Source organism: Streptomyces sp. NPDC001381 (genome assembly GCF_042895685.1).
In the GTDB taxonomy this organism is placed as follows: Bacteria; Actinomycetota; Actinomycetes; order Streptomycetales; family Streptomycetaceae; genus Streptomyces.
In genome coordinates, this window is sequence record NZ_JBIAWO010000002.1 from 114,506 (window position 1) to 170,934 (window position 56,429).

Consider the following 56,429-nt stretch of genomic DNA (forward strand, 5'->3'; position numbering starts at 1 on the left):
CAGAAGCACTGCTCGGCCGACGACGTCGGATAGACCGGCACCACCTGCGCGCCGATCGTCCACAGCGCGAAGTCGAACAGGGTCCACTCGTAGCGGGTGCGGGACATGATCGCGACCCGGTCGCCGAAGCGGACGCCCCGGGCCAGCAGGCCCTTGGCGAGCGCCAGCACCTCGTCACGGAACTCGGCGGCGGTCACGTCCCGCCAGTCGCCGTGCTCGTCCTTGCGGCCGAGCGCCACATGCAGCGGGTCCTCCTGGGCGTGCCGGAAGACGACGTCGGCCAGACCGCCGACCGGCGGTGCCAACGCCAACGGAGGGTTGGTGAACTCTCGCAAACCCGGCACCCCGCTTCTCATGGCCGCACAGCGCCGAAAGCTACCCCACCCTCGGACCGGGCGGGAGGGGGACGGAAAGCGAGCGATGCTCTCGTCTGCGCTGGTCAGTGCTGGAAAATGGGCTCACATGGGGAAGGGTCGGACAGAAAACTGACGGAAGAGTAAGTTTCGGTGCCGTAATCTCCACCGAATCTGCCCGTCCCGCTTACGCCGCCCGCCCCTCCCCACGAGGTCACGGACGGTGCGCCGCCTTCTCCTCGATCAGCGACGGAGCCGCTGATTCCGTTACTCCGCCGGCGGCCGCGCGCGGCGCCCGCACCAGGGCGAGCACCAGGACGCCCGCGGCCAGCCGCGCGCAGCCCGCCGTCACCAGCGCCGTGTCGAGTCCGGCGGCGAACGCGGCACGCAGGGTGTGCCCGGGCGCGACACCGCGGAGGGCCGCCGCACCCCCGCCCGCCAGTGTGTGCGCCGCCCCGCGCGGCAGATCGTCCGCCATCCGGGACGTCAGTACGGTGCCGAACACCGCGACACCGAGCGCGTACCCCAGCTGCCGTACGGTGTTCACCGCGCCGCCCCCGCCACGGTCGGCGAGACGAAACCGGTCCCCACCCCCACCAGCGCGAACCCCGGCACCGGCGCCCGCCAGTCCGACCCCGCCCCCAGCACCGCCTGGGCGAAGCACCCGGCGCCGATGAGCAGCAGTCCGCCCCCGATGGCCAGCCGCGCCGGAACCCCGTGCAGCCGCTTGCCCACCACCACCGTGACCATGGCGGCCACCGTCATCGGCAGCCGCGTCAGCCCCCCGCGCACCGGGCTCATCCCCAGCATCGTCTGCATCCACATCGACATGTACGGCGTCACCCCGAACGCCACCCCGTTGAAGGCCAGCGCCCCCACCATCACCCCGACGAACGCCGGCCCGGCGCAACAGCGCCGGATCGAGCAGCGGATGCGCCGGTTCACCGAGGTGCGGGATGTGATATCCGGTATCCGGTATGCAATCTGCGGTCCATGGTCTGCGATACCTGGTCTGCCGTCTGCCGTCTGCCGTCTGCCGTCTACCGTCTGCGGACCCGGAGCTGTGGGGTGCGTGCTCGGTATGCGATATGCGGTGTGTCGTACGCATTCGACGTGCCGGCTCAGCCCTCCCCGCCGCCCCGCGATCCGCCCCGCCGTCCGTGTCCCGCCGCCGGACGGCGTTGGAGGCGGTCCCCGCCCGCCAGGATCGCCGCCGCCAGCGCGTCCGCCGCGCCCTGCGCGGAGGCGCGCCGCCGACCGTGCACCAGGACGAAGTCCACCCGCCCCAGTTCCGGCAGTCCCGCCCGATCCGGGACGCGGACCAGGCCCGGCGGGACCAGGCCCCGCGAGTGCGCCATCACGCCGAGGCCGGCCCGGGCCGCCGCGATCAGACCGTTGAGGCTGCCGCTCGTGCACACGATCCGCCACGCGCGTCCCTGCCGTTCCAGCGCCTCCAGGGCGAGTGCCCGGGTGATGCCCGGTGGCGGGAAGACGATCAGCGGCACCGGACGCTCGGGGTCGAGGCGCAGGCGTTCGGCGCCGATCCACACCAGTTCGTCGTGCCAGACCAGTTCGCCGCGCGGGTCCTCGGGGCGCCGCTTGGCGAGCACCAGGTCGAGCTTGCCGGCGGCCAGCTGCTCGTGCAGCGTGCCCGACAGTTCCACCGTCAGTTCCAGGTCGACCTCGGGGTGGTCGTACCGGAAGCCCTCCAGGATCTCCGGCAGCCGGGTCAGGACGAAGTCCTCGGAGGCGCCGAAGCGCAGCCTGCCGCGCAGCCGGGTGCCGGCGAAGAAAGCGGTTGCCTGCTCGTGCACCTCCAGGATCCGGCGCGCGAAGCCGAGCATCGCCTCGCCGTCCTCCGTGAGTTCCACGGAGTGTGTGTCCCGGGTGAACAGGGTCCGACCGGTGGCGTCCTCCAGTCGCCGGACGTGCTGGCTGACCGTGGACTGGCGCAGCCCGAGCCGGCGCGCGGCCTGCGTGAAACTCAGCGTCTGGGCGACCGCGAGGAAGGTACGCAGATGGGAGGGGTCGTACACAGTCGACACCCTACTGGTCATCGCATACCGCGATCACAGTCAGAGCGGTATGACGGATTCCCGATCACGGACCCGAGGAGGACGATGGAGGGGGCCCCTCCGGGCCTCGAGGCAAGTCCGTCGAACGCACGTGGAGCACCGTGAAACGCCTGCAGTGGCCGAGCCGGATGCCGGTCGACCCCTACATCCTGCTGTTGCTCGGGACGGTCGGGCTCGCGGCACTGTTCCCGGCCCGCGACACCGCCGCCGACGTGGCCTCCGGCGCCTCCACGGCGGCGATCGCCTTCCTCTTCTTCCTCTACGGCGCCCGCCTCTCCACCCGGGAGGCACTGGACGGGCTGCGGCACTGGCGGCTCCACACCACCGTCCTCGTCTGCACCTTCGTGGTCTTCCCGCTGCTCGGCCTGGCCGCCCGCGGGTTCGTTCCGGTCTTCCTCACCCAGCCGCTCTACCAGGGGCTGCTCTTCCTCACCCTCGTGCCGTCGACCATCCAGTCGTCGATCGCCTTCACCTCGATCGCCCGCGGGAACGTTCCCGCAGCGATCTGCGCGGGATCCTTCTCCTCCCTGGTGGGCATCGTCGTCACCCCGCTGCTGGCGGCAGCCCTGCTGGGCAGCAGCGGAGGCGGCTTCTCGGCCGACTCCCTCGTGGAGATCGTGCTGCAGCTGCTGGTGCCGTTCACCGCCGGGCAGGTGCTGCGCCGCTGGATCGGCGGGTTCGTCACCCGGCACAAGAAGGTGCTGGGGCTGGTCGACCGCGGCTCGATCCTCCTCGTCGTCTACACCGCGTTCAGCGAGGGCATGGTCCAGGGCATCTGGCACCAGGTCAGCGCCGTCCGGCTCGGCGGACTGCTCGTCGTCGAGGCCCTGCTGCTCGCGGTGATGCTCACCCTGACCTGGTACGGCGGCAAGGCCCTGCGGTTCGGCCGGGAGGACCGGATCGCCATCCAGTTCGCGGGCTCCAAGAAGTCCCTCGCCTCCGGACTGCCCATGGCGAGCGTCCTGTTCGGCGCGCACGCCTCCCTCGCCGTGCTGCCCCTGATGCTCTTCCACCAGATGCAGCTCATGGTGTGCGCGGTGATCGCCAAGCGGCGGGCGCGGGATCCGCTGGAGGCGTCCCGGGGAGACGCGCGACGGGCGTCGGCGGCGGTGTGAGACACCGCCGAACGCGACCGGCACGACGGCCTGTTGATCCGGATGTCCGGTACGGAACGCTCACGGCGGATAACGTTCCGTCATGACCGCACCTCTCGTGCTCGCCCCCGCGCGCACCGCCCTCGTCCTCGTCGACCTCATGGACCGGATCGTCGCCCTGCCCCTGGAACCCCGCAAGGGCGCCGAAGTGCTGTCCGTCGCGAAGGAGTTGGCGGACGCCTTCCGCGCGGCCGGCGCCCTCGTCGTCCTCGTCCGCGTCGAACGCCCCGGCGTCGCCGAGCAGCCGCCCGGCAGCGCACTCGTCCACGGACTGCTCCGGGACGGCGACGTCGAGATCGTGAAGCGGACCATCGGCGCCTTCCAGGGCACCGGCCTGGACGAGCGGCTGCGCGCCCACGGTGTGACCACCGTCGTCCTCGGCGGCATCGCAACCAACCTCGGCGTCGAGTCCACCGCCCGCGCCGCCGGCGACCTCGGCTACGACCTCGTCTTCGTCGAGGACGCCATGGCCGCGCTCACCCGGGCCGAGCACGAGGCGTCGGTGAAACTGGACTTCCCACGGCTGGGAACCGTCGTGCGGGCGGCGCGGGTGCGCCTGGCGGCGGACTGAGGCGGGGCCCCCGCGGCGCAGGGGGCGCTCCCCGCCGGCCGGGGCCCCGCCGCCGTGCCGCGGGGAACCGGGTCACCCCCGGGCGGCCGCGGTCCGCAGGGCGATGCGGTCCTCACCCGCGTACACGTTCATGGAACCGCCCCGCAGGAAGCCCACCAGGGTCAGTCCCGACTCCGCCGCCAGGTCCACGGCCAGCGAGGAGGGCGCCGAGACCGCCGCGAGCACCGGGATGCCCGCCATCACGGCCTTCTGCGCCAGCTCGAACGAGGCCCGCCCCGACACCAGCAGGATCGTGCGCGACAGCGGCAGGTCGCCGTTCTGCAGGGCGCGGCCGACCAGCTTGTCCACGGCGTTGTGCCGGCCCACGTCCTCCCGTACGTCCAGCAGCCCGCCGTCCTCGGAGAACAGCGCCGCCGCGTGCAGACCGCCGGTCCGGTCGAAGACCCGCTGGGCCGCGCGCAGCCGGTCGGGGAGGCTCGCGAGCAGCTCGGGCCCGACGCGGAGCGGGGGAGTGTCGGCGATGGGCCAGCGGGCCGTCGTACGGACCGCGTCCAGGCTCGCCTTGCCGCACAGACCGCACGAGGAGCTGGTGTACACGTTCCGCTCGAGGGTGATGTCGGGGACCGTCACACCGGGGGCCGTCTTCACGTCCACCACGTTGTAGGTGTTGGTGCCGTCGGCGGTCGCGCCCGCGCAGTAGACGATGTTCTGCAGATCGGATACGGCGGCCAGGACGCCTTCGCTCACCAGGAAGCCGGCGGCCAGCGCGAAGTCGTCACCGGGCGTGCGCATGGTGATGGCGAGCGGCTTGCCGTTGAGCCGGATCTCCATCGGCTCCTCGGCGACGAGGGTGTCCGGCCGGGTGGAGACCGCTCCGTCGCGTATGCGGAGCACCTTGCGTCGTTCGGTGACTCGTCCCATGTGGTGATCAGCCCCGGTTCTGTACGTGCTGGTAGCCGAAGCGGCCCTTGATGCAGAGATTGCCGTGGGTCACCGGGTTGTCGTGCGGTGAGGTGACCTTCACGATCTCATTGTCCTGCACGTGGAGGGTGAGGTTGCAGCCCACGCCGCAGTACGCGCACACCGTCGTCGTCCGCGTCTGCGCCCGCTCGTCCCAGGTGCCCGCCTCCCGCCGGTCGAACTCGGACCGGAACGACAGCGCCCCCGTCGGGCACACCTCGATGCAGTTCCCGCAGTACACGCACGCCGAGTCGGTCAGCGGGGCGTCGTGCTCCACCGCGATCCGGGCGTCGAAACCGCGGCCCGTCACGGAGATCGCGAAGGTGTTCTGCCACTGGTCACCGCAGGCGTCGACGCACTTGTAGCACAGGACGCACTTGTCGTAGTCGCGGACGTAGAGATCGTTGTCGATCCTCGGTTCCTCGTCGAGCCGGGCGGCGTCCGGGCCGAAGCGGTCCGGCTTCGCCTCGTACTCCTTGATCCAATCCGCGACCTCCGGTGTCGTGGACAGGTCGACCGAGGACGCGAGAAGCTCCAGGACGATCTTGCGGCTGTGCCGGGCGCGTTCCGTGCCGGTCCGCACCACCATCCCCGGCTCGGCCCTGCGGGAGCAGGCGGGGACGAGGGTGCGCGCCCCCTCCACCTCGACCACGCACACCCGGCAGGCGTTCCGCGGCCGCAGGGTGTCGCCCTGGCAGAGCGTCGGGATGTCCTTCCCGGCCGCCCGGCACGCGTCGAGGACGGTCGACCCCTCGGGAACCCGGGCCCGCTCCCCGTCGATCGTGAACTCCAGCAGCCGGCGCGGGATCCCCAGCGGTGTCACGGTCATGCGTACGCCCCCAGACGGTCGATGGCGGATTCCACGGCGTTCCACGCGGTCTGCCCCAGACCGCAGATCGAGGCGTCCCGCATGGCGCGGCCGACCTCTCTGAGCAGGGCGATGTCGTCGGCCGCCGCCGCACCCGTGCGCTCGGCGATCCGGCGCAGCGCCTCCTCCTGGCGCACGGTCCCCACCCGGCACGGCACGCACTGCCCGCAGGACTCGTCGCGGAAGAACTCGGCGATGCGCAGCAGCAGACGGGGCAGCGGCACCGTGTCGTCGAAGGCCATGACGACGCCCGAACCGAGGGTCGTGCCCGCCTCGCGGGTGCCCTCGAAGGTGAGCGGGAGGTCGAGTTCGTCGGGCCGTACGAAGCCGCCGGCCGCGCCGCCGAGCAGCACGGCCCGCAGGCCCGGCCGCACGCCGGCCCGCTCCAGCAGCTCGCCCAGCGTCACACCGAAGGGAAGCTCGTACACGCCGGGGCGTTCGACGCCGCCCGACACGCAGTACAGCTTGGGGCCGGTCGACTTCTCGGTGCCGACGGCCGCGTACGCCGGTGCGCCCATGGTCAGGATCGGCAGGACGTTGACCAGGGTCTCGACGTTGTTCTCGACCGTCGGCTTGCCGAACAGGCCCTTCTCCACGGGGAACGGCGGCTTCGAGCGCGGCTCGCCCCGGTAGCCCTCGATCGAGTTGAACAGGGCGGTCTCCTCGCCGCAGATGTACGCGCCCGCGCCCCTGCGGATCTCGATGTCGAAGGCGTAGCCCTGGCCGAGGACGTCGTCGCCCAGCAGACCACGGGCCCGGGCCTGGTCCACTGCATATTGCATACGGCGTATCGCCCGCGGGTATTCGCCGCGCAGGTAGAGGTATCCGGTGTGCGCGCCGATCGCATACGCCGCGACCGTCATCGCCTCCACCAGCGCGTACGGATCGCCCTCCATGATCACCCGGTCCTTGAAGGTGCCCGGCTCGGATTCGTCGGCGTTGCACACCAGGTAGTGCGGGTGGTCGGGCTGGGACGCCGTGGCCTGCCACTTGCGCCCCGTGGGGAAGGCGGCGCCGCCCCGGCCGACCAGGCCGGAGTCGCCGACCTCGCGGATCACCCCGGCGGGGCCGAGTGCGAACGCCCGGCGCAGGGCCGTGTAGCCGCCGTGCGCCCGGTACTCGTCCAGCGACGCCGGGTCGACCACGCCGACGCGCCGCAGCAGGGTCAGCGAGGGGTCGCCGGCCTGCGGGACCGCCGATGCCGGCGGCGGCTCCTCGGCAGCGGAGTCGGGCGCGCTCGCGGCGCGGACGGCCGCCTCGACCGTCGCCGGCGCCGACACCGCCGTACGCACCGGGTCACCCGCCCTGATCGCGAGGGCGGCCGGGGCGCGTTCGCACAGCCCGAGGCAGGGACCGCGCTCGACGGACACGCCGCTGCCGGGGCCGAGCCGGGCTTCGGCTCCGGCGCACAGGTCCGCCGCGCCGGCGGCCGCGCAGGCGAGGTCCGTGCACAGGTGCAGCACGGTCGCCGGGCGCGGCCGCACGGAGAACATCGCGTAGAAGGTGGCGACGCCGTACGCCTCCGCCGGTGGCACGGTCAGCCGCCGGCACAGGTGGTCGAGGGCCCCCTGGCTGATCCAGCCGACCCGGTCGTTGATCGCGTGCAGCCCCGGCAGCAGCAGGTCACGGCGGCCCCGGGCCTCGCGCCCGCCGCGCGCCCACCGCAGATCGGGGTCCGTGCGGTCCGCGCCCTCCCACGCCGACCGGGGAGGACCGAGCAGGGCGTCGACGGCCGCCCGTTCCTCGTCCGTCGGCTCGCTGTCGCCGAAGTGCAGGTCCACACCATCACCTCACGGGGGTCGGGACGGGGAGCTTCTCGATCCGGATCGCCGACGCCTTGAACTCCGCCGTCCCCGCGATCGGGCAGTTGGCCTCGATCGTCAGCCGGTTGGTGTCCACCTCGTCGGGAAAGTGCATCGTCATGAACGCGAGCCCGGGCCGCAGCGCGGTGTCGATCCACACCGGCGCGACGACCGCCCCGCGCCGTGAGGCGACCCGCACCTCCTCGCCGGCCACGACCCCGTACCGTTCGGCGTCCTCCGGGCACAGCTCGAGGAACTCGCCGCGCCGCAGCGGGGAGGCGAAACCCCCGCTCTGCACACCGGTGTTGTACGAGTCCAGGCGCCGTCCGGTGGTCAGCCGGATCGGGTACTGCTCGTCGGTCAGGTCGACCGGCGGATCGTGCCGCACGATCCCGAACGGTGCCCTCCTGCCCCGGCGTTCCGGCTCGCTCTCCCACAACCGGCCGTGCAGATAGGAGGGTTCGAGCCGCTCGGTGCTCGGGCAGGGCCACTGGATGCCCTGGTGCTCCTCCAGGCGCTGGTAGGTCATGCCGTGGTGTGCGGGGGAGAGCGACCTGAGCTCGTTCCACACGGCCTCGGCGTCCGCGTACTTCCAGTCGTGGCCGAGGCGGGCCGCGAGCTCGCAGATGACGTCGATGTCCTCACGTGCCTCGCCCGGCGGTGTGAGCGCCCTGCGGACCCGCTGGACCCGCCGTTCGCTGTTGGTGGTCGTGCCGTCCGTCTCCGCCCAGCCGGCGGTCGCGGGCAGGACGACGTCGGCCAGCTCCGCGGTCCTCGTCAGGAAGATGTCCTGCACGACGAGGAAGTCCAGCCGCCGCAGGCGCCGTTCGGCCTGCTCGCTGTCCGCCTCCGACTGCGCCGGGTTCTCGCCGACGCAGTAGACGGCCCGCAGCGACCCCTCCTCCATCGCCTCGAACATCTCCGTCAGGTTCATTCCGTAGTGCGGCTGGATGACGGTGTCCCACGCCGACTCGAACCTCAGCCGGGCCCCGGGGTCGAGGATGTCCTGGAAGCCGGGCAGGCGGTTGGGGATGGCGCCCATGTCGCCGCCGCCTTGGACGTTGTTCTGGCCGCGCAGCGGCTGCAGTCCGCTGCCGTACCGTCCGACGTGCCCGGTCAGCAGCGACAGGTTGATCAGGGCGCGCACGTTGTCGGTGCCGTTGTGGTGCTCGGTGATGCCGAGGGTCCAGCACAGCTGGGCGCGCTCGGCGCGGGCGTAGGCGTGTGCCAACTCCCTGATGGCGGACGCCGGTACGCCCGTCACCCGCTCCGCCAGCGACAGCGTCCAGGGCTCGACGAGCGCTTTGTACTCCTCGAAGCCGGACGTCGCCCGCTCGATGAAGGCCTCGTTGGCCAGCCCCGCCCGGATGATCTCGCGGCCGATCGCGTGCGCCATCGGGATGTCGGTGCCGACGTCGAGGCCGAGCCAGCTCTCCGCCCATGCCGCGGTGGAGGTGCGGCGTGGGTCGACCGCGTACATCCGGGCGCCGTTCCTGATCCCCTTGAGCACGTGCTGGAAGAAGATCGGGTGGGCGAAGCGGGCGTTGGAGCCCCACATCACGATGACGTCGGTGTGCTCGACCTCCTCGTACGACGACGTCCCGCCGCCCGAGCCGAAGGCCGCCGACAGCCCCGCGACGCTGGGGGCGTGGCAGGTGCGGTTGCAGGAGTCGACGTTGTTGGTGCCCATCACGACCCGGGCGAACTTCTGCGCCACGTAGTTCGTCTCGTTGGTGGCCCGGGCGCAGGAGAACATGCCGAACGCCTCCCGGTTGCGCCCCAGTCCCCGGGCCGCGCGGTCGAGGGCCTCCTCCCAGCTCGCCTGCCGGAAGGGCTCGTCGCGGGAGTCGCGGACCAGGGGACGGGTGAGCCTGGTGTAGGTCTTCGGTTGCCGTTTCCTCATGCGGCGCTCCTCAGTGCGAGCAGGTCCGAGATGGCGTGCACGGTGCGCAGGGTGGGCACCGGCACGCCGGTGATCTCCGCCAGTTCGACGACCGCCGCGAGGAGCACGTCGAGTTCGAGCGGCTTGCCGCGCTCCAGGTCCTGGAGCGTGGAGGTGCGGTGGTCGCCGACCCGCTCCGCGCCGGCGAGGCGGCGCTCGACGGAGACGCCCACCTCGCAGCCGAGGGCCTCGGCCACGGCCAGGGTCTCGCGCATCATCGTCTCGATGACCCGGCGGGTGCCGCCGTGCAGGCACATCTGCCGCATGGTGGCGCGGGCCAGGGCGCTGATCGGGTTGAAGGAGATGTTGCCCAGCAGCTTGAGCCAGATGTCGTTGCGCAGGTCGGGTTCCACCGGGCACTTGAGGCCGCCCGCCGTCATGGCCTCGCTGAACCGCGTGCACCGCGCCGAGACGCCACGGCCGGGCTCGCCGACCGAGAACCTGGTTCCTTCCAGGTGCCGTACGACGCCCGGCGCCTGGAGTTCGGCCGCCGCGTACACGACGCAGCCGACGGCCCGTTCGGGCGCGAGCACCGCACTGACCGCGCCGCCGGGGTCCACGCTCTCGACGCGATGGCCGTCGTAGGGGCCGCCGTGCCGGTGGAAGTACCACCAGGGGATGCCGTTCTGGGCGGCGATCACCGCCGTGGTGTCGTGCAGCAGCGGCTCGATCAGCGGCCCGCACGCCGCGTAGGAGTGGGCTTTCAGACCCAGGAAGACGAAGTCGACCGGGCCGATCTCGGCCGGGTCGTCGGTCGCGTGGGCGCGGGCGGTGAAGTCGCCGCGCGGACTGTGCACCCGCACCCCGTCCCGCCTCATGGCCGCCAGATGCGGTCCACGGGCGACGAGGTGCACGTCGGCGCCCGCGCGATGGAGCGCTGCACCGACGTAGGCGCCGATCGCACCGGCGCCGAGGACTGCGACTTTCATGGTGAGGGAGCTCCGTTCGGTCGAGGGTACCGAGGAACTGCCGAACTCTGTCGACTGAATATTGTCTACAGTATGGTGCTGAAGGCGGCAAGAGTGCGCGCAGCGCCGCCGACGCGGGTGGCACACCGAGGCGTCGGCCAAGCGCAGTCGGGGCGGGTTCCCGTGGCGACCGTGTGCGGTGTCTCAGGACGCCGGTTCCACGAAACCGGCCGGCACCCGACCGTTCGGCGCATCCCGCATACCGTTCATCGCATACGGTCGACGCGCCGCCTTCTCAACCCCCTTGATCCTTCCTACCGTTCGGGACTCATGAGCCCCCCTGTCGCGCCGCCCGGCTGGAGCCGCTGGCTCGTGCCCCCGGCCGCCCTCTCGGTCCATCTCTCCATCGGTCAGGCCTACGCCTGGTCCGTCTTCAAGCCGCCGCTGGAGTCGGCGCTCGGCCTCAGCGGCACCCAGAGCGCGCTGCCCTTCCAGGTCGCCATCGTCATGCTCGGCCTGTCCGCCGCGTTCGGCGGCACGCTCGTCGAGCGCAACGGACCGCGCTGGGCCATGACGGTCGCCCTGGTCTGCTTCTCCTCCGGCTTCCTGATCTCCGCGCTCGGCGCCGCCACCGAGCAGTACTGGCTGATCGTCCTCGGCTACGGCTTCGTCGGCGGCATCGGCCTCGGCATCGGATACATCTCACCGGTCTCCACCCTGATCAAGTGGTTCCCGGACCGGCCCGGCATGGCCACCGGCATCGCCATCATGGGCTTCGGCGGCGGCGCACTCATCGCCTCGCCCTGGTCGGCGCAGATGCTGGAGTCCTTCGGCGCGGACCACTCCGGGATCGCGCTCGCCTTCCTCGTGCACGGGACGGCGTACGCGGTCTTCATGACCCTCGGCGTGCTGCTGGTGCGCGTGCCGCGCACCGCGCGGTCCACAGCCGCGGCGGGACCGGCCGCTGTCACGGGCGTGCAGGTCTCGGCGCGTTCCGCGGTGCGCACCCCGCAGTTCTGGTGCCTGTGGGTCGTCCTGTGCATGAACGTCACCGCCGGCATCGGCATCCTGGAGAAGGCCGCCCCGATGATCACGGACTTCTTCGCCGGCACCTCCACACCGGTGTCGGTCACGGCCGCCGCCGGCTTCGTCGCCCTGCTGTCCGCGGCCAACATGGCGGGCCGCATCGGCTGGTCCTCCACCTCCGACCTGATCGGCCGCAAGAACATCTACCGCCTCTACCTGGGCGCGGGCGCGCTGATGTACGCCCTCATCGCCCTGTTCGGCGACTCCTCCAAGCCGCTGTTCATCCTGTGCGCCCTGGTGATCCTCTCCTTCTACGGCGGCGGCTTCGCCACGATCCCCGCCTATCTGAAGGACCTGTTCGGAACCCACCAGGTGGGCGCCATCCACGGGCGGCTGCTCACCGCCTGGTCCACGGCCGGCGTCCTCGGCCCGCTGATCGTGAACTGGATCGCCGACCGGCAGGAGGAGGCCGGCAGACACGGCTCGGACCTCTACTCCCTCTCCTTGTTCATCATGATCGGACTGCTCGCCGTCGGCTTCGTCGCCAACGAGCTGGTCCGCCCCGTCCACGCCCGCCACCACGTCCCCGCCCCGAAGGAGACCGCCGATGTCGCAGCCCGGCAGCAGCCCGAGTCCGCCTGACCGGCGGCCGCTGATCGCGTTCGCCTGGCTGTGGGTGGGCGCGCCGCTCGCCTACGGGCTGTACGAGCTGGTGCAGAAGGCGACGAAACTGTTCACCGGGTAGCCGTTCGCGCTGCTCATGACCAGGCGTTCGGAAACTGTTCGGGCGTCCGAGGGCTAGAGGGAAGCCGACAACCCAGGCGTCCGTTTCCTGTCGCAACACCTGTCCCCGTACCCGTGAGTCACTGATCAGACTGGTGGATCCCGCTACCCACGGCAACGAGGGGGACCCCCCAATGAACGGCTCGCGCATCGCCGCCGTCGGCCACTACCAGCCCGCCAGGGTGCTCACCAACGAGGACCTGGCGGGCATGGTCGACACCAGTGACGAGTGGATCAGGAGCCGGGTGGGCATCCGGACCCGCCACATCGCCGGTCCCGACGAGCCCGTGGACGAGCTGGCCGCGCACGCCGCCGCCAAGGCGCTCGCTGCGGCCGGACTCGCCCCCTCCGACATCGACCTCGTGCTGGTCGCGACCTCCACCGCGGTCGACCGCTCGCCCAACATGGCCGCCCGGGTCGCCGCCCGCCTCGGCGTGCCGAGTCCGGCCGCCATGGACGTCAACGTCGTGTGCGCCGGCTTCACCCACGCCCTGGCCACCGCCGACCACACCGTCCGCGCGGGCGCCGCGACCCGTGCGCTGGTCATCGGGGCGGACAAGATGTCCGAGGTGACGGACTGGTCCGACCGTACGACGTGCGTGCTCGTCGGTGACGGGGCGGGCGCCGCGGTCGTCGAGGCCTCGGAGGAGCCCGGTATCGCGCCCGTCCTGTGGGGATCCGTGCCCGAGATGGGGCACGCGGTGCGCATCGAGGGCCAGCCGGCGCGGTTCGCGCAGGAGGGCCAGAGCGTCTACCGGTGGGCCACCACCCGGCTGCCGCCGCTCGCCCGGCAGGCCTGCGAGCGGGCCGGCCTCGTCCCCGAGGACCTGGCCGCCGTCGTCCTGCACCAGGCGAACCTGCGGATCATCGAGCCCCTCGCGCAGAAGATCGGCGCCGTCAACGCGGTGGTCGCCCGCGATGTCACCGCTTCGGGGAACACCTCCGCCGCCAGCATCCCGCTCGCCTTCTCCAAGCTCGTCGAGCAGGGCGCGATCTCCACGGGGGACCCGGTGCTGCTGTTCGGCTTCGGCGGCAACCTCTCGTACGCGGGGCAGGTCGTACGCTGCCCGTGAGCGGCGTGCTCCCGGTCGGGCTCCCGGTGGTGTGACGCGTCCGAACCGGACCGTGGACTGGCTACAGTGCGCCGTAGACTGTAGACGAAAGACAATCGATACTCGGCTGTAGACAGTACGCAGTACACCGTGGACAGCCGACCCCGAGACGTCTTTCGCATACGTGGCTTTCCGGCTGCACTTGCTGACCGGCGCTGCCCAGGAGGGGAACCGACCGATGTTGTCGACAGGACTGCCGCAGGGTGCGGTACCCAAGCTCGAACGGCCAGGCCCGCTGCGCGACCGTGTCTACGAGGCGCTGCTCGAACTCATCACCACCCGCGCCCTCCAGCCCGGCCAGCACCTGGTCGAGAGCGAACTGGCGAGCCATCTCGGCGTCTCCCGCCAGCCGGTGCGCGAGGCCCTGCAGCGGCTCAACACCGAGGGCTGGGTGGACCTCAGGCCCGCCCAGGGCGCGTTCGTGCACGAGCCGACCGAGGAGGAGGCCGACCAACTCCTCACCGTCCGTACGCTGTTGGAGGCCGAGGCCGCCCGGCTCGCCGCCGCGCACGCGGACAAGGCCGGCATCGAGGCCCTGGACGAGATCCAGGCGCAGGGCCAGCTGGCCGTGGCCAAGGACGACGTGGACGCCGCCGTCGTACTGAACGCCCGCTTCCACGCCAAGATCATGGAGCTGGCCGGCAACGCGGTCCTCGCCGAGCTGGCGGCACAGGTCGACCGCCGGGTGCGCTGGTACTACACGCCCGTGGCGCGGCAGCGCGGCCACCAGTCCTGGATCGAGCACCGCGACCTGATCACCGCCATCGCCGATCACGACGAGCAGCTGGCCACCCGGCTCATGCGCGAGCACACCGAGCACACCCGGCGCTCGTACCACGACCGCGCCAAGTCCTGAGCCTTCTCGGGGCACAGGCCCCGGCGCGCCCCGACCGCCGGCTCACCACCGGCGGTCGGCCGAAGCCGCCCCGGCGGCGGCCCCGGCGCGTGACGGAAGGCGGGGTCCGCCCCGGTCGTGGCGGACCCCGAATCCCTGTGTGCCCTCAGGCGGTGGCGCCCCCGGTGCGGGCCCCCCTCCGTCCCGGCGAACCGGCCCCGGACGCCCCCGGCCGCCGCAGCGGCAGGGCGATCGGCTACGCCATCTCCTCGCCGAGCGGCTGCGGGTTGGGGACGATGCTCCGGGCCTTCGGCGTGCCCCCGGACTTCAGGAAGAGCGCCAGGACCGCGGAGGCCAGCCCGATGGAACCCGCGAGCACGAACGCGCCCTGGTAGTCCCACGCGTCGACGACGATTGCGCCCAGTCCGGAGCCGACGAGTCCCGAGATCAGCTTCGAGCTGTAGACCATCCCGTAGTTGCTCGCGTTGTTGTTCTCCCCGAAGTAGTCGGCCGTCATGGCCGCGAACAAGGGGAAGATCGCCCCGCCGCCGAAGCCGGAGACCATCGAGCAGAACAGGAAGAACGGCATGCTGCCCATCTGGCCGGAGACCAGCACGCCGAACTGCGCGGTACCGAGCACGAGGCACACGATGATCAGGGTGTTGCGGCGTCCGTAGCGGTCGGAGATCCAGCCGATGACACCGCGGCCGGTGCCGTTGACGATCGCCTTCAGGGACATCGCCGTGGCCACGATCCCGCCCGCGAAGCCCATGTCCTTGCCGAACGGCACCTGGAAGGCGATGCCGAAGATGTTGATGCCGGCCGTGCACAGCAGACAGAACCACATCATCCACAGGACGGGCGTGCGCGCGGCCTCCTTCGGGGTGTACTGCTTGGCCGCCGGCGGGTTCTTCGCCAGCGCCCGGCGGATCTTCGGGTCGTCGGTGAGCTTCAGCGGGTCGACGTGCGCGGGCCACCAGTTCTTCGGCGGGTCCCGGAAGAACCAGCCGGCCGTGGCCACCACCAGACACAGCCCGACGCCCACCGACGCCAGGACGCCCTGGTAGTTGCCCAGGTCCAGGTACGAGGTGAACAGGAACACGAACGGCACGGAGCCGTAGGCGAAACCGCCGTTGACGAAGCCGGTCTTGCCGCCCTTGCGCTCCGGATACCACTTGCCGACCATGTTGATGCAGGTCGCGTACACCAGACCGGCGCCGATCCCGCTGCACATGCCGAAGCCGAGATAGGCGACGAGCACGTTCGGCGCGTACGCCAGCGAGAGATAGCCCAGCAGGGTCCCGACCGCGCCGATCAGCATCGCCGTACGGGCGGGAAGCCTGCCGCTCTCCCGCAGTCGTCCGGCCGGGAAGGCCACGGCCGCCTGGAAGAACACCCAGACGCCCATCAGCCAGAAGATGTGGCCGCTGCTCCACAGATGGGCCTGGTGGAGCGTGTCCTCCGCCGACGTGAACGCGTATTCGGCGGAACTGATGCCCATCATGCCCACCCAGGGCAGGACGACCATCCACTTGCGTGCGCGGCCCATGATGTCGATGTCGGACTCGCCGATCCGGTACACGCGGCCGTTGCGGTCCGTCACCTCCCGGTGGGGGAGGGACGTCGAGTAGTCGGTTGTCGTCATGCAGCTCAGCACCCCTTGCGTCGAAAGTTCTGGCCAGCGCCCCCTGTCCAATGCCTTTCGTGCGCGCACGGGTCCCGGGGCCGGCCGGCGCGCACCCGCCGGCCGGTCCCCTGCGTGTCACCTCATGAACCGCCCCCCAACAGGCCCGCCGCCCGCGCCCAGCGGTACTTCGCGCCGAGCACGGAAACCGGTTTCTCGGTCGTGTACGGGTACGCCGCGACCCCCCGCTCGAACAGGTACCGGCAGGCCTCCTCGACCTCGACGTCACCGGCGAGCGACGCGACGACGGGCTTGTGCACACCGCGCTCCCGGAACTCGGCGACCACGCGCGCGGTGAGTTCCGCGAACACCATCGGCGGCGTGACGACGGTGTGCCAGTAGCCGAGGACGAGAGCGTGGACGCGCGGATCCTCCAGGCCCAGCCGGATCGTCGCCTCGTACGTCGACGGCGGCTCGCCCCCGGTGATGTCGACCGGGTTGCCCGCGGCCCCGAAGGGCGGGATGAACTCCCGGAACGCCGCGTCCAGGTCCGGCGGGATCTCCATCAGGGTCAGGCCGTTGTCGGTGACCGCGTCGGACAGCAGGACGCCGCTGCCGCCGGCGCCGGTGATGATCACCACGTTGTCGCCCCGCGGCGTGGGGAGCACCGGCAACGCGCGTGCGTACTCCAGCATGTCGTTCAGCCCCGGCGCCCTGATCACGCCGGCCTGCCGCAGGATGTCGTCGTACACCGCGTCGTCGCCGGCGAGCGCCCCGGTGTGCGAACCGGCGGCCCTCGCGCCCGCCGCGGTACGCCCCGCCTTGAGGACGACGACCGGCTTCTTCGGCACGGTGGCCCGCGCGGCCTCGACGAAGGCGCGCCCGTCCTTGAGGTCCTCCAGGTGCATCGCGATGCACTGGGTGTGCGGGTCCTCGCCGAACCAGGTCAGCAGGTCGTCCTCGTCCAGGTCCGACTTGTTGCCCAGCCCGACGATCGCCGACACGCCCGTCCTCGTGGTGCGGGCGAAACCGAGGATCGCCATCCCGATGCCGCCCGACTGCGAGGTCAGCGCCACCCCGCCCTTGACGTCGTACGGCGTGCAGAACGTGGCACACAGGTCCTGCCACGTGGAGTAGTAGCCGTAGATGTTCGGCCCGAGCAGGCGTACCCCGTACCGCTCGGCGATCGCCACGAGCTCCGCCTGGAGCGCGTGCTCGCCGGTCTCCGCGAAGCCGGAGGGGATCAGGACGGCGTTCGGGATGTTCTTGCGTCCCACCTCCTCCAGGGCCGAGGCCACGAACCGGGCGGGGATCGCGAAGACCGCCACATCCACCTCACCGGGAACGTCCGTGACACTCTTGTACGCCTTCCGGCCCAGGATGTCATCGGCCCGGGGGTTCACCGGATGGATGTCCCCGGCGAATCCGCCGTCGACGAGGTTGCGCATCACCGAGTTGCCGATCTTGCCCTGCTCGTTGGAGGCGCCGATGACGGCGACGGAACGGGGCTGCATCAGACGGCGCATCGTCGACAGGATCTCGTCGCGTGCATACCGTCGACGGGGTGCCGGCTGCGACTCGGCGAGGATCACCCGGATGTCGGCGGCCACCGCCCCCTCCGGCGTCGCGATCACCGGATTGAGGTCCACCTCGGCGATCTCCGGGAAGTCCGCGACCAGTTGGGAGACCCGCCGGATCTGCTCGGCGATCGCCCACCGGTCCACCCCGGCCTGCCCGCGCACCCCGCGCAGGATCTCCGCCGAGCGGATCGAGTCGAGCATCGACATCGCCTCGTCGGCGTCCACCGGCGCCAGCCGGAAGGTGACGTCCTTGAGCACCTCGACGAGCACCCCGCCGAGCCCGAACGCCACGACCTTCCCGAAGGCCGGATCGGTGACGGCCCCGACGATGACCTCCCGGCCCTTCGGCAGCAGCTCCTGGATCTGCACACCCTCGATGCGCGCCCCGGCGTCGTACGCCCGCGCGTTCTCCACGATCCGGTGGAACGCGGCCCGTACGTCCGCCGCCCCCTCCACACCCACGACGACACCGCCGGCGTCGGTCTTGTGCAGGATGTCCGGCGAGACGATCTTCATCACCACGGGTCCGCCGAAGCGGGCCGCGTACGCCACGGCCTTCTCGACGTCCGTGGCCAGCTCCTCGCCCGGTACGGCGATCCCGTACGCGTCGGCGATCACCCTGCCCTCCGGCGCGGTGAGCGCGGTGCGTCCCCCGGCGCGCGCCGCGTCGAGCAGCGTGCGCACCCGCAGGATCCGGTCCTCGGCCATCACGTCAGATCACCCCGTTCGACTTGAGCAGGCGCAACTCCTGGTCGCCGAGGCCCAGTTCGCCGACGTAGATCTCCTCGTTGTGCTCGCCGAGCAGCGGGGAGGCGGTCACCTCGACGGGGGAGTCGGAGAGCTTCAGCGGGCTGCCGACGGTGACGAACTCACCGCGCTGCGGATGCGGGACGCGGACCACCATCTCGTTGGCGACCAGAGACTCGTCCTCGATGATCTCCTTGGTCGACAGGATCGGCCCGCAGGGGATGTTGCGGGCGTTGAGCCGTTCCAGCACCTCCCACTTGGGCAGTGTCGAGGACCACTCCTCGATCAGCTGGAACATCTTGCCCAGCTTGGGCAGCCGGGCCTGCGGTGTCGCCCACTCGGGGTCGTCGGCCAGCTCGGGCCGGCCGATGAGCTCGCTGACCGGCCGCCAGCCGACGGGCTGCACGATCACGTACACGTAGTCGTTGGGGCCGCCCGGCGCGCACCTGACCGCCCAGCCGGGCTGGCCGCCGCCGGAGGCGTTGCCGGAGCGGGGCACCTCGTCGCCGAAGTCCTCGTTGGGGTACTCGGCGAGCGGCCCGTGGGCCAGGCGCTGCTGGTCGCGCAGCTTGACCCGGCACAGGTTGAGCACGGCGTGCTGCATGGCCACGTTCACGCGCTGTCCGCGTCCGGTGCGCTCCCGCTGGAAGAGTGCCGCCAGTATCCCGGCCACTGTATGCACTCCCGTGCCGGAGTCGCCGATCTGCGCGCCCGTCGCCAGCGGCGGCCCGTCCTCGAAACCGGTGGTCGACATCGACCCGCCCATGGCCTGCGCGACGACCTCGTACGCCTTGAAGTTGGTGTAGGGGCCGTCGCCGAACCCCTTGATGGAGGCATACAAGATGCGTGGGTTGATCTCCTGTATGCGATCCCAGGTGAACCCCATACGGTCGACCGCGCCCGGCCCGAAGTTCTCCACCATCACGTCCGAGCGCCGGATCAGCTCGGTGAGGATCTCCTTGCCGCGCTCGGTCTTGGTGTTGAGGGTGATGCTCCGCTTGTTGCAGTTGAGCATGGTGAAGTAGAGGGAGTCGACGTCCGGGAGGTCGCGCAGCTGCCCTCGCGTGATGTCACCGGAGGGTGCCTCCAGCTTGACGACGTCCGCGCCGAGCCAGGCGAGCAGCTGGGTCGCGGAGGGCCCGGACTGGACGTGGGTCATGTCGAGGACGCGAATGCCCTCGAGTGCCCTTGCGGTCATGGGCGTTCACCTCACTTGTACATGGTCTGGTTCATGGTTCCGGGGGCGTACGCGTCCGGGTCCACCCAGACGTTGATCAGCGAGGGCTTCCCCGACTCGCGGGCGCGGCGCAGCGCGGGGCCGATGTCGGCGGGGTCGCGTACCTCCTCGCCGTAACCGCCCAGCATCTGGGCGAACTTGTCGTAGGGGACGTCGCCGAGGGTGTTGCCGACCCGCTCGCGCTCCACGCCGTACTTGGCGGCCTGGCCGTAACGGATCTGGTTCATGGAGGAGTTGTTGCCGACGATGCCGACGAAGGGCAGGTCGTAGCGGACGAGGGTCTCGAAGTCCCAGCCGGTGAGGGAGAACGCGCCGTCGCCGAAGAGGGCGACGACCTCCTTGTCGGGCCGCGCCTGCTTGGCCGCGAGCACGAAGGGGACGCCGACGCCGAGCGTGCCGAGCGGACCCGGGTCCATCCAGTGGCCGGGGGACTTGGGCTGGACGACCTGCCCGGAGAAGGTGACGATGTCGCCGCCGTCGCCGATGTAGACCGAGTCCTCGGTGAGGAAGTCGTTGATCTCGCCGACCAGGCGGTACGGGTGGATCGGCGAGGCGTCCGAGCGCAGCTGCGGCAACCGCTTCTCGACGGCGGTCTGTTCGGCCGCGCGCAGTTCGTCGAGCCACTCCTTGCGCTGGGACGCTCCCCCGTCGAGACGCCCGGAGGAGGCGTCGGTCACCGACTTCAGCACCAGCCCCGCGTCGCCGACGATGCCGAGGTCGATGTCCCGGTTCTTGCCGACGGTGCGGTAGTCGAGGTCGATCTGGACGACGGTCGCGTCGGCGGACAAGCGCTTTCCGTAGCCCATCCGGAAGTCGAAGGGTGTGCCGACGATCACGATGACGTCGGCGTGGGAGAAGGCGTAGCGGCGCGAGAGCTGGAAGTGGTGCGGGTCGCCGGGCGGGAGGGTGCCGCGGCCGGCGCCGTTCATGTACGCGGGGATGTTCAGGGTGCGCACCAGTTCGACGGCGGCCTCCGTGCCGCGGGTCGTCCACACCTGGCTGCCCAGCAGGATCGCGGGCTTCTCGGCGTGCACGAGGAGGTCGGCGAGTTTCTCGATCGCCTCGGGGTCGCCGGCCGAGCGGGTCGAGGCGCGGTAGGCGCCGGGCTCGGGCACCCGTGCCTTCGCCACGGGCACCTTGGCGTCCAGGACGTCGCGCGGGATCTCCAGGAAGGAAGGGCCGGGAGCGCCGTGGTAGCACTCGCGGAACGCCATCGACACCATGTCGGCGGCCCGCGCCGTGTCCGGCACGGTCGCCGCGAACTTGGTGATCGGCGTCATCATGTCGACGTGCGGCAGGTCCTGCAGGGACCCCATCTTGTGCTGGGTGAGCGCCCCCTGGCCGCCGATCAGCAGCATCGGGGACTCCGCGCGGAAGGCATTGGCGACACCGGTGACCGCGTCGGTGGTGCCGGGGCCGGCGGTGACCACCGCGCAGCCCGGCCTGCCGGTGATGCGGGCGTAGCCGTCGGCGGCGTGTGCGGCGACCTGTTCGTGGCGTACGTCGACGACTTCTATGCCCTCGTCGACACAGCCGTCGTAGATGTCGATGATGTGGCCGCCGCACAGGGTGTAGATGCGGTCGACCCCCTCCGCCTTCAAGGCCTTGGCGACGAGATGGCCGCCGGAGATCACGTCCTGCGTGTCGTCGGGCATGGCGAAGTCCTGTCCCTTCGTAGGGGGTGGGATGCCGTTTGGAGTACATTGCATACAGTCGACGAATACTGTATGAAGCTTGTTATCCCGCATCCGGTGGGTGGTGTCCAGGGGGCGTGCGGCACTTTCAGACAGGAGCCGAAATGGACCTGTACGAACACCAGGCAAGGGAACTCTTCGAGGAACACGGCATCCCGGTACCGAGGGCCGAGGTGACCGACTCGCCCAAGGAGGCGCGCGGGATCGCCCGTCGGCTCGGCGGGAGGGTGGTGGTGAAAGCCCAGGTCAAGACGGGCGGACGGGGCAAGGCGGGCGGCGTCAGGCTCGCCGCCGACCCGGCCGCCGCCGAGATCACGGCCCGTCAGATCCTGGGCATGGACATCAAGGGGCACACGGTCGGCACGGTCATGCTGGCCCAGCCCGTCGACATCGAGACCGAGTTCTACGTCTCCTACGTACTGGACCGCGCGGCCGGCCGGTTCCTCGCGGTCGCCTCCGCCGAGGGCGGCATGGACATAGAGGAGGTCGCCGCTACCCGGCCCGACGTGGTCGCCCGGATCCCGGTCGACCCGGCACAGGGCGTCACCTCGGCGAAGGCCGCCGAGATCGCCGCCGCGGCCGGACTCCCGCCGCAGACCGTCGACGCCCTGGTGCGGCTCTGGCAGGTCCTGGTCCGCGAGGACGCCCTGCTCGTCGAGGTCAACCCGCTCGTGCGCACCCGGCGGGGGCGGATCCTCGCCCTCGACGCCAAGGTCACCCTCGACGACAACGCCTCCTTCCGGCAGGCCCGTCGGGGTACGGCCGCGGCCGGGCACGCCGACCCGCTCGAGGCGGCCGCCGCGGCCAGGGGCCTCCACTACGTCAGGCTCGACGGCGAGGTCGGCGTCATCGGCAACGGCGCCGGTCTCGTCATGTCCACCCTCGACGTGGTCGCCGGCTGCGGTGCCCGACCCGCCAACTTCCTCGACATCGGCGGCGGGGCGTCCGCCCGGGTCATGGCCGACGGTCTGGCGGTCGTCCTGTCCGACCCCGCCGTGAAGTCGGTCCTCGTCAACGTCTTCGGGGGCATCACCGCCTGCGACGCGGTCGCCGAGGGCATCGTGCGGGCCCTGGACACCGTACGGCTGACCAGGCCGCTCGTCGTCCGGCTCGACGGCAACAACGCGGCGCGGGGGCGCGCCCTCCTCGACGAGCACCCGCATCCCCTGGTCGAGCAGGCCACCACCATGGACGGCGCCGCCCGCCGTGCCGCCCACCTCGCCACCGCAGCCTGAGGAGACCGGACCCATGGCCATCTACCTCACCAAGGAGAGCAAGGTCCTCGTCCAGGGCATGACCGGCGGCGAGGGAATGAGGCACACCCGGCGCATGCTGGCGGCCGGCACGGACGTGGTCGGCGGCGTCAACCCGCGCAAGGCGGGCCGTACCGTCGACTTCGACGACCGTGCCGTACCCGTCTTCGGGTCGGTCGCGGACGGTATACGGTCGACCGGCGCCGATGTCAGCGTCGTCTTCGTACCGCCGGCGTTCGTGAAGGCGGCCGTGGCCGAGGCCGCCGACGCGGGGATCGGTCTCGCCGTCGTCATCACCGAGGGCGTCCCGGTCCACGACTCCGTCTCCTTCACGGCGTATGCGAAGGCACGCGGGACCCGGGTCGTCGGCCCGAACTGCCCCGGTCTGATCACCCCCGGCCAGTCCAACGCGGGCATCATCCCGGCCGACATCACCAAGCCGGGCCGTATCGGACTGGTCTCCAAGTCCGGCACGCTCACCTACCAACTCATGCACGAGCTGCGCGACATCGGGTTCTCGACCTGTGTCGGCATCGGCGGCGACCCCGTCGTCGGCACCAGCCACATCGACTGCCTGGCCGCCTTCCAGGACGACCCCGACACCGAACTCGTCGTCCTCATCGGGGAGATCGGCGGTGACGCGGAGGAGCGGGCCGCGGCCTACATCCGCGACCACGTCACCAAGCCCGTCGTCGGCTACATCGCCGGCTTCACCGCGCCCGAGGGGAAGACCATGGGCCACGCGGGCGCGATCGTGTCCGGTTCGTCGGGCACCGCGCGGGCGAAGAAGGAGGCGCTGGAGGCGGCCGGGGTACGGGTGGGCGGTACACCGACCGAGACCGCGCGGCTCGCCCTCGCCGTACTGGACGAAGGGGCGTGACCGCATCCCATGACCACCACCCTCACCCTCAAGCCGGGCACCTCCTGGGCCGACGCCTGGCGGCGCTGCCTCGCCGTCGCCCCGGAGGCCTTCCGTGAGGACCGTGTCCTCAACCTCTGGAACGCGAGCTGGCGGGCCGACGGCCGTGCGCTGCCCGCCACCAGCCCCGTCGACGGCGGCCCCGTCGCCGGACCGCCCCGCCTGGACGGGGCCACCGCGCACCGGGTGGTCCGTGCCTCCCTCGACCAGCACCGCGCCTGGCGGCACGTGCCGCTCGGCGAACGCCGGGCCCGGATCGCCGCCACCCTCGACGCCCTCGCCGAGCACCGTGAACTCCTCGCCCTGCTGCTGGTCTGGGAGATCGGCAAGCCGTGGCGGCTCGCGCAGGCCGACGTGGACCGGGCCGTGGACGGCGTGCGCTGGTACGTCGACGGGATCGAGGAGATGACGGCCGGCCGGGCCCCGCTGGACGGTCCGGTCTCCAACATCGCCAGCTGGAACTACCCCATGAGCGTGCTCGTCCACGCGGTGCTGGTGCAGGCACTGGCGGGCAACGCGGTCATCGCGAAGACCCCCACCGACGGCGGTGTCGCCTGTCTGACCCTGGCCTGTGCGCTCGCCGCCCGCGAGGGGATTCCCGTCACCCTGGTGAGCGGCGGCGGGGGCGAGCTGTCCGAGGCGCTGGTGCGGGCGCCGGAGATCGGCTGCGTCTCCTTCGTCGGCGGCCGCGACACCGGCGCCGCGGTGGCCACGGCCGTCACCGACCTCGGCAAGCGGCACATCCTCGAACAGGAGGGACTCAACACCTGGGGCATCTGGAACCACTCGGACTGGGACACCCTCGCCGCGGCGATTCCCCGGCTCTTCGACTACGGCAAGCAGCGCTGCACGGCGTATCCGCGGTTCGTCGTCCAGCGGGAGCTGTTCGACTCCTTCCTCGCCGCGTACCTCCCCGCGGTGCGCACGCTGACGGTCGGACACCCGCTCGCCGTGCAGCGCCCCGAGGATCCCCCTCCCCGGCTGGACTTCGGCCCGGTGATCAACGCGGCCAAGGCCAAGGAACTGCACGACCAGGTCGCCGAGGCCGTCGACCGCGGTGCCGTCCCGCTGTACCGGGGCAGCCCGGCCGACGCCCGCTTCCTGCCCGGCCAGGACACCTCGGCGTACGTCCAGCCCGTCGCGCTCCTCGATCCGCCGCCGTCCTCGCCGCTGCACCACGCGGAGCCGTTCGGCCCGGTCGACACGATCGTCCTGGTCGACACCGAGGCGGAGTTGCTGGCCGCGATGAACGCGTCCAACGGCGCGCTCGTCGCCACCCTGTCCACGGACGACCGCGCCACCTACGACCGGCTGGCCCCGCAGATTCGTGCCTTCAAGGTCGGCCACGGCCGGCCCCGCTCGCGCGGCGACCGCGAGGAGGTGTTCGGGGGCCTCGGCGCGTCCTGGCGGGGCGCGTTCGTGGGCGGGGAGCTGCTGGTGCGCGCGGTGACGCGGGGGCCGGCGGGGGAGAGGCCGCCGGGGAACTTCCCGGAGTACCGGATGATGCCCTGACGCCCCGCCTTCGAGGGGCCGTCCTCACCGTGGACCCGCACGGAGCGGGCCGTCCTTCACCGGGGCCCGCACGGAGCGGGCCGTCCCGCCGGCACGAATGCCCGCGCCGAGCGTCGCGTCCCGCCGACGCGGAACCCGGGCGAGGTGACGGTCCCGTCACCCGGTGTGACGCCCCCCGGCGGCCCTCCCGCAGCCCTCCCGCGGGGCGGATATGCAGGTGAAACGCACTCCGAAACCTTGGTATTGTTGTCCATGTCGCCGCGGGGAACACCCCCGACGGGCGGCAGACACCTTGTCCGGGTGGCGGAATGGCAGACGCGCTAGCTTGAGGTGCTAGTGCCCTTTATCGGGCGTGGGGGTTCAAGTCCCCCCTCGGACACTCTCACTCACCGTGCCGGTCACACTCCGCTCGGTGAGCACTCGATGCCCGCATCCGGCGTTCCGCCAGGTGCGGGCTTTCTCGTGCTCGGGGCAGCAATTGTTTGCATGTTGCCCGAATGTCGCGGAAGCCCGTTTATCAGTTGTGTTGCCTGGCCTCTCGGGCGAGACGTCGCGGAGGGCCTCTCCAGTACGGCTGACGGTCCGTCAATGTTCATCAGGGTCCCCATATTGGCGGTCTGTGGCGCCTTCTTGTGGTGATACGATCACGCTCGCTTGTAGAGCGGGCGGATGGGTGCAAGACGACATCTCCGACTACGGGGACAGTCCGGGCGGCAACCCCGGTGCGGGCGGTCCGCCGGTCCACCCGCATTGACGGGAATTCAGCAACTGGCCGTCAGTCGCCTGAAGAGAGTCTTATGACTGATTACATACAGAACCCGGTACTCTGGGCTCTCCTCGTCGCCGTACTCGTCGCAGTCGCCCTCATTGTTCGCCAGCGCAGGGCGGCGCGTACGTTAAGGCAGGAGTTCGCAGATCTCCGGGCTCGTCACGCCGAGCTCGAGAACGGGTACGCGAAATCCGTCGAGGCAGCTCAGGAAAGAGCCGAAGAGGCTACGAAAACGGTCCTGAAGTCCGCTATGCGGACCCTCCAGGGCCTCGCCGCGGAACAGCAGTTGATTGTCTCCCGGCTGCAGAACAAATATGGCGAGTCGGTCATCCTCCAGGACCTGCTGGAGATCGACCACACGAACTCACAGTTCGGCCGCCGCGCCCAGTCCATCGCCGTGCTCTGCGACGGCTGGCTGGGACGTCAGCGCGATGTCGCGTCGGTCTACGACGTGGTCCGCAGCGCCCAGGGCAGGGTCCGCCATTACCGGCGGGTGGAAATTCTCTCGCAGGTCGACTTCGGCATCACCAGCCGCGCCGTCGAACCGGTGGCGCTGGCCCTCGCCGAACTCCTCGACAACGCCACCAGCTATTCCAGCCCGGACACCGTCGTGGAAATCAACATCCGCACCGTGCCCAAGGGCATTTGCATCGTCGTGGACGACGCCGGTGTCGGTATGAACGACGAGGAACGGGCCCGCGCCGAGAAACTCCTGACCAGTGAGCGCGTCTCCGGCGTCTCCGCCCTCGGCAACCCGCCGCAGTTCGGCTTCGCCGTGATCGGCGTGCTCAGCGAACGCTTCGGCTTCGAAGTGTCCGTGGACTCCACCTCCCCCTACGGAGGCGTCCGCGCGGTCCTTCTCCTCCCGCACGACCTGCTCACCAGCGCGCCCGAGCAGAAGGAGCCGGCGCCGGTCGCGCCCCCCGTGGCGGCCGCCACGGCCCCCGGCGGCCCCGAGGCCCCGCTGGCCATGGGCACCACCGTCGACGGTCTGCCGAAGCGGCGCCGCAAGCGGCCGATGGCCATCGTGCCCGGCAGCGCGTCGAACGCCTCCGGCCCCGCCCGCTCCGGAGCGGAGACGGCGGCGATCATGGGCGCCTTCCAGCGAGGCACCCGGTCGGGCCGGGCCACGCAGACGGACCCCGCGGAACAGTCGAGCAGCACCCGTGGTGCAAGCAGCGAAGGGCATGAGTTCTCGTGAACGACGATCTGTCATGGATGCTTGACAGCGCCCTGGAGATTCCCGGCGCCCTGCACGCCGTCCTCATCTCCGCCGACGGCCTGTTGATGGCGCGGACGCAGGACTTCGACAAGGACGACGCGGACCGGGTGGCCGCCGCGATGAGCGGTGTGCAGTCGCTCAGCCGCTCCCTCGCCTTCTTCTGCGAGGACGCCCAGCAGCGGTGGCGGCAGACCCTGGTCGAGTTCGACGGCGGCTGGGTGTTCCTGATCTCGGCCGGCGAGGGCGCCTACCTCGGCGTCTCCGCCTCGCCCGACGTCGACATGCAGGACATCACCTTCCGGATGCAGCAGCTCGTCAGCCAGCTCGGCAAGGCCCTGACGACCCCGCCGCGCGAGAACCTCGGCGTACGGTCATGACCGGCTTCGACGAACTGGAGCCCCAGGCGCCGGAGTTAGTGCGTCCGTACGTCATCACCAAGGGACGCGGACTGCCCGACGAGGACCAGCTCTCCCTCATCACCCTGGTCACGGCCGCCGCCGATCAGCAGCAGCGGCCCACCCGGCTGTCCCCGGAGGAGCAGAGCCTGCTCGAACTGTGTTCGGCGGGCTACCTCTCGGTCGCCGAGATCGCGGGGCACACCCAACTGCCCCTGGGCGTCGTCAAGATCCTCCTCGCCGCCCTCACCGAGGGCGGCTACCTCGTCACCCGCCCGCCCGTGCAGCGGGCCCCGCTCGCCGACCGGGAGATCCTGGAGGAGGTGCTGAATGGTCTCAGGGCCAAGTTTGGATGAGAAGGCGTACGTCCGTGAGGGCGCGACCCAGACGGCGGTCAAGATCCTCGTCGTGGGTCACTTCGCGGTGGGCAAGACCACGTTCATCGGAGCGATCTCCGAGATCGAGCCGCTGTCCACCGAGGAGACGATGACACGGGCCGCCGAGTCGGTCGACGACCTCAAGGGGGTCCAGGGGAAGACCACCACCACGGTCGCCATGGACTTCGGCCGTCTGACCATCAGCGACCGGGTCGTGCTGTACCTGTTCGGAACGCCGGGCCAGCAGCGTTTCGTGCAGATGTGGGAGGACATGGCGCGCGGCGCGCTCGGCGCGCTGGTGCTGGTCGACCCCGAGCGACTCGCCGACTCCTTCGGCGTGATCGATCTGATCGAGCAGTACGGACTCGACTACGCCATCGCCGTCAACCACTTCGACGGCTCGCCGCTGCGCGACGAGGTGGCCCTGCGCGACGCACTGGACCTGCTCGACGACACCCCCGTCGTCACCTGCGACGCACGGGACGAGAAGTCCTCGGCCGAAGCGCTGATCACCCTCGTCCGCCATCTGCAGGACCGTGCCCACTAGGAGCAGAAATGGACGCCCAACCCACCGCCCCCGTGCCCCCGCCCGGGTGCCCGGCACACAACTCCGGCGGCAGAGTGCCGCTGTACGGGCCGGAGTTCGCGGCCGACCCGCAGGCCTACTACTCCTATCTCCGCCACTACGGGCCGACCGCACCCGTCGAGCTCTCCCCCGGGGTCGAGGCCACCCTCGTCACCGACTACGCGACCGCCCTCCAACTCCTCCAGGACTCCGGCTCCTTCCGCAAGGACGCGCGCCGCTGGCGGGACCTCAACGAGGGCAAGATCCCGCACGACAGCCCCGTAGCGCCCGTGCTGGCGTACCGGCCCAACGCCATGTTCAGTGACGGCGCGGAGCACCTGAGGCTGCGTCAGGCCATCACGGACAGCATGGCCCGCATCGACTCGCGCAAGGTGAGCCAGAGCACCGAACAGGTCTCCAACTTCCTCATCTCGCAGTTCGGTTCCCGGGGATCCGCCGATCTGCTCAGCGACTACGCCAAGCAGCTGCCGCTGTTCGTGTTCAACGAACTCTTCGGAGTGCCCGCGGACATCGGCGACCGCGTCGTGTTCGGCATCACCGGCATGTTCGACGGCGTCAACGCCGAGCAGGCGATGGGGGTGCTGTTCGGCGCGGTCGGCGAACTGGTGGCGCTGAAGCGGTCCAGGCCGGGTGACGACGTCACCTCCTGGCTGATGCAGCACCAGTCCAAGCTGACCGACGAGGAGATGGTGCACCAGCTCGCCCTGCTGATGGTGGCGGGCAACGAGCCGCTGCGGAACCTGATCGGCAACACCCTGCACCGGCTGCTGACCCACGACGCGTACGCCAACCAGGGCGGTCTGATCGACGAGGCGATCGACGACACGCTGTGGGAGAACCCGCCCATGCAGAACCTGGGCGCCCACTACCCCGCCTCCGACATGGAGTTCGCCGGGCAGAAGCTGCAGGCCGGCGATCTGATCCTGGTCAGCTACGCCGCCGCCAACACCGGCCCGACCCTGACGGCGGCACGTCAGGCGGGCAGCAACCGCGCCCATCTGTCGTGGAGCGCGGGCCCGCACGCCTGCCCGTCCAAGGAGCCCGGCCGGCAGATCACCGTGACGGCCATCGAGAATCTGCTCAACAAGCTCCCGGACGTCGAACTCGCCGTGCCGGTCGAGAGCCTGACCTGGCGGCCCGGCCCCTTCAACCGCGGACTCGCCGCGCTGCCCGCCAAGTTCACCCCCGTCCAGCCGGTCCGCAGGGCCGCCCCCCACCCCGCCGCCGAGACGCAGACGGGTCCCGAGCGGGGCGCCCACAAGGGCGGCCGCGCCGAACGCGGAGGTGTGTGGAGCCAGTTCCTCAACTGGCTGACGAGGTGATGCACAACCGGGCGAAGGGGTGATTCTCACAACACCTCCCAACTCTCCACCACTGCATGACGATTCAACCTCACGGGTAGTGAGGAACGCGGCATTCCGTGTTGCTCACGAGACAGAGGAGGTGTCGTGGACCACATATCCGCCGACGCCGTTTTCATACGACCCGCCATCGTCGTGCACCCGCTGATACCCGCCCCACCAGGCGGGTATCTTCTTGTCCGTCCCCTCCTCCCGGGGGAGGGCCGGTGACCGCGCCCAGACCGGACACCGCGGGCACGGCCGCCGCGGGAACCCTCGGCGGACACACCGCGGGTCAGCTGCTGAGGCTGAGCCGGATCGCGGGGCTTTCCGAGGCCGACTCCCAGATCTACGCGCGCACACTCGTGGAGGCCCTGGGTCCCGTCGCCCGCCGCCCGCTCGACCTGCCGCCGCCCGACGACAGCTTCCTCTCCGACGACCACACGCCGGTGGAGTTCTCGCTCTCCTTCGAACCCGGCAGGGCGCCCACCCTGCGGGTCCTGCTGGAGCCGGGCGCCGGTGCCGCGGGGCCGGCGCGCAACGGCGCCACCGGACTGCGGGTTCTGCGTGAACTGGCGGGACGCTGGGGCGTCACGACCGACCGGCTCGACGAGCTGGAGGACCTGTTCTTCCCGCCGTCGCCCGAGGGCCCGCTGGCGCTGTGGTGCGCGCTGGAACTGCGCCCCGGCGGGGTCCCGCGGGTGAAGGCCTACCTGAACCCCGCGGCGAACGGCCCGCAGCACGCCGCGAAAACGGTGCGCAAGGCGCTGAAACGTCTCGGCCACCGGCAGGCGTTCACCGCACTGCCCGACGGGGACCGCCACCTGTTCTTCGCCCTGGACCTCGGCGACTGGGACGAACCGCGGGTGAAGGTCTACCTCGCGCACCACGACGTACCGGCGGCGCAGGTGGGCGCCCTGTCCCGGATGGAGGGCGGCCCCGGCCCCGCGGAGATCGAGGAGTTCCTCCGCGCCGCCACCGGAACCGGCGCCGACGGTTTACGAGGGGACGACGGGCCGCGGCCACGGCGCGTCCGCCGGCCCCTCCAGACCTGCCACGCCTTCACCGACACGGCCGCCGGCCTGCCCAGCGGCTTCACGCTCTACGTCCCGGTACGCGACCACGCCCCGCACGACGGCGAGGCCCTGGCCCGTGCCACGGAACTGCTGCGGCGTTACGGCATGGACCCGGCACCGCTACTGCCGGCCGTGGCCGCGGTCACGTCCCGGCAGCCCGAGGACGGCGTCGGACTCGTCGCCTACCTCGGCCTCGCGCACCAGCACGGCAGGCCGCCCCGGATCATGACGTACCTCTCCTCGGAGGCGTACGAGGTCCGCCCGCCCGCCGTCACCGCACCCGCCGAAGCCACGGTCGGGCGGTAGCCGCCGGCACCGCACCGGCCGCGGTGACGGCACACCGCGGCACCGCAGCACGAAAGACTCCGAGGGGAGCCGTACGCCGACGTCGTCGAACCGCTCCCCTCCCTCCACGGCAAGGACGCGTGAGCCGCCCCGACCGCCCGGGCGGCGGCACGACGAAGGGTCCGGTCTCGCGAACGCGGACCGCGCGCACCGGACCCCTGATACCGCCGGCCACCCGGCCGCCGTCACTCCGCGCGCAACTCCTCCAGATACGGGGCCACGTTGACCTGGATCGACGCGCCCTGCGCCTGACCGTACTGGCCGGCGACGCCGCCCAGATAGGCGTTGATCTCCTTGCGCATGACCTCGGGCTCCGGCAGGACCGCCCGGCCCGCGACGAGCCGCGCCACCCAGCGCGTCTGCGCCTCCACCAGCCGTGTGATCGAGCCGTGCGGACGGACCAGGCCGACGAAGTACAGCCCGGGGTGGCCGGGCGCGACGACCCGCTTGTACAGCTCGACCGAGCCCTGCGCACCGATCGGGCAGCCGGCGGGCAGGAACGGAAACGCCATCCGGTACCCCGTGCAGTAGACGATGGCGTCGGCCTCCGCGGACGTGCCGTCGGTGAACACCACCCGGCTGCCCTCGACGAAGTCGATCGCGGGCCGGGGCGTGACCCCGCCGTGGCGTATACGGGTGAGTATCTCGTCGGAGATCGTCACGGCCGAGGCGAAGATCCGGTGGTCCGGCTCGGGCAGACCGTAGTCCGAGAGCTTGCCCCGGGCCACGAGCAGGGCCTGCTCGATGAACCGGCGCTGCTCCTCCAGGGACATGCCGGTCCACCACGGGGCCTCGGCGACGTCGTCCAGGGGCATGCCGAACAGCTGCTTGGGCAGGATGTGCAGACCCCGGCGCACGGAGAGGAGCGTCCGCTCGGCGTACCGGGAGAGATCCGCGGCGATGTCCACCGCGGAGGCGCCCAGCCCCACGACGACGACGCGCTGCCCGGCGTAGTCGCTGCCGTCGCGGTAGTCGACCGCGTGCAGAATCCTTCCCTCGAACGTCTCGGCACCCGGCGGCGGCTCGGGCAGGAGCGGTTCGGTGTTGTGCCCCGAGGCCACGATCACATGGGTGAAACCGCGTTCGCGGCGAGCACCGCGGGCGTCCCGGCTGACGACCGTCCACGCACCGTCGGCGTCCTGCCGCACCGACTCGACGGTCGTCTCCAGCTCGACGCGGTCCAGGACACCGGCCCACTCGGCGAAGGAACGCAGATAGGCGGCGAAGTCGCTGTGCCGGGGGTAGACGGGGTACGAGGCCGGCATGGGGTAGTCGGCGTAACCGGTGAGCCGTTTGTTGGTGTTGAGGTGCAGCGAGAGATAGCCGGGGCCGCGCTCACCGGCCTGGGGCTGCCGCCAGAGCCCGCCGACGTCCCGGGCCCGGTCCAGGCAGACGAAGTCGATCCCCTCGGACTTCAGCGCACGGGCCGTCGCCAGCCCCGACAGACCTGCACCGATGACACACACACGCACGGGATCCCCCACAGGAAAGACACCATCCTTTCGCGCCCGGGCAATTGACTGCCCATCGCACACACGCCCCACTCCTCCCACACCAGCGACATGGATCACAGGACGCGGGCGCGTAGCGCGGGGCAGAGGGGAGCCGATGCGAAGGAAGGGGGGAGGGGGCGACCGGAGAGCGAGCCGGGCCCGGCGGACTCCGCCGGAGGGGACCTAGTCGCGGGCGGACGCCCACAGCCCCCGTACGTGCCCGAGGTGGCGTGTCATCACCTCGTGCACGGTCCGCTCGTCGCGTGCCAGCAGGGCGTCCAGGAGTTCCAGGTGTTCCTCGGCCGAGGCCAGCAGCCGGCCCGACGAGGCGAGGGCGGTCAGGCCGTAGAGGCGGGCCCGGCCGCGCAGACCGCGGACCACCTCGACGAGGTGCGCGTTGCCCGCCAGGGCGAGCAGGCCCAGGTGGAAGCGGGTGTCGGCCTCGACATAGGCGATCAGGTCGCCCGCGACCGCGGCGGTGACGATCTCCCGGGCGGCCGGCCGCAGCGCCTCCAGCGACACCGGGTCGGCGGTCGTCGCCAGCGCCACGACCGTGGGGATCTCGATGAGCGCCCGGATGTGCGTGTACTCGTCGAGCTGCCGGTCGGAGACCTCGGTGACCCGGAACCCCTTGTTGGGGACGGGGTCCACCAGGCCCTCCTTGGCCAGGTCCAGCATCGCCTCGCGCACCGGCGTCGCCGACACGCCGAACCGGGACGCCAGGGCAGGGGCGCTGTACACCTCGCCGGGCCGCAGCTCGCCCGCGATCAGCGCGGCCCGCAGGGCGTCGGCGACCCGCTCCCGGTAGCTGCTGCGGCGGCCGCCGAGCACGGGAAGCGACGGAGCCGCGGGCTGCGGGCTGCTGTTCGGGGACGGGGCGGCCATCGGGGGTCTCCTCGGGGCGGGCTGTGCCATGTCACGTACCACCAGTATCTACGGCGGCGCGGTCCCGGCCGTCAGAGCACGAACCCCGCCGGGAACGGATCCGTCGGATCGAGCAGATACTGCGCCGTCCCGGTGATCCAGGCGCGGCCGGTGAAACTGGGCAGCACCGCCGGACGGCCGGCGACCTCGGTCGTCCCGAGCAGCCGGCCCGTGAAGCGGGTGCCGATGAACGACTCGTTCACGAACTCGGTGTGCAAGGGGAGTTCGCCCCGGGCGTGCAGCTGCGCCATGCGCGCGCTGGTCCCCGTACCGCAGGGGGAGCGGTCGAACCAGCCCGGATGGATGGCCATGGCGTGCCGGGAGTGGCGGGCGGTGGCGCCGGGCGCGTACAGGTGGACGTGGTGGCAGCCGCGGATGGACGGGTCCTCCGGATGGACCGGCTCCTCCCCGGAGTTGACCGCCTCCATCAGCGACAGCCCCGCCCGCAGGATGTCGTCCTTGCGGGCGCGGTCGAAGGGCAGCCCGAACTGCTCCAGCGGCAGGATCGCGTAGAAGTTGCCGCCGTACGCCAGGTCGTACGTCACCGTACGGCCGTCGGCCAGGGTGGCCTTGCGGTCCAGGGCGACCGAGAAGGACGGCACGTTCCGCAGCGTGACGGCCCTGGCGGCACCGTCCTCCACCGCCACCTCGGCGACGACGAGCCCGGCCGGGGTGTCCAGACGGATGGTGGTGACCGGTTCGACGACCTCGACCATGCCGGTCTCGACGAGCACCGTCGCCACGCCGATCGTGCCGTGCCCGCACATCGGCAGATAGCCGGAGACCTCGATGTAGAGGACGCCCCAGTCGCAGTCCGGGCGGGTGGGCGGCTGGAGGATCGCACCGCTCATCGCGGAGTGCCCGCGCGGCTCGTTCATCAGCAACTGCTTGATGTCGTCGCGGTGTTCACGGAAGTACAGCCGCCGCTCGTTCATCGTCGCGCCCGGGACGGTGCCGATACCGCCGGTGATCACCCGGGTGGGCATGCCCTCGGTGTGCGAGTCGACGGCGTGCAGGACGAGTGTGCTGCGCATGAAGGCCCCTTCTGGTCCGAGGAGTTGTGGCGGCTTGGGTCATGCCAGACCGGCGGCGACGGCCTTCTCGGTGGCCGCGCGCACCGCCGCCGCCTGCTCGGGAAGCAGCGGGAGGCGGGGTGGCCGGCACGGGCCGCCGTGCCGGCCCACCACGTCCATCGACAGCTTGATCGCCTGTACGAACTCGACGCGCGAGTCCCAGCGCAGCAGCGGATGCAGCTGCCGGTACAGCGGCAGCGCGGTGGTGAGGTCGCCGGCGACGGCGGACCGGTACAGCTCCACCGAGGCGCGCGGCAGCGCGTTGGGGTAGCCGGCCACCCAGCCCTTCGCACCGGCCACCGCCAGCTCCAGCAGCACGTCGTCGGCCCCGATCAACAGGTCCAGTTCCGGGGCGAGTTCGGCGATCCGGTAGGCGCGCCGGACATCACCGGAGAACTCCTTCACACCTTCGATGAATCCCTCGGCGTGCAGCCGTGCCAGCAGTTCGGGCACGAGGTCGACCTTGGTGTCGATCGGGTTGTTGTAGGCCACCACCGGCAGGCCCGCCTCCGCGACCTGCGCGTAGTGCGCCACGACCGCCCGCTCGTCGGCCCGGTAGGCGTTGGGCGGCAGCAGCATCACCGCCCCGCAGCCCGCCTCGCGCGCCTGCTCCGCCCACCGCCGCGACTCGGCCGCACCGTACGCCGCGACCCCCGGCATCACCCGCTCCCCGCCGATCGCGGCCACCGCGGTCGCCACCACCCGGGCGCGTTCCTCGGGCGTGAGGACCTGGTACTCGCCGAGCGAGCCGTTCGGCACGACGCCGTCGCAGCCGTTCGCCACCAGCCAGGCGCAGTGCTCCGCGTACCGGTCGTAGTCCACGGAGAGGTCCTCGCGGAGGGGGAGCGCGGTGGCGACGAGGACGCCTCGCCAGGGGCGATGCCGGGGAGTGGTCATGGGAGCGGGCCTCTCTTCCGTGGTGGGCTTGCTCGTACGTCCGACGCGTCGAGGCGGGTCGGTGCGGTGTGACATGTCACTGTGCTGGTGGCGGGTCGGTGGGCGCGGCCAGGACGCCGAGGGGGACCGGGCGGGCCAGCAGCCGTCGCGCGGGGGCCGCCGCACAGCCCGCCACGCCCGCCACCCCCGGTTCGCACATCCGGCCCTGGCACCAGCCCATCCCGGCCCGGGTCAGCAGCTTCACGGTGCGCAGGTCCCCGGCGCCCAGCGAGCCGACGGCCTCGCGGACCGCCCCCGCCGTGACCTCCTCGCACCGGCACACCACCGTCGCGTCGGTGACCTGCTCCGGCCAGTGGGCCGCGGGCGCGCAGACGCCGTCGAGTTCCGCGAAGAAGGCGCGCAGCCGGGCCCGGGCCTCGGCGGCCCGCGCCCACCCGCCGGGGTCGGGGGCCGTGCCGCGCAGGCGGGCCGCCGCCGACCGTCCCGCGATGTGTCCCTCCGCCAGGGACAGCGCCGCGCCGCCGATCCCCGTGGTCTCCCCGGCGGCCCAGACGCCGGGGACGTCGGTGCGCTGTTCGTCGTCCACGCGCACGGCCGGTCCGTCGAGGCCGCAGCCGAGGCCGTCCGCGAGATCGGTGTGGGGAAGCAGCCCGTGGCTCACCGCCAGGGTGTCGCAGGGGAGGAGGCGCTCGCTGCCGGGCACCGGGCGCCCCGCGGGGCCGAGCGCGGCGACGGTCACGGCCTCCAGCCGCTCGTCGCCGTGCGCCTCCAGCACCGTATGACGGGTCCTCACGGGCACCCCGCGGTACAGGAGTCGGGACAGATAGCCGGCGCCTTCGACGAGCTTCGCCGGTGCCTGGGCGAGGGGACGGGCCCGGCGTACGAAGTCCCCCGGGCGGGCCGACTCGACCAGGGCGGCCACCTCGGCGCCCGCCGCCGCGAGACAGGTCGCGACCGGCAGGAGCAGGGGACCGGTGCCGGCCACGACCGCCGTGCGACCGGGGAGCACGAGCCCGCCCTTCAACAGGGCCTGGGCGCCGCCGGCGGTGACCACACCGGGCAGCGTCCAGCCGGGGAACGGCAGGACCTTCTCGTAACCGCCGGTCGCGATCAGCACCCCGTCGGCGCGCAACGCCGCGGACTCCCGCTGCTCCGGACCGAGCAGCGCGTGAACGGTGAAGCCCGTCGACTCCCGCTCCACGCACCAGACATGACGATCATTCAGACAGGTGACCTCTCCCGCCGCGAGCCGCGCGTCCAGTCCGGCGCGCAGGCGCTCCCAGGTGCGCCACTGGTGGTGGAGCGCCCGGGGACGCCGGGCGCCGAGGCCGCGTGCGGGCTGCCGGTAGAACTGGCCGCCGGGCTCCGTCGCGGAGTCGACCAGTGTCACGCGGACGCCCCGCGCGGCCGCCGCCAGGGTGGCGGCCAGACCGGCCGGGCCGGCCCCGATCACCGCGAGGACCGGGCGGCGCTCAGTCATGGTGGCCCGTCCCTTCCTGGGTACGGACGTCCGCGCCCGGGGCGGCGGGCACCAGGCAGGCCCGCTGGTTGGGGCGGCCGTCGACGGTGACCAGGCAGTCGAAGCACACGCCGATCCCGCAGAACACCCCGCGCGGCCGCCCCCCGCCGCGCGTGGTGCGCCAGGCGGTGACGCCGGCCGACCACAGCGCGGCGGCGATCGTCTGTCCGGGCAGCGCCTCGATCTCCCGGCCGTCGAAGGCGAGGGTGAACGGGGCGCCCGGCCGGGCCCGCACCAGGCGCGACGGGTTCACGAACGGGCTCCTCGGGACGGGGACGGCACCTGGGACAGGCGGTGTCCTCCTGGAACGCGCGAGGTGTTCAACGGACGGCCTCCTCGGCGAAGCGGTCGGGACGGAAGGGCGCCAGGTCCAGTTCCGGGACCGCGCCGGTCAGCGCCTGCGCGATCAGGTGGCCGGTGCCGGTCGCGAGCCCGATGCCCGCGCCCTCGTGCCCGCAGGCGTGGAACAGCCCCGGTACCCGCGGGTCGGCACCGACCGCGGGCAGGTGGTCGGGCAGGTACGGGCGGAACCCGAGGTACGTGCGCATCACCCGCACGTGCTCCAGGAACGGGAACAGCCGGGTCGCCCCGGCGGCCAGCGCCCGGACCACCGGCAGGGAGAACGACCGGTCGAATCCGACCCGTTCACGGCTCGCGCCGATCAGCACGGGTCCGGCGGCGGTGCCCTCGACGACCGGGGAGGTCTGCAGGGCGGCGGAGTCACTGGCCACGTCGGCCACGTAGTCGGCGGCGTACACCTTGTGCCGCACCCGGCGCGGCAGCGGTTCGGTGGCCAGGACGAATCCCCGGCGGGGCAGTACCGGCAGGGGCGCCCCGGCCAGCGCGGCCACCTCGCCGCCCCAGGTGCCGGCCGCGTTCACCACGGCCGGCGCGAGGACGTCGCCCTGGTCGGTGCGCACACCGCGGACCGAGCCGTCGGCGCCGCGCAACACCCCCGTCACCGTCCGGCCCGTCTCCAGTCGCGCACCGGAGGCTCGTACGAGACGGGCGGCGGCCAGCGTGGGCATCACCTGGGCGTCCTGCGGGTACAGGACGCCTCCCGCGAGTCCGGGAGCCACGTACGGTTCGTGGTCGTGGAGTCGGCCGGGCTCCACGGCGACCGTCTCCACCCCGGCCGCGCGCTGGCCCGCGGCCAGGTCCGTCAGGGCGCTGAGCGCCTCGGGCGTGGACGCCACGACGAGCCCGCCCTTCGGCTCGTACTCCACGGCCGCGCCCAGCTCTTCGGCCAGGTCCGCCCACAACCGCAGCGACAGCAGGGCGAGTCGGAGTTCGGGACCGGGCTCCTTGTCGGAGACGAGGAGGTTTCCCTCGCCCGCGCCGGTCGTGCCGCCCGCCACCGGGCCGCGGTCGACCAGGACGACGTCGAGCCCCGCGCGGGCCGCGTACAGCGCACAGGCGGCGCCCACCATGCCGGCGCCGACGACCACCACGTCACCGCTCGGTCGCTTGGTCACGGCAGTAATATGTCACATGGTCCCCAGCTCAGGAAGTAGGCCCGAGCGGGCGGGGAAGGGGACGGGCCGCGGAAAATGTGAGGTGGGCGGGGAGGATGCCGGGCATCATGGCGGTCCCGTCGCCCGGCAGCGGTCACCCGTCCACGGAGGCCGGCAACGCACGGAGCCGGCGACGCACCACGGTCGGCGACGCACCGGGGCGACGGGCGGACCACCACCCGGGCACTCAGCCGGGCGCACACCAACGGGGGCACCAGTGACCGTCACCAACATCCTCCTGTCCGGCATCGTCGGCTCGACCGCCTACGGGCTCGCGCGCGAAGGGTCCGACGTGGACCGCCTCGGCCTGTTCGCGGCACCCACCGAGGAACTGCACGGCCTGCACACGCCGAAGGAGTCCCACGTCAGCACGGCGCCCGACCGCACCCTGCACGAGGCCGCCAAATGGTGCCGGCTCGCCCTCGGCGGCAACCCCACCGTCATGGAACTCGTCTGGCTTCCGGACGAGTTGTACGAGGTCCGCACCCCGCTGGGCGACGACCTCATCGGCATCCGTACGACGCTGCCGAGCGCCCGCCGGGTCCGCGACGCCTACCTCGGCTACGCCACCCAGCAGTTCCGCAAGCTGCAGAACCGCGGCGAGCGCACACCCGAGGCCCAGACGAGCCGGCGGATCGCCAAGCACGCCCGGCACCTCAAGCGGCTGTGCACCCAGGGCTACGAGCTGTACGCCACGGGGCGGTTGACGATCCGCGTGGACGACCCGGAGAGCTACCACCGGTTCGGCGAGCAGGTCGCCGCCGACCCCGAGGCGGCCCTGCCGCTGCTGCGCGACTTCGAGGAGAAGTTCACCGAGACCCGAAGTGTCCTGCCGGAACAGCCCGACGAGACGGCCGCCGAGGCGTGGCTGCGCCGGGTGCGGCGGCACTTCTACGCGGCGCAGGAAACAGCGGCGTGACCGTACGACGGTGAAGGGCGCGGGGGCCGGGGGCCGCGGCGCGACGACAAATCGCGTGCGGCGTCCGCCCGTCCCGCCCTAAACTCGCCGAAGATCAAGCGCCGCCCACCACCTGGGCAGCCGTGCCGTGACGAACGAAGGGAGCCCGGCCATGCGTGACCACACCGCTGTCCTCGCTCCCCGCGCACGCTACGAGGTGATCCTCGTGTCTTCGTCCGTCCGGTGTCCGCTGCGCGGCCGGCACCGGATGAGCTGACGCCCACCGAGTCCTTCAACGCGCCGTCGCCCGCACCGGGCTGACGGCACGTCACGCATGTGTGCGTCGGTCAATCGCGCCGCCCGTTCCCCGAGAACACCCGAAAGGCCAAGGGCCGTGCGCAACAACCTCGACCGTCACCTCGCCGCCGTGCGCAACCTGGGCATCCTCGCCCACGTCGACGCCGGAAAGACCACCGTCACCGAGCGGATCCTGTACGCCACCGGCACCACGCACAAGCGCGGCGAGGTGCACGACGGCACGACCGTCACCGACTTCGACCCCCAGGAGCGCGACCGTGGTATCACCATCTTCGCGGCGGCCGTCAGCTGCGACTGGAAAGGTCACCGCATCAACCTGATCGACACGCCCGGGCACGTCGACTTCGCCGACGAGGTGGAGCGGTCCCTGCGGGTGCTCGACGGGGCGGTGGCGGTGTTCGACGCCGTCGCCGGCGTGGAGCCGCAGAGCGAATCGGTGTGGCGCCAGGCCGACCGGCACGGCGTACCGAGGATCGCGTTCGTCAACAAGCTGGACCGGGCGGGCGCCGACCTCGACACCGCCGTGGCGTCCATCCGCGACCGCCTGCACCCCGTCCCCCTCGTCGTCCAGCTGCCCATCGGAGCCGAGGACGGCTTCACCGGCGTCGTGGACCTGCTCCGCATGCGGTCACTGACCTGGGGCGACGGCGGCGACACGGCCGTCGAGGGGGAGGTGCCGGAGGTCCTGCGGGAGGAGGCGCTGCGCCGGCGCGCCCTCCTGGAGGAAGCCGTGGCCGAACGGCACCCCGCCGCGCTGGAGGAGTTCTGCGACCGGGAGACGCTGTCCGCCGCGACGCTCACCGCCGCCCTGCGGGACCTCACCCGCAGCGGTGACGGCGTGGTCGTGCTGTGCGGCTCGGCGTACCGCAACCGGGGCGTCGAACCGCTGCTCGACGCCGTGGTCGACTATCTGCCGTCGCCGCTGGACGTGCCGGCCGTACGCGGTGTCCGGGACGGCGGCGACGGTGGACGAGGTGCGGTCGACGGTATGCGGCATCCCGTCGATGGTGTGCAGCCGGCGGATGGCACGCAGAGTACCGCCGACGGTATGCGACATCCCGCCGACGGTATGCGCGATCCCTCCGACGAGCGACGCCCCGCCGACCCCGGCGCCCCGTTCGCCGCCCTCGCGTTCAAGGTCAGTGCCACGCCCACGGGACGGCTCACGTATCTGCGGGTGTACTCGGGAACGATCGAGAAGGGAGACCCCGTGTGGGAGTCCGGCACCCGCCGCGTCGAGCGGATCGGACGGATCCTGCGGGTCCAGGCCGACCGGCACGCCCAGCTCGACCGGGCGGTCGCGGGGGACATCGTGGCGGTGATCGGGCTCAAGTCGGCCCGCGCGGGTTCGACCCTGTGCGTGCCCGGCGCCCCGCTGGTCCTGGAACCGCCCGGGGTTCCCGATCCCGTGGTGTCGGTGGCGGTGGAGGCGTGCCGGAGCACCGACACCGACCGGCTGGCCTCGGCGCTCGCCCGGCTGGCGGAGGAGGATCCGTCGCTGGTCGTGCGGACCGATCCCGAGACCGGTCAGACGGTGCTGTCGGGCATGGGTGAACTGCACCTGGAGGTCGCGGTGGAGAAGATCCGCCGTGCCCTCGGGCTGGACGTCAACGTCGGCCGTCCCAGGGTGACGTACCGCGAGACGGTGGCCCGGGGCGTGTCCGGTGTGGTGTACCGGCACGTCAAACAGGACGGCGGCGCCGGGCAGTTCGCGCACGTGGTGATCGAGGTGCAGCCGCTTCAGGAGGGGTTCGACTTCCGGTCCGCCGTGGTCGGCGGGCGCGTGCCGCAGGAGTTCGTCCGCGCCGTCGAGGCGGGCTGCCGGGACGCCCTCGCCGAGGGTCCCCTCGGCGGGCATCCGGTGACGGGTCTGCGGGTCACCCTGACCGACGGGGCGACCCATGTGAAGGACTCCTCCGACACGGCCTTCCGCACGGCGGGCCGGTTCGCGCTCCGGGAGGCCCTGCGCGCCTGCGCGATGGTGCTGCTGGAGCCGGTCACCGAGGTCACGGTCACCGTGCCCGAGGACGCCGTCGGCGGGGTCCTCGGTGACCTGGCGGCCCGGCGTGGCCGGGTCACCGGTTCGGTGGTGCGCGGCGGTTCGGCGGCGGTCACCGCCACCGTGCCGCTGGCGGAGCTGTTCGGCTACGCGACCCGGCTGCGCAGCCGCACCCAGGGCCGCGGCACCTTCACGGCCCGTCCCACGGGGTACGCGCCCGCACCGGCGCCGGCCGTGGCGGCGACGCCGTAGCAGGCGGTGACCGGCGGCCGGTTCGCACGGACCGGCGGCCGGTTCGCACCGCGGACACACCGGGTCCGCGGTGCGAACCGGCACCGGAGGCGTCCCCCGATCGTCCGACGGGCCGGCGTCAGGGGTAGGAGACCACCACCGACGGCACCGTGGACGTTCCGGAGGTGGGCGCCCCGGTGTCGTTGATGACGGCCTCGTACTGGCCGTTGCCGCCGAGGGAGATCACCAGCAGGTCGTGGAACTTCACGCCCGGGGTGTTCGGCGCGGCGAAGCCGTGGTGCTGCACGATCGTGGGGTCGACGTTGTAGTAGCAGTAGCTGCCCAGGCCCCAGGCCTCGTGCGTGGTGACGTTGTCGCCGACCCTGTAGGCGGCGTACCCCTTGAGCGCGCCGTTCTGGATGGCCGCCTGGTTCGGGGCGTCGTACGCCTTCTCGTTCTGGAAGAAGATCGTGCGGCCGCGCTGGCCGAACCACTGCACGTCGTACTTGTTGAAGTGCTCCACGAACAGGCCGGTGGCCAGCACGTCGTGGCCGTTGACGACGACGCCGTGGTCGGCCCGGTTGGTCTCCCAGCCGACGCCGTCGCCGTGGTCGGCGCGCCAGACCCAGGTGTGGTCGACGATCGTGTGCCGGTTGTTGACGACCATGCTGGTGGTGGCCCTGCCGGCGCCGGCCCCGCCGATCCGGACGAACACGTCCTGGACGGTGGTGGGGTTGGCGGAGTGGTCGCGCCACGCCCCGGTCGGGCCGATCTCCAGCAGGGTGCGGGAGTTGACCGGTCCGGCGTCCACGAGGAAGCCGGCGAGCCGGACCCCGTCGACGTCGGCGACCTTCAGCGCGGTGACGCCGTTGTCCGGGATCAGCGTGGCGTATCCCAGGCCGAGGACGACGGTGTCGGGGCGGTTGACCCGGACCGGCTGGTCGAGGTGGTAGATGCCCGGGGTCAGCAGCAGGTGCAGGCCCTGCGCGAGGGCCCGGTTGAGCGTCGCCGCCGGGACGCCGGGCTCGGCGACGTAGAACCGGGACAGGGGCAGGGAGGTGCCGCGCGGTGTGCCGCCGCCCCAGCTGACGCCGCGCGCGTTCGTCCGCTTGGCCGGCAGGAAGACCCGGAAGGCGCCGCCGCCGTCGACGTACAGGAAGGGCTTCTCCCGGGAGACCGGGGTCGTGTCGAGCGTGGTGTAGGGCGGGTTGGGGAAGCTCTGGGCGGGGGCGCCCTCGACGCCCGAGAAGACCATGTTCCAGACGCCGTTGAGCCAGCTGCCGATCGCGCTGTCCCGGGTGTACCACTGCTGCTGCGAGTACGGTCCGATCTGGCCGTCGATGCGGCTGTCGGCGATGTAGCCGCCGCTGGCCCAGCCGTAGCCGGTGGGCGCCAGGTCGAGGCCGCCGCGGACGTGCATACGGCGGAAGGGCGCCGCCTGGGCGACCGCCCAGCGGTTGGTGCCGCCGGCCGGGACGAGCGCGAGGTTCTCCGCCGAACGCCAGAAGTTCTGCGTGGCGTTCCCGCCGAACCAGCCCGCGTCGACCGTCACGTCCCCGTTGATGGTCGTGTCGTCGGGGGAGAGTCCGAGGCCCGCGATCGAGGTGTAGAAGCCCAGTCGGGCGTTGAGGCCGTGGTAGGTGCCGGGCTTGAACAGCAACGCGTAGCGCCCGGTGCCGAACTGGGCCGACTCCTGCTGCCGGAACACCTCGTCGAGGCGGGCCTGGATGTCCGGGGTCGACGGGTCGAAGACGAGGACGTTCGGTCCGAGATCGCCACCGCCCGGCAGAAGGCGGGGGCGCGCCGCACGCGGGGTGGCGGAGGCCGGCGCGGCGGACATTCCGGCGAGGGCGGGTGCGGCGGCCGCCGCGGCCGCGAGGACGGCTCTGCGGCGCGGGGCGGGGGGCTGCGCGGAGGTGTGGGGCATGGGCGGCTCTCCTCGGTGGGGTGGCGCGAACGCTGACCGGACGGCTCGTGCGTCCGATGGAACGGCTCGCGGATCCGATGGCACGGCTCGTGGATCCGATGGAACGGTTCGGCCGGCCGGCAGGTCGGCTCGAAGTGAACGGCTGATTCAGGAAGTGAACGGCTGCGGTCTTGAGAGCGCTCTCTCGTCGCTGAATGCTTCAACTACCCGAACGCGTACGTCAAGTGGTGGAACACGACTTCCCCGATCGCTGCCGCACCCCTTGACGCCTTTCTCTTCCAGGGTTTAACTCACGTCCTAAATTAAGCCATGAGCCACCACTGGGGGTCGACCCATGCGCACCATCGGAGCCGCAGCCGCAACCGCCGTCGTGCTGTCCCTCGCCCTCACCGCGACGGCCTGCGGGGGCGGCACGTCGACGGACGGCGGCGGGTCGAACGACTCGCCCGGGACGCTGACGTACTGGGCGTCCAACCAGGGCGCGAGCATCGAAGTCGACAAGAAGGTGCTCCAGCCCGAACTCGACAAGTTCGAGAAGCGGACCGGGATCGAGGTGAAGCTGGAGGTCGTCCCCTGGTCGGACCTGCTCAACCGGATCCTCACCGCGACCACGTCGGGCCAGGGCCCCGACGTGCTGAACATCGGCAACACATGGTCGGCCTCCCTGCAGGCCACCGGCGCGCTGCTGCCGTGGGACGACGCGAACCTCGCCAAGATCGGCGGCAGGGACCGTTTCGTCGACTCGGCGCTCGGCTCGACCGGCGCCGAAGGCGAGGACCCGGCCGCCGTCCCGCTGTACTCGATGGCGTACGCGCTCTACTACAACAAGCGGATACTCGCCGACGCCGGCATCACCCGGCCGCCCGCCACCTGGGACGAGCTGGTGGCCGACGGCAAGAAGATCCGGGCGAAGGGCAAGCAGGTCCTGGGCGCCGAGGGCGCCAACGTCTCCGAGAACGTCCACCACGTCTTCGTCTTCGCCCAGCAGCACGGAGCGGACTTCTTCACCGCCGACGGCAAGCCCGACTTCACCTCGGACGGCGTGGTCGCCGCGGTCAAGCAGTACGTCGACCTGATGGCCGAGGACGAGGTCGTCCCGCAGGGCAACGCCGAGTACGCGCAGAACCAGTCCGTCAGCGACTTCGCCAAGGGCCGTACGGCGATGCTCCTCTGGCAGTCCGCGTCCGCCAACCTCGCGTCCCAGGGCATGAGCGAGGACGCCTACGGCATCGCGCCCGTCCCGGTCCGGTCGGGCACGCCCGGCACGGGCACGCAGGTCAACTCCATGGTCGCCGGCATCAACCTGGCCGTCTTCAAGAACACCGACAACCTCGACGGTGCCACGGAGTTCGTGAAGTTCATGACCGGCGACGAGGAGCAGAAGATCCTCAACAAGGCCTACAGCTCGATCCCGCCGGTCGCCGCGGCGCAGGCCGACCCGGCCTTCAACACCCCCGCGAACGCCGTCCTGAAGGACACCCTCGCCCGGAGCGCCGCGGCGCTGCCGCAGGTCGCCGACGAGTCGCAGTTCGAGACGGCCGTCGGTACGGCCGTCAAGGAGCTGTTCGCCGAGGCGGCCGCCGGACGCACGGTGACCACCGCGTCGGTCAAGGCCCGCCTGGAGAAGGCCCAGCAGCAGATGCCGACGAAGTGAGCGTGATGACGACCACGGTCACCGAGCGGGCCACCGTGCGCAAGGACGCCTCCGGGGCGGCGGGCGGCCCCCGCCGCCCCGGACGGATCCGCCGCATCGGACTGCCCTACCTGCTGCTCCTGCCCGCCTTGCTGCTCGAACTCCTCGTCCACCTGGTGCCGATGGTCGTCGGCATCGTGATGAGCTTCAAGGAACTCACCCAGGCATACATCCGCGACTGGGGCACGGCCCCCTGGGCCGGACTCGACAACTACTCGGTGTCCGTCGACTTCGACGCCCCCGTCGGCGAAGCCCTGTTGCACTCCTTCCTCGTCACCGTCGCCTTCACCCTGCTCTCGGTGGGTCTGTGCTGGCTGATCGGCACGGCGGCGGCGATCTGCATGCAGGACGCCTTCCGCGGCCGCGGCCTGCTGCGCGCCCTGTTCCTGGTGCCGTACGCGCTGCCCGTCTACGCGGCCGTCATCACCTGGGTGTTCATGTTCCAGCACGACAACGGCCTGGTGAACCACGTCCTGCACGACCAGCTGCACCTCACCGACGAGCCGTCCTTCTGGCTGATCGGCGACAACGCCTTCTACGCCCTGCTCACCGTGTCGGTGTGGAAGGGCTGGCCGTTCGCCTTCCTGATCGTGACGGCGGGCCTGCAGAACATCCCGCGCGAACTGTACGAGGCGGCCGCGCTGGACGGCGCCGGCGTGTGGCAGCAGATCCGCCGCATCACCCTGCCGTCGCTGCGCCCGGTCAACCAGGTCCTGGTCCTGGTGCTGTTCCTGTGGACGTTCAACGACTTCAACACGCCCTACGTGCTGTTCGGCAGGGCCGCCCCGGAGGCCGCCGACCTCGTCTCGGTCCACATCTACCAGGCGTCCTTCGTCACCTGGAACTTCGGCGCCGGGTCCGCCATGTCGGTCCTGCTGCTGCTCTTCCTGCTGCTCGTGACCGGCGTGTACCTGGCCGTCACCTCGCGCGGACGGAGGCCCGCCGATGCCTGAGCTCCACCGGGCCGTGCCCGACTCGCCCATGGCGCCGCCGCGTTCGTTCCTGTGGTCCCGGCGGATCTTCCTCACCCTGCTCACCGGCTTCGTCCTGGTGCCGGTGTACGTCATGGTCTCCAGTTCCCTGAAGCCCCTCGCGGACGTCTCGGGCGCGTTCCGCTGGCTGCCGAGCGGCCTGACGATCCGGCCGTACGTCGACATCTGGTCGACCGTCCCGCTCGCGCGCCACTTCGTGAACTCGCTGGTCGTGGCGGGCGCGGCGACGGTCTGCTCGGTGGTGATCGCGGTGTTCAGCGCGTACGCGGTGAGCCGCTACGACTTCCGCGGCAAGCGCGTCTTCACGGTCACCGTGCTGTCCACGCAGATGTTCCCCGGCATCCTCTTCCTTCTCCCGCTCTTCCTCCTCTACGTCAACATCGGCAACGCCACCGGCATCGCCCTGTTCGGCTCGCGCGGCGGGCTGATCCTGACGTATCTCACCTTCTCCCTGCCCTTCTCCATCTGGATGCTGATCGGCTACTTCGACTCGGTGCCGCGCGACCTGGACGAGGCGGCACTGGTGGACGGCTGCGGACCGCTCGGGGCGCTGCTGCGGATCGTCGTGCCGGCCGCGGTCCCCGGCATCGTCGCGGTCGCCGTGTACGCCTTCATGACGGCCTGGGGAGAGGTGCTGTTCGCCTCCGTCATGACCAACGACACCACCCGCACGCTCGCCGTCGGGCTCCAGGGCTACTCCACCCTCAACGACGTGTACTGGAACCAGATCATGGCCGCCTCGCTGGTCGTCAGCGTGCCCGTGGTGGCCGGGTTCCTCCTCCTGCAGCGCTACCTCGTCGCCGGGCTGACGGCGGGAGCGGTGAAGTGACCGACCTCCGTGACCGTGAAGGGACTTCCGTGACCATCGACCTCGCCGCACTTCCGGACGACTTCCTGTGGGGCACGGCCACCTCGGCCTACCAGATCGAGGGAGCCGTGGCGGAGGACGGCCGTTCCCCGTCGATCTGGGACACCTTCTCGCACACCCCCGGAAAGACGGCCGGCGACGACCACGGCGACATCGCCTGCGACCACTACCACCGCTGGCGCGAGGACATCGGCCTGATGCGCCGGCTGGGCACCAACGCCTACCGCATGTCGGTCGCCTGGCCGCGGGTGATGCCGGGCGGCGACGGCCCGGTGAACCCCAAGGGCCTCGCCTTCTACGACGAGTTGGTGGACGCCCTGCTGGCGGCCGGCATCACCCCGTCCGTCACCCTCTACCACTGGGACCTGCCGCAGGTGCTGCAGGACCGGGGCGGCTGGCCCGAGCGGGCCACGGCCGAGCACTTCGCCGCGTACGCCTCGGCCGTCGCCGAACGGCTCGGCGACCGGGTCACCCACTGGACCACCCTCAACGAGCCCCTGTGCTCGGCGTGGATCGGCCACCTCGAAGGCACCATGGCCCCCGGCCTGACCGACCTGACGGCCGCCGTCCGCGCCTCGTACCACCTGCTCCTCGGCCACGGTCTCGCCGCACAGGCGATCCGCGCGGCGGCCCCCGGCGCCGAGGTCGGCATCGTCAACAACCTGTCCACCGTCCACCCCGCCTCCGACCGCCCCGAGGACCTCGCCGCCGCCCGCCGCGCGGACGGCCACACCAACCGCTGGTGGCTCGACCCGGTGCACGGCCGCGGCTTCCCGGCCGACATGCGGGAGGTCTACGGCGTCGAACTCCCCGAACGGCCCGGTGATCCGGAGACGATCGCAGCGCCCCTCGACTGGCTGGGCCTGAACTACTACTTCCCGGCGACCGTCGCCGACGACCCCGAGGGGCCCGCCCCGTACGCCCGTTCCGTACGCCGCGAGGGCGTCCCGCGCACCGGCATGGACTGGGAGGTCGACCCGGGCGGCATCGAGACGCTGCTGCTGCGCCTGACCGACGAGTACGGCGCCCGCCGCCTGTACGTCACGGAGAACGGTTCCGCCTACCCGGACGTGGTCCGCCCCGACGGCACCGTCGACGACCCCGAGCGGCAGGCCTACCTGACCGGACACCTCGCGGCCTGCGCCTCCGCCGCACGCAAGGGGGCCCCGCTGGCCGGGTACTTCGCCTGGTCGCTGCTGGACAACTTCGAGTGGGCGTACGGCTACGCCAAGCGGTTCGGACTGGTCCACGTCGACTACCGCACCCAGGCCCGCACGATCAAGGGCTCCGGACGCCACTACGCGGACATCATCCGCAGGCACCGGGAGGGGGTGGCGAAGGCCGCCTGACGGACGCCTGCGGTCACTGGCCGAGCTGCTGCCGGCGCTCACCGCAGGCGAGGGACCCGGCTCCCTCGACGGACCCTCCATCAGCGTCGCCGACCTCGCGCGCGCCGGGCTCGTCGAGTACGGCGATCCTCAGCCCGTCTCGGTCAGCGATCAGCTCGACACCGACTTCCCGCAGGGGTTCTTGCGCAGCACGGCGAACACCCGCCGTTCCACCAGCGCCAGCGGCGCTTTCCGCCTCGACGGCAAGGGCGCCCGCGTCCCGCAGATGGACATCGCCGACCAACGCCGATACGGGGCCGCGTTCCGAGCGCTCGCGACCCCGGAGAGGAGCAGCCTCTACTCAGCCTCGTTTTAGTCCCATAGGTGTCTGTTGATCATCTGGCGCGTGATGATGCGATCGCGTTCATGAAGAAGATCACGACACTCGCTGCCGCGACGGTGTTCTCCGCTTCTCTGATGTCGGGAACGGCCCATGCCGCTCCGATGCCCGTGATACCGCACCCGTGGGACAAGCGGGTCAAGTGCCAGTCGGACGATCCGGAAGGCAGGCACATCGTCACTCGCTACGGGAACTCGGAACTGGGCTGGCACCACTTCACCGGCCGCCACAACATCAAGAAGTGCTCTTCCCTGGATGCGGCCCTACGGGACCATGTGGACCGGGACGACCACCACGGGCACCTGGAGTACGACGGGGTCGTGATCGAGACAGGCCCCAGGCCGCGGCAGGTGAAGTTCACAGTGGTCGTGCAGTACACACGCAAGACTACGGATGGCAACTATGATGCCGGTCGCGGTCAGAAGATCGGCGTCATCACGGCGTACTGCCACAACCAACCGGGGAACAAGTGTCCGGCATGGGCCAAGATGTGAATCCTTCCGAACCAGGCACCGAGCAGGCGGCCGCAGGTCGTCTGCTCGATCTCGTGCGATCCTTCGTCACCACGCACGTGTCGTGGAAGCCGCTGTTCATCGGCGCGGTCATCACGGGCGACGACCGCATGCGCCTCTATTTCCGTTCACCTGAGCGGGACCGCACCTACGGTGTGGACGTGCTGATCAGCCATACAGGCCCTGGCCTGCTCGGCTCTCTGGTTTCCCCGGCGTTCCTGGCGAACGAGCATCTGCATCAGCCTTCCGACGATCCACACTGCGATGTGACCGTGGATCTCACCGACTACTGACGCAAGGGGTGGAGGGTCTCAGCCGTTGGCCGGCGCCGGCCCTCACCGCGCCCGTACACCGCGGAACCGGAAGTCCGGCTGTACTCGGTGCTCAGCAGGAAGCCCGTACTTCCCGCGGGGTGGCCGGGTGGGCGTGCGCCGTCTGCCGCACCGCGCCCGCCCCGTCTGCCGGTCCCGCAACACACCGGAACGTCCCGACCACCTCGGCCGTCGGGGATCGGTGGGATTCCTCCGGAGACTCGCCGATCCTGACGAGGACCTCCGGCGCCCTGGTGGACCGTGTCCGCCCTTCGGTCTCATGTTCGTTCCTTCGGGCCGTCGGTAGTGCCGGCGGCAGCGCTGTATGCCGCGAACGCTCGGGCCTGTTCCGTCTTCCGGAGCTGGCCCAGCTCGATGGGGCGCAGGCCGTGGGGTCGTCCGAGGCGTTTGAGGATGGCGTCGAAGTACGGCACGGGTGTGTGCTCGGAGGCGACCACGAGGGAGGAGAGCAACACCCCGTAGGTGGGCGGGCTGTCCACCGCCACGAGGATCTCTTCCCTGGCCCGGTCGGTGAGGTCCGCCGGCTTGAGCCCAGCGGCGGCGGCGAGTATGTGCCAGCCCACGCAGACCTGTCGCCGGGCGGCGTCGATCAGTGCCCGCCGGCGGCCACGACCACGGCTTTCTTGGTGGTCCCGAGCTTGGACCAGCGCACGCGGTTCTCCTCGGTGGGGCGCTCGGCGGGAGCGCTGCCGGCAGTGGGTACGGCTCGTGTGCCGCGCGCGTAGGCGCGGTCCACGGCGGCCCGCCAGGCCGCCTCCACGGTCGGGACGGCAGCGTCGGGCTTCCAGCCCAGCTCGGCCAGCACGGCGCCGAAGAACGGGGCCGGGCCCAGGGTCTGGCCGTCCGCCTTCACCAGGGCTGACAACATCCGCCGGCCGGGAACGTAAGCCCTGTCCACAGCGGCCAGCAGTCGAACACGGTCCCGGTCCGACAGCGTGGACGGCGAGATGCGCTGCTTCTTGAGCAGGGTCGACCACTTGATGACGCCGTGTCCCTTGGCGACGAGTTCCAGATGCTCGCGGAACCGGGCCACGAGCCGCGCCTCGTTCAGCGTCGCAGCGGTTCCGGCCCCGGCCACTGGCAGGCCGGCCGAGGGCCGCTCCCGTGCGGGGGCCGCCTGGACGTGGGCGAGGGAGTAGGCGGTCGCTCGCTCGCGTTCCCAGATCTCCGCCACCTTCGGCTCGGACAGGTCGGATCTCCAGCCGAGGCCGGCGAGGACCTCGGCGAAGTACGGGGCGGGCCCGTCCGGGGCGAGGGCGGGTTTGACGAGGGCCGACAGCACGGGCTTGCCGTCGGCTCGGGGGTGGTCCACCGCGATGAGCAGGCGGACACGTTCCTCCGAAGTGATGTCGCCGGCTGCCGCCCCCGCGTGGCTGACGAGCGTCTCCCAGTTGATGAGGCCGCGGGCGCGGGCGACGACGCCGAGCCGTGTGCGGAAGACGTGGATCGTCTCGGCCTCACCGAGGGGGAGCGGGCGGGGCGTCGAGGCGGCCGGTTCGGTCGGCGCGGGGGTTGGTGGGGGCGGCTCGGGCGGCGGAGATCCGGGGCGCAGGTCCGGCCAGCGGGAGTCGGTCTGCTGGGGCAGGGGCGGGCGCCGTCGGCGCGGATGAGCCAGGCGGGCCCGGAGGGGGCCGCTTCGGTGAGCGGCAGCAGGTGGGCGGAGGAGTAGATGACGTGCAGTTGGTGAGGAGGAGGGGCGGGGTGGGCGTGCGGCAGGGCGATCCGGGCCCGGACGACGACCGAGCCGATCGGCTGGAGGTCGGCTTCGTAGAGGCGTACGGCGGCACGGTACAGGCCGGGGTGCGGTGCCGGGAGTTCGGTCGCCGCGGTGAAGGCGACGGTGCCTGGAGCCAGCGGGAAGGCCACGGGCGGAAGGGCGGGAACGGGGGTGCCGCTCGTGGGCGGTTCGGCGGCGAGGCGGGGCGTGACGATCCCCTCGTCCGACAGGCGGCACTCGGTGAGGGCCGACCACGCGAGGCTGTTGTCCGGGTACTGCGTGCCGACGTACACCTCGCGGGTCTCGCCCTCGGTGCGGCAGGAGATGCGGAGGGCATGCCCGGCGGCGTCCACCTCGTTGTGCGAGCGCCCGCAGTAGGGTCCGTACGCCCAGCTCGTTGATCAAGGGTACGAGAAGGGGGTCGTCGGAGAATCCGGAGGTTTTCATCTCGCCCGGCTCGTACCGGGTCTTCAGAACCGGGACGGCCGACTCGGGAATCTTGCCGAGCCGACGGAGCCGGCCGGTGATGCGTTTGACCGGACGGGTGAAGCCAGGAGGTCGGTCCGTGCCTGTTCCGTGTACCGGTAGAGGTTCAGCAGGACATTGGCGTCCGGGGCGACGAGGCCGCCTGTCAGTACGTCCGTGAAGTCGTCGGCGGTCGGGGTCCGGAAGGCCCCGAAGTCGTCGAAGAGGCCACGGACGTCGTCCGCGCCAGGCGTCGTGTCGGTCACCGCTGCCCCCGTCGGTCACTCGTGCGCCGGGTCCGCGTTGGCTCACCGGTGCATACGTCGTGACCATAGCGCTTCAGGAGTGCCGGGCGGCACTGAACTGGGGACTTTGCGCGATCAATGGTCATCGTGGGAGGAGGGAGGGCGGCCGTCGAGTTCCGCCCAGACCGTCTTCAGGGGAGGGGTGGAGAGGTCCATTCCCCAACGGTCGGCGAGAGCGGTGACCAGGAGGAGCCCGCGACCCGACTCCGCGTCGGGGAGGGGCAGTACGTCTCCCGGCATGAGCGGGAACCGGTCCGCGCGGGCGTCGGTGACGGCGACACGGAGGACGCCGGCCGCCGGGTGAAGGGTGAGGGTGAGGCGGAAGTCGCGCCCCGGGGCGCGACCGTGAAGGACCGCGTTGGACGCGAGTTCGGCCACGATCTGTTCGGCACGTTCGGTGACGCCGGGTGACATCGGCCAGACCTCGAGCTGCCGGGTGGCGAGGAGGCGGGCCAGCCGGGCCGCGCGTCGCGTGGCGGACAGCGGCTGGACGAACGTGAGGACGGTGGCGGGGCGTTGAGGCGCGGGGGCGTTCATGAGGCCATCGTGGTGGGTGTTCGAGGGGGTTCGAGGGACGTCGATCCCGTACGCTGCGTCAGCGTACGGGGACATTCTGTGGACGGTACGGTGGTCTGTCCGTCACGCTGGGTGCCGTCGGGGCGTGGGGGCCACGAGGAGTGCGCGAGACGGAGGTGGCCGCGGATGACCGACGGCGGCATGGGGAACGACGACGACCTGACGGGCGGCGAGGCGGACCGGGAGCCCGACCCCTCGGACAGCCTGCGGACGTGGGGCGCCGTGCAGCAGGCGCTGCGTGAGCACGCGGGGTACAGCAGGGCCGAGTTCGCGGATCTGGTCCGGTTCTCCAAACACACCGTGGAGTCGGTGGAGTTGGGGCGGCGGATGCCTGATGCGGCGTTCGTGGAGCGGGCGGACGAGGTGCTGGGCAACACGGGGGCGCTGCGGAAGGGCTCCCGGTACGTGACGCGGGGGAGGGGTGATGTGGGGCTGGCGGCGTGGTTCCGGCAGTGGGCCCGGCTGGAGCGGGAGGCGGTGAGTCTGTGTACGTACGAGTGCAGGCTGGTGCCGGGGTTGTTGCAGTCGGAGGCGTATGCGCGGGCGGTGTTCGAGGGGACCGTGCCGGTGACGCCGGACGAGCAGTTGGAGAGCTTCATGGCCAAGCGGATGGAGCGGCAGCGGATGCTGTTCGAGCGGCCTACGACGCCCTTCAGCTTCATCGTCGAGGAGCATGTGTTCCGGCGGCGGTTCGGGGACGCGGAGCAGATGCGGGGCATGCTCGACCGCGTGTTGGAGCTGAGTGCGCCACGCAATGTGACGTTGCAGGTTGTGCCGTTGGAGGCGGGGTTGCATGCGTGCCAGGATGGTCCTGTGCGGCTGTTGGAGACGCCGAAAGGGCAGCGGCTCGGGTACTCCGAGGGGCAGCAGAACGGCCGTCTGATCTCCGACCCGAAAGAGGTGAGCCTTCTCTGTCAGCGCTATGACACACTGCGCTCGCAGGCCCTGAATGCCAAGGACTCGCGGGGTCTGTTGGAGCGACTCCGAGGAGAGCTATGAGCACGACGGAACTGGCGTGGTTCAAGTCCAGCTTCAGCGGTAGCCAGGGCGACGACTGCGTTGAGGTCGCCCTCACCGAACAGGCCGTCTGCGTCCGGGACTCCAAGGATGTGACGCGCCCTCACTTCGCCGTCGGGCGTGAGGAGTGGTCGCGATTCGTGGGGTTCGCGGCGGGAACCTGAGCCGCGTTCGTCCCGGCGGTGGCGTGGACACGTTCACCGCCGGAGCACCGCGTCAGTGGAGGTCGGGTCCGCCCGCCTCGACTATCTCACCGAGCACACTGATCTCCTCGTCGGTGTCGTCAGGGACATCCGAGCCGTCCGAGCTGATGTCGGGGAACGATCCGTCTGCCTCCTCGTCGGCGAGATGCGGGTACTTCTCCAGGAGGAACCGCCGTCGGTACGCCATCTCGGCGGCGTCGACGATCCCTTCCAGAGTGACCCAGTTGAGGGTGCTTCCAACGACGATTCCGAACGCGGGTACGGCCTTCCCGAGTCCCTTCTTGGTGAGACGGAACCCGAACGCCTTCGCGAACTGCTGCGAGACCTTGGTGACAAGCGCCTCGTTCAGGACCTCCCACGTCTTGCCGCGGAAGAGTGCCTGGGTGAGCCGCGAGACGTCGGACATCGCACGGTTCTTGGCGGCGACCGAGCTTGCCGTTCCGACGTTGACGACAGACATCACGAAGAGCTTCTCGGCGGGCTTCTCGGGGTCGTAGCCGTAGAACAGCGAGACCTGACCGACGGCACGGGACGCGAGTCCGAGGACGACTGCGGCATCGGCGACGAAGGCACCGGTGATCGCGCCTCCCGAAGGGGCTGCCGCGGCGCCGGCGGAGGCGGCGATGACGAGCTCTCCTCCAGAGATCACAAGTCCCGCACTCGCTCCCGAGAGCGCTGCGGCGGCGGGGAAGTACCAGCTTGCCGCCCGTCCGCGGACCGCGTCGACCTGTTCGAGGTCGAGGCGGCGCACGTCACGCAAGGACTCGACGTCGTGCCCGCGCTTGGTGTGGAGCGCCACCACACGTTTGGGGGAGAGGCCGGCTCGCGAGGCCCGCGCCAGCGTCTTCTGTATGGACTGAAGGGCAGCGCCGCTCCAGTCCGGCAGGGCGTCGGCTGCTTTGCGCGTTCCGGCGCCGACTTTCTGAGCGCCCTTGGCGACGAACTGCTGTCCCCGTGAAACCGCCGACTTGGCCCGCGGGTGGTTCTCCAGTTGCTGGGCGGCCCGCTTGCCGAACTTCGCGGCGCCATTGGCCACGTACTCGCCGGCGTTTTTCATCCCTTGCGACAGCGGGCGGCCCTTGAACTGCTGGATGTCACGCCATGCGTCGAGCTCGTAGTCCGAGGGCAGCTGATCGGGCTGCTGCGGGTACTGCGGGTTACTCATGGTCCGTGGCGCTCCTGTCTCTGGGACGAGTTGTCAGGCGGGGTGGCGGGGGCCGTGGCCCGGGGCGGGGTGAGGGTGGAGGTGTAGTTCTCGCCGTCCACGAGCGGGTTCTCCAGGGTGAGGCCGGCGGTGGCCATGCGGTTGTACTCCGTGAGTACGAGCCGCTTGGTGCGGTACTCGCCGTACTTGGCGATCTCGTTGTTCTTCAAACCACCCGACTCCGACTGGAAGGTCTCCAAAATGTAGTCGGTGTCATCGGCGGAGATGCCGTACAGGTGGAAGAAGTACGCGTCCAACTCGGAGCGTAGTGGGGCACGTCGCGTCTCGTCCCAACGGAACGGCTCGCCCATATCGCCGAGGTCTAGGACAACTGACGAGCGCACAGCGATTCCTGCCTTCCTCCCACTGGCAGCAGTGGGCCACACCTACCCTCTGATGCTCCCCCGCGTCGCCCCGCCCCTGGTCGCCGCCCTCCTCGCCACCCAGTCCTCCCTGGCTTTCGACTTCGTCAGCCGTCAGAAGATCAGTGACGCCACGTGCGGTTGCCGGCCCTGACCCGGCTCGGGAAGCACGCCTCTTCACCCGGGCCGGTCTTGAACCAACACCACAGGTCTTCTGCCCGGTGCAGGGAGGCAGCCGGACCTGATCCGTCTGCTCGGACGCCGCTGCGCCCGAGCAGACGAAGGGGCACTGGACGTTCGCGTCAGCAGTCCCGCAGTTCCGCCGACTGGTTCAGCACCTGCGCCCGCGTCGACGTGAACCGTGCGTACGTCGCGCCGTCCCGCGCGCCCGGACGGAAGGCGGCGACCCGGTGGCAGTTCTGGAAGGCGAGGGTCACGCCGAAGTGGCGTTCCAGGCTGCCGCGGATCGCGTCGCTGGCGAGGGCGCGCAGCAGCTGGCCGCGTTCCTGCTCGGACGGGGGAGGGGTCTGGTTGTCGGCGAACTCGCCGATGCCCGCGTGGAGGCGGGCGGCGAGGGATGCGACCAGGTCGTAGGCG

General features: G+C 71.3%; 50 protein-coding genes, 1 tRNA gene and 3 pseudogenes (2 of these 54 running past the window's edge). 27 read left to right on the top strand and 27 right to left on the bottom strand.

Features of this window, described 5'->3' with window-relative positions:
* The 3 genes and pseudogenes from ACFY2L_RS07600 to ACFY2L_RS07610 form a co-directional block, all read right to left on the bottom strand.
* Positions 1-335, bottom strand: the beginning of a protein-coding gene (locus tag ACFY2L_RS07600; RefSeq protein WP_390821760.1) for an AMP-dependent synthetase/ligase. It extends 1,492 nt beyond the left edge of the window; only the first 335 of its 1,827 coding nucleotides appear in the window; the start codon lies at positions 333-335; the stop codon falls past the left edge of the window.
* Positions 336-567: 232 nt separating this feature from the next.
* Positions 568-1,290 (bottom strand): annotated as a pseudogene (locus tag ACFY2L_RS07605) (MFS transporter); the annotation flags it as partial.
* 184 nt (positions 1,291-1,474) lie between these two features.
* Positions 1,475-2,389 (bottom strand): LysR substrate-binding domain-containing protein, encoded by a 915-nt coding sequence (locus ACFY2L_RS07610; protein ID WP_390821761.1) that lies wholly within the window; start codon positions 2,387-2,389, stop codon positions 1,475-1,477.
* A 140-nt stretch (positions 2,390-2,529) separates the two neighbouring features.
* Here ACFY2L_RS07610 and ACFY2L_RS07615 point away from each other — a divergent pair, with 140 nt between their 5' ends.
* Both ACFY2L_RS07615 and ACFY2L_RS07620 read left to right on the top strand, forming a co-directional pair.
* On the top strand, positions 2,530-3,543 hold the full coding sequence (locus ACFY2L_RS07615) for a bile acid:sodium symporter family protein (RefSeq protein WP_390658732.1): 1,014 nt from the start codon (positions 2,530-2,532) through the stop codon (positions 3,541-3,543).
* Between the two features lie 82 nt (positions 3,544-3,625).
* Complete coding sequence (locus tag ACFY2L_RS07620) at positions 3,626-4,153, top strand: isochorismatase family protein (RefSeq protein ID WP_390821762.1); 528 nt, start codon at positions 3,626-3,628, stop codon at positions 4,151-4,153.
* A gap of 72 nt (positions 4,154-4,225) precedes the next feature.
* On the opposite strand, the gene fdhD is transcribed toward ACFY2L_RS07620, so the two are convergent.
* From fdhD to ACFY2L_RS07645, 5 genes are read right to left on the bottom strand one after another with little or no spacing between them, the layout of a single operon-like run.
* Positions 4,226-5,074: a formate dehydrogenase accessory sulfurtransferase FdhD gene (fdhD, locus tag ACFY2L_RS07625; RefSeq protein ID WP_390658730.1), complete on the bottom strand. Its 849-nt coding sequence runs from the start codon at positions 5,072-5,074 to the stop codon at positions 4,226-4,228.
* A 7-nt stretch (positions 5,075-5,081) separates the two neighbouring features.
* Positions 5,082-5,942, bottom strand: a complete 861-nt coding sequence (locus tag ACFY2L_RS07630; protein WP_390821763.1) for a 2Fe-2S iron-sulfur cluster-binding protein — start codon at positions 5,940-5,942, stop codon at positions 5,082-5,084.
* Complete coding sequence (locus ACFY2L_RS07635) at positions 5,939-7,762, bottom strand: NADH-ubiquinone oxidoreductase-F iron-sulfur binding region domain-containing protein (RefSeq protein ID WP_390821764.1); 1,824 nt, start codon at positions 7,760-7,762, stop codon at positions 5,939-5,941. Before ACFY2L_RS07635 ends, ACFY2L_RS07630 begins: the two co-directional genes overlap by 4 nt.
* Before the next feature lie 4 nt (positions 7,763-7,766).
* A complete protein-coding gene (locus tag ACFY2L_RS07640) occupies positions 7,767-9,686 on the bottom strand; it encodes a molybdopterin oxidoreductase family protein (RefSeq protein ID WP_390821765.1) in 1,920 nt (639 codons plus the stop codon).
* On the bottom strand, positions 9,683-10,654 hold the full coding sequence (locus ACFY2L_RS07645; protein ID WP_390658726.1) for a 2-dehydropantoate 2-reductase: 972 nt from the start codon (positions 10,652-10,654) through the stop codon (positions 9,683-9,685). Before ACFY2L_RS07645 ends, ACFY2L_RS07640 begins: the two co-directional genes overlap by 4 nt.
* A gap of 309 nt (positions 10,655-10,963) precedes the next feature.
* On the opposite strand from ACFY2L_RS07645, the gene ACFY2L_RS07650 reads away from it, so the two are divergent.
* The 4 genes from ACFY2L_RS07650 (at position 10,964) to ACFY2L_RS07665 (ending at position 14,410) form a co-directional block, all read left to right on the top strand.
* Positions 10,964-12,301 carry an OFA family MFS transporter gene (locus ACFY2L_RS07650; protein ID WP_390821766.1) on the top strand — a complete coding sequence of 446 codons (1,338 nt, stop codon included), beginning with the start codon at positions 10,964-10,966 and terminating at the stop codon, positions 12,299-12,301.
* Complete coding sequence (locus tag ACFY2L_RS07655; protein WP_390658724.1) at positions 12,267-12,404, top strand: hypothetical protein; 138 nt, start codon at positions 12,267-12,269, stop codon at positions 12,402-12,404. The genes ACFY2L_RS07650 and ACFY2L_RS07655 overlap by 35 nt, the downstream gene beginning before the upstream one ends.
* Positions 12,405-12,576: 172 nt before the next feature.
* Complete coding sequence (locus tag ACFY2L_RS07660; protein ID WP_390658723.1) at positions 12,577-13,515, top strand: beta-ketoacyl-ACP synthase III; 939 nt, start codon at positions 12,577-12,579, stop codon at positions 13,513-13,515.
* Positions 13,516-13,732: 217 nt separating this feature from the next.
* Complete coding sequence (locus ACFY2L_RS07665) at positions 13,733-14,410, top strand: GntR family transcriptional regulator (RefSeq protein ID WP_390658722.1); 678 nt, start codon at positions 13,733-13,735, stop codon at positions 14,408-14,410.
* Positions 14,411-14,645: 235 nt separating this feature from the next.
* Here ACFY2L_RS07665 and ACFY2L_RS07670 read toward each other — a convergent pair whose 3' ends face one another.
* The 4 genes from ACFY2L_RS07670 to ACFY2L_RS07685 all read right to left on the bottom strand — a co-directional run bounded on the left by ACFY2L_RS07670 (position 14,646) and on the right by ACFY2L_RS07685 (position 21,232).
* Entirely contained in the window at positions 14,646-16,034 is a 1,389-nt protein-coding gene (locus ACFY2L_RS07670) for an OFA family MFS transporter (RefSeq protein ID WP_390821767.1), read from the bottom strand.
* 122 nt (positions 16,035-16,156) lie between these two features.
* Positions 16,157-18,301, bottom strand: a complete 2,145-nt coding sequence (locus tag ACFY2L_RS07675) for an acetate--CoA ligase family protein (protein ID WP_390821768.1) — start codon at positions 18,299-18,301, stop codon at positions 16,157-16,159.
* A gap of 4 nt (positions 18,302-18,305) precedes the next feature.
* Positions 18,306-19,538, bottom strand: a complete 1,233-nt coding sequence (gene frc, locus ACFY2L_RS07680) for a formyl-CoA transferase (RefSeq protein ID WP_390821769.1) — start codon at positions 19,536-19,538, stop codon at positions 18,306-18,308.
* Between the two features lie 11 nt (positions 19,539-19,549).
* The gene (locus tag ACFY2L_RS07685) at positions 19,550-21,232 is read right to left on the bottom strand and encodes a thiamine pyrophosphate-binding protein (RefSeq protein ID WP_390658719.1); all 1,683 of its coding nucleotides are present in this window, start codon (positions 21,230-21,232) and stop codon (positions 19,550-19,552) included.
* 143 nt (positions 21,233-21,375) lie between these two features.
* Here ACFY2L_RS07685 and sucC point away from each other — a divergent pair, with 143 nt between their 5' ends.
* From sucC to ACFY2L_RS07735, 10 genes are all read left to right on the top strand, one after another.
* Positions 21,376-22,506, top strand: coding sequence for an ADP-forming succinate--CoA ligase subunit beta (gene sucC / locus ACFY2L_RS07690; protein ID WP_390821770.1), 1,131 nt, complete (start codon positions 21,376-21,378; stop codon positions 22,504-22,506).
* A gap of 13 nt (positions 22,507-22,519) precedes the next feature.
* Positions 22,520-23,404 carry a succinate--CoA ligase subunit alpha gene (sucD, locus tag ACFY2L_RS07695; protein ID WP_390658717.1) on the top strand — a complete coding sequence of 295 codons (885 nt, stop codon included), beginning with the start codon at positions 22,520-22,522 and terminating at the stop codon, positions 23,402-23,404.
* A 9-nt stretch (positions 23,405-23,413) separates the two neighbouring features.
* A complete protein-coding gene (locus ACFY2L_RS07700; RefSeq protein ID WP_390821771.1) occupies positions 23,414-24,955 on the top strand; it encodes an aldehyde dehydrogenase family protein in 1,542 nt (513 codons plus the stop codon).
* Positions 24,956-25,249: 294 nt separating this feature from the next.
* A tRNA-Leu gene (locus ACFY2L_RS07705) sits at positions 25,250-25,334 on the top strand.
* Positions 25,335-25,752: 418 nt separating this feature from the next.
* Positions 25,753-26,925, top strand: a complete 1,173-nt coding sequence (locus tag ACFY2L_RS07710; protein ID WP_390821772.1) for an ATP-binding protein — start codon at positions 25,753-25,755, stop codon at positions 26,923-26,925.
* Positions 26,922-27,323 carry a roadblock/LC7 domain-containing protein gene (locus tag ACFY2L_RS07715; RefSeq protein WP_390658714.1) on the top strand — a complete coding sequence of 134 codons (402 nt, stop codon included), beginning with the start codon at positions 26,922-26,924 and terminating at the stop codon, positions 27,321-27,323. The genes ACFY2L_RS07710 and ACFY2L_RS07715 overlap by 4 nt, the downstream gene beginning before the upstream one ends.
* The gene (locus tag ACFY2L_RS07720) at positions 27,320-27,697 is read left to right on the top strand and encodes a DUF742 domain-containing protein (RefSeq protein ID WP_390658713.1); all 378 of its coding nucleotides are present in this window, start codon (positions 27,320-27,322) and stop codon (positions 27,695-27,697) included. The genes ACFY2L_RS07715 and ACFY2L_RS07720 overlap by 4 nt, the downstream gene beginning before the upstream one ends.
* Entirely contained in the window at positions 27,672-28,265 is a 594-nt protein-coding gene (locus ACFY2L_RS07725) for an ATP/GTP-binding protein (protein WP_390658712.1), read from the top strand. Before ACFY2L_RS07720 ends, ACFY2L_RS07725 begins: the two co-directional genes overlap by 26 nt.
* 8 nt (positions 28,266-28,273) lie before the next feature.
* Positions 28,274-29,626, top strand: coding sequence for a cytochrome P450 (locus tag ACFY2L_RS07730; RefSeq protein ID WP_390821773.1), 1,353 nt, complete (start codon positions 28,274-28,276; stop codon positions 29,624-29,626).
* Positions 29,627-29,871: 245 nt separating this feature from the next.
* Positions 29,872-31,026 carry a tryptophan dimethylallyltransferase family protein gene (locus tag ACFY2L_RS07735; RefSeq protein ID WP_390821774.1) on the top strand — a complete coding sequence of 385 codons (1,155 nt, stop codon included), beginning with the start codon at positions 29,872-29,874 and terminating at the stop codon, positions 31,024-31,026.
* A gap of 224 nt (positions 31,027-31,250) precedes the next feature.
* Here ACFY2L_RS07735 and ACFY2L_RS07740 read toward each other — a convergent pair whose 3' ends face one another.
* The 7 genes from ACFY2L_RS07740 to ACFY2L_RS07770 all read right to left on the bottom strand — a co-directional run bounded on the left by ACFY2L_RS07740 (position 31,251) and on the right by ACFY2L_RS07770 (position 38,446).
* The gene (locus ACFY2L_RS07740) at positions 31,251-32,537 is read right to left on the bottom strand and encodes a flavin-containing monooxygenase (RefSeq protein WP_390658709.1); all 1,287 of its coding nucleotides are present in this window, start codon (positions 32,535-32,537) and stop codon (positions 31,251-31,253) included.
* A 204-nt stretch (positions 32,538-32,741) separates the two neighbouring features.
* Positions 32,742-33,443 carry a GntR family transcriptional regulator gene (locus tag ACFY2L_RS07745; protein WP_390821775.1) on the bottom strand — a complete coding sequence of 234 codons (702 nt, stop codon included), beginning with the start codon at positions 33,441-33,443 and terminating at the stop codon, positions 32,742-32,744.
* Positions 33,444-33,514: 71 nt separating this feature from the next.
* The gene (locus ACFY2L_RS07750) at positions 33,515-34,516 is read right to left on the bottom strand and encodes a proline racemase family protein (protein ID WP_390658707.1); all 1,002 of its coding nucleotides are present in this window, start codon (positions 34,514-34,516) and stop codon (positions 33,515-33,517) included.
* Between the two features lie 39 nt (positions 34,517-34,555).
* Entirely contained in the window at positions 34,556-35,452 is an 897-nt protein-coding gene (locus ACFY2L_RS07755; protein ID WP_390821776.1) for a dihydrodipicolinate synthase family protein, read from the bottom strand.
* A 76-nt stretch (positions 35,453-35,528) separates the two neighbouring features.
* On the bottom strand, positions 35,529-36,932 hold the full coding sequence (locus ACFY2L_RS07760; RefSeq protein ID WP_390821777.1) for an FAD-dependent oxidoreductase: 1,404 nt from the start codon (positions 36,930-36,932) through the stop codon (positions 35,529-35,531).
* A complete protein-coding gene (locus tag ACFY2L_RS07765) occupies positions 36,925-37,224 on the bottom strand; it encodes a (2Fe-2S)-binding protein (protein WP_390821778.1) in 300 nt (99 codons plus the stop codon). The genes ACFY2L_RS07760 and ACFY2L_RS07765 overlap by 8 nt, the downstream gene beginning before the upstream one ends.
* A gap of 67 nt (positions 37,225-37,291) precedes the next feature.
* Complete coding sequence (locus ACFY2L_RS07770; RefSeq protein ID WP_390821779.1) at positions 37,292-38,446, bottom strand: NAD(P)/FAD-dependent oxidoreductase; 1,155 nt, start codon at positions 38,444-38,446, stop codon at positions 37,292-37,294.
* A gap of 256 nt (positions 38,447-38,702) precedes the next feature.
* On the opposite strand from ACFY2L_RS07770, the gene ACFY2L_RS07775 reads away from it, so the two are divergent.
* Complete coding sequence (locus ACFY2L_RS07775; RefSeq protein ID WP_390658702.1) at positions 38,703-39,404, top strand: DNA polymerase beta superfamily protein; 702 nt, start codon at positions 38,703-38,705, stop codon at positions 39,402-39,404.
* A 373-nt stretch (positions 39,405-39,777) separates the two neighbouring features.
* Positions 39,778-41,952, top strand: coding sequence for an elongation factor G (locus ACFY2L_RS07780; protein ID WP_390821780.1), 2,175 nt, complete (start codon positions 39,778-39,780; stop codon positions 41,950-41,952).
* A gap of 118 nt (positions 41,953-42,070) precedes the next feature.
* Here the strand turns inward: ACFY2L_RS07780 and ACFY2L_RS07785 are convergent, their stop codons facing one another.
* Positions 42,071-43,858: a coagulation factor 5/8 type domain-containing protein gene (locus tag ACFY2L_RS07785; RefSeq protein WP_390658700.1), complete on the bottom strand. Its 1,788-nt coding sequence runs from the start codon at positions 43,856-43,858 to the stop codon at positions 42,071-42,073.
* Positions 43,859-44,192: 334 nt separating this feature from the next.
* Here ACFY2L_RS07785 and ACFY2L_RS07790 point away from each other — a divergent pair, with 334 nt between their 5' ends.
* From ACFY2L_RS07790 to ACFY2L_RS07820, 7 genes and pseudogenes are all read left to right on the top strand, one after another.
* Positions 44,193-45,512: an ABC transporter substrate-binding protein gene (locus tag ACFY2L_RS07790; RefSeq protein WP_390821781.1), complete on the top strand. Its 1,320-nt coding sequence runs from the start codon at positions 44,193-44,195 to the stop codon at positions 45,510-45,512.
* A gap of 5 nt (positions 45,513-45,517) precedes the next feature.
* Positions 45,518-46,504: a carbohydrate ABC transporter permease gene (locus ACFY2L_RS07795; RefSeq protein WP_390821782.1), complete on the top strand. Its 987-nt coding sequence runs from the start codon at positions 45,518-45,520 to the stop codon at positions 46,502-46,504.
* 28 nt (positions 46,505-46,532) lie between these two features.
* Complete coding sequence (locus ACFY2L_RS07800; protein WP_390822391.1) at positions 46,533-47,372, top strand: carbohydrate ABC transporter permease; 840 nt, start codon at positions 46,533-46,535, stop codon at positions 47,370-47,372.
* A 29-nt stretch (positions 47,373-47,401) separates the two neighbouring features.
* Positions 47,402-48,760, top strand: coding sequence for a GH1 family beta-glucosidase (locus ACFY2L_RS07805; protein ID WP_390821783.1), 1,359 nt, complete (start codon positions 47,402-47,404; stop codon positions 48,758-48,760).
* A gap of 4 nt (positions 48,761-48,764) precedes the next feature.
* Positions 48,765-49,073, top strand: a pseudogene (locus ACFY2L_RS07810) (SAM-dependent methyltransferase); the annotation flags it as partial.
* Between the two features lie 50 nt (positions 49,074-49,123).
* The gene (locus tag ACFY2L_RS07815) at positions 49,124-49,633 is read left to right on the top strand and encodes a hypothetical protein (RefSeq protein ID WP_390821784.1); all 510 of its coding nucleotides are present in this window, start codon (positions 49,124-49,126) and stop codon (positions 49,631-49,633) included.
* Positions 49,609-49,944, top strand: coding sequence for a hypothetical protein (locus tag ACFY2L_RS07820; protein WP_390821785.1), 336 nt, complete (start codon positions 49,609-49,611; stop codon positions 49,942-49,944). The genes ACFY2L_RS07815 and ACFY2L_RS07820 overlap by 25 nt, the downstream gene beginning before the upstream one ends.
* A 296-nt stretch (positions 49,945-50,240) precedes the next feature.
* Here ACFY2L_RS07820 and ACFY2L_RS07825 read toward each other — a convergent pair whose 3' ends face one another.
* From ACFY2L_RS07825 to ACFY2L_RS07840, 4 genes are all read right to left on the bottom strand, one after another.
* Positions 50,241-50,546 carry a hypothetical protein gene (locus ACFY2L_RS07825; RefSeq protein ID WP_390821786.1) on the bottom strand — a complete coding sequence of 102 codons (306 nt, stop codon included), beginning with the start codon at positions 50,544-50,546 and terminating at the stop codon, positions 50,241-50,243.
* Between the two features lie 26 nt (positions 50,547-50,572).
* Positions 50,573-51,295: a hypothetical protein gene (locus ACFY2L_RS07830; protein WP_390821787.1), complete on the bottom strand. Its 723-nt coding sequence runs from the start codon at positions 51,293-51,295 to the stop codon at positions 50,573-50,575.
* Positions 51,296-52,170: 875 nt separating this feature from the next.
* Complete coding sequence (locus tag ACFY2L_RS07835; protein WP_390821788.1) at positions 52,171-52,431, bottom strand: PIN-like domain-containing protein; 261 nt, start codon at positions 52,429-52,431, stop codon at positions 52,171-52,173.
* A 114-nt stretch (positions 52,432-52,545) separates the two neighbouring features.
* Positions 52,546-53,007, bottom strand: coding sequence for an ATP-binding protein (locus ACFY2L_RS07840; protein ID WP_390821789.1), 462 nt, complete (start codon positions 53,005-53,007; stop codon positions 52,546-52,548).
* A gap of 165 nt (positions 53,008-53,172) precedes the next feature.
* Between ACFY2L_RS07840 and ACFY2L_RS07845 the strand changes: the two genes are divergently transcribed.
* Together ACFY2L_RS07845 and ACFY2L_RS07850 are read left to right on the top strand one after the other, a co-directional pair.
* The gene (locus tag ACFY2L_RS07845; RefSeq protein ID WP_390821790.1) at positions 53,173-54,045 is read left to right on the top strand and encodes a helix-turn-helix domain-containing protein; all 873 of its coding nucleotides are present in this window, start codon (positions 53,173-53,175) and stop codon (positions 54,043-54,045) included.
* Entirely contained in the window at positions 54,042-54,227 is a 186-nt protein-coding gene (locus tag ACFY2L_RS07850) for a DUF397 domain-containing protein (protein WP_390821791.1), read from the top strand. The genes ACFY2L_RS07845 and ACFY2L_RS07850 overlap by 4 nt, the downstream gene beginning before the upstream one ends.
* A 52-nt stretch (positions 54,228-54,279) precedes the next feature.
* Here ACFY2L_RS07850 and ACFY2L_RS07855 read toward each other — a convergent pair whose 3' ends face one another.
* From ACFY2L_RS07855 to ACFY2L_RS07865, 3 genes and pseudogenes are all read right to left on the bottom strand, one after another.
* Positions 54,280-55,431 carry an EcsC family protein gene (locus ACFY2L_RS07855; protein WP_390821792.1) on the bottom strand — a complete coding sequence of 384 codons (1,152 nt, stop codon included), beginning with the start codon at positions 55,429-55,431 and terminating at the stop codon, positions 54,280-54,282.
* Positions 55,432-55,464: 33 nt separating this feature from the next.
* Positions 55,465-55,793: pseudogene (locus ACFY2L_RS07860) on the bottom strand (hypothetical protein); the annotation flags it as partial.
* A gap of 341 nt (positions 55,794-56,134) precedes the next feature.
* Positions 56,135-56,429: the 3' portion of an SCO5389 family protein gene (locus ACFY2L_RS07865; RefSeq protein WP_390658668.1), read on the bottom strand. The gene runs 98 nt beyond the window's last position; 295 of the gene's 393 nt are visible here — the last part of the coding sequence; the start codon falls outside the window, past its right edge; its stop codon occupies positions 56,135-56,137.

Excerpts from the sequence above, each read along its gene's own strand:
- ACFY2L_RS07620 (WP_390821762.1), top strand. The coding sequence starts at position 3,626 with ATGACCGCACCTCTCGTGCTCGCCCCCGCGCGCACCGCCCTCGTCCTC.
- fdhD (WP_390658730.1), bottom strand. The coding sequence starts at position 5,074 with ATGGGACGAGTCACCGAACGACGCAAGGTGCTCCGCATACGCGACGGA.
- ACFY2L_RS07630 (WP_390821763.1), bottom strand. The coding sequence starts at position 5,942 with ATGACCGTGACACCGCTGGGGATCCCGCGCCGGCTGCTGGAGTTCACG.
- ACFY2L_RS07640 (WP_390821765.1), bottom strand. The coding sequence starts at position 9,686 with ATGAGGAAACGGCAACCGAAGACCTACACCAGGCTCACCCGTCCCCTG.
- ACFY2L_RS07645 (WP_390658726.1), bottom strand. The coding sequence starts at position 10,654 with ATGAAAGTCGCAGTCCTCGGCGCCGGTGCGATCGGCGCCTACGTCGGT.
- ACFY2L_RS07650 (WP_390821766.1), top strand. The coding sequence starts at position 10,964 with ATGAGCCCCCCTGTCGCGCCGCCCGGCTGGAGCCGCTGGCTCGTGCCC.
- ACFY2L_RS07655 (WP_390658724.1), top strand. The coding sequence starts at position 12,267 with ATGTCGCAGCCCGGCAGCAGCCCGAGTCCGCCTGACCGGCGGCCGCTG.
- ACFY2L_RS07660 (WP_390658723.1), top strand. The coding sequence starts at position 12,577 with ATGAACGGCTCGCGCATCGCCGCCGTCGGCCACTACCAGCCCGCCAGG.
- ACFY2L_RS07665 (WP_390658722.1), top strand. The coding sequence starts at position 13,733 with ATGTTGTCGACAGGACTGCCGCAGGGTGCGGTACCCAAGCTCGAACGG.
- ACFY2L_RS07670 (WP_390821767.1), bottom strand. The coding sequence starts at position 16,034 with ATGACGACAACCGACTACTCGACGTCCCTCCCCCACCGGGAGGTGACG.
- ACFY2L_RS07675 (WP_390821768.1), bottom strand. The coding sequence starts at position 18,301 with ATGGCCGAGGACCGGATCCTGCGGGTGCGCACGCTGCTCGACGCGGCG.
- frc (WP_390821769.1), bottom strand. The coding sequence starts at position 19,538 with ATGACCGCAAGGGCACTCGAGGGCATTCGCGTCCTCGACATGACCCAC.
- ACFY2L_RS07685 (WP_390658719.1), bottom strand. The coding sequence starts at position 21,232 with ATGCCCGACGACACGCAGGACGTGATCTCCGGCGGCCATCTCGTCGCC.
- sucC (WP_390821770.1), top strand. The coding sequence starts at position 21,376 with ATGGACCTGTACGAACACCAGGCAAGGGAACTCTTCGAGGAACACGGC.
- sucD (WP_390658717.1), top strand. The coding sequence starts at position 22,520 with ATGGCCATCTACCTCACCAAGGAGAGCAAGGTCCTCGTCCAGGGCATG.
- ACFY2L_RS07700 (WP_390821771.1), top strand. The coding sequence starts at position 23,414 with ATGACCACCACCCTCACCCTCAAGCCGGGCACCTCCTGGGCCGACGCC.
- ACFY2L_RS07710 (WP_390821772.1), top strand. The coding sequence starts at position 25,753 with ATGACTGATTACATACAGAACCCGGTACTCTGGGCTCTCCTCGTCGCC.
- ACFY2L_RS07720 (WP_390658713.1), top strand. The coding sequence starts at position 27,320 with ATGACCGGCTTCGACGAACTGGAGCCCCAGGCGCCGGAGTTAGTGCGT.
- ACFY2L_RS07725 (WP_390658712.1), top strand. The coding sequence starts at position 27,672 with ATGGTCTCAGGGCCAAGTTTGGATGAGAAGGCGTACGTCCGTGAGGGC.
- ACFY2L_RS07730 (WP_390821773.1), top strand. The coding sequence starts at position 28,274 with ATGGACGCCCAACCCACCGCCCCCGTGCCCCCGCCCGGGTGCCCGGCA.
- ACFY2L_RS07745 (WP_390821775.1), bottom strand. The coding sequence starts at position 33,443 with ATGGCCGCCCCGTCCCCGAACAGCAGCCCGCAGCCCGCGGCTCCGTCG.
- ACFY2L_RS07750 (WP_390658707.1), bottom strand. The coding sequence starts at position 34,516 with ATGCGCAGCACACTCGTCCTGCACGCCGTCGACTCGCACACCGAGGGC.
- ACFY2L_RS07755 (WP_390821776.1), bottom strand. The coding sequence starts at position 35,452 with ATGACCACTCCCCGGCATCGCCCCTGGCGAGGCGTCCTCGTCGCCACC.
- ACFY2L_RS07760 (WP_390821777.1), bottom strand. The coding sequence starts at position 36,932 with ATGACTGAGCGCCGCCCGGTCCTCGCGGTGATCGGGGCCGGCCCGGCC.
- ACFY2L_RS07785 (WP_390658700.1), bottom strand. The coding sequence starts at position 43,858 with ATGCCCCACACCTCCGCGCAGCCCCCCGCCCCGCGCCGCAGAGCCGTC.
- ACFY2L_RS07790 (WP_390821781.1), top strand. The coding sequence starts at position 44,193 with ATGCGCACCATCGGAGCCGCAGCCGCAACCGCCGTCGTGCTGTCCCTC.
- ACFY2L_RS07795 (WP_390821782.1), top strand. The coding sequence starts at position 45,518 with ATGACGACCACGGTCACCGAGCGGGCCACCGTGCGCAAGGACGCCTCC.
- ACFY2L_RS07800 (WP_390822391.1), top strand. The coding sequence starts at position 46,533 with ATGGCGCCGCCGCGTTCGTTCCTGTGGTCCCGGCGGATCTTCCTCACC.
- ACFY2L_RS07840 (WP_390821789.1), bottom strand. The coding sequence starts at position 53,007 with ATGAACGCCCCCGCGCCTCAACGCCCCGCCACCGTCCTCACGTTCGTC.
- ACFY2L_RS07845 (WP_390821790.1), top strand. The coding sequence starts at position 53,173 with ATGACCGACGGCGGCATGGGGAACGACGACGACCTGACGGGCGGCGAG.
- ACFY2L_RS07850 (WP_390821791.1), top strand. The coding sequence starts at position 54,042 with ATGAGCACGACGGAACTGGCGTGGTTCAAGTCCAGCTTCAGCGGTAGC.
- ACFY2L_RS07855 (WP_390821792.1), bottom strand. The coding sequence starts at position 55,431 with ATGAGTAACCCGCAGTACCCGCAGCAGCCCGATCAGCTGCCCTCGGAC.